Raw genomic sequence first — 57671 nt, 5'->3', positions numbered from 1 at the left:
GCGCGGTGACGGCGGACGCGAAGGAGACCGTCTCCCGCAGATTCCGGTACCAGTAGCCGCCGTCCAGGACGGGTTCGCCCTCCCCCCGCGTGACTCGTCCCACGGTGGAGTGGAAGGGCACACGGGCGGGGAGCGGGGTGACGTCGGCGAGGGCCGCCAGGAGTTCGTCGCGGACCGCCTCGACGTGCGAGGAGTGGGAGGCGTAGTCGACCGCGACCCGGCGTGCGCGGATCTCGTCGGCGGCGCAGGAGGCGAGCAGTTCCTCCAGCGCGTCCGGCGAGCCGGACACGACGACCGAGCCGGGCCCGTTGACGGCGGCGAGCTCGATGTGGCCGTCCAGATCCGCCAGCCGGGCCAGTACCGCCTCTTCGGACTCGGGTACCGCCACCATGCCGCCGTGTCCGGAGAGCCGGTGGCCGATCAGCTCGGCGCGGCGCACGACGATCCGCGCCCCGTCCGCCAGCGAGAGTGCGCCGGCCACACAGGCGGCGGCGACCTCGCCCTGCGAGTGGCCGACGACCGCGGCCGGCTCGACGCCGTACGAACGCCACACCTCGGCCAGGGCGACCATGACGGCCCACAGGACGGGCTGCAGCACGTCGACCCGGTCGAGACCCGGTGCGCCGGGTGCCGCACGCACCACGTCGGTCGGGGACCAGTCGACGCAGCCGGCGAGGGCCTGCTCGCACTGGGCCCAGCGGGCGGCGAACGCCGGTTGCGCGTCGAGGAGTTCCACCGCCATGCCCGCCCACTGCGCGCCCTGGCCGGGGAACACGAAGACGGGGCCGGGCCCGGCCGGGGGCGCGGCCGGGCCCGGAGCTGTGACGACGGCGGGCGCGGAAGCGCCCCCGGCGAGCGCGGCGAGGCCGGTCAGCCGCGCGGGGCGGTCGGGTCCGAGGACCACCGCACGGTGGGCGAAGGCGGTACGGGTCGTCAGCAGGGCGTGACCGATGTCGACGAGGGAGCCGGGCTGGTCCGCAGCCACGGCGTCCAGCAGCCGCTGAGCCTGGCCGGCCAGGGCCTGCGGGGTGCGGGCGGAGAGCACCCACGGCGCGGCTTCGGGGGCCGCCTCGCTGTCGGAGTCGGAGTTGGAGTTGGAGTCGGCGAGCGCGGACGGTCCGCCGTCCCAGGAGGAGAGCACCACATGGCAGTTGGTGCCGCCCAGGCCGAAGGAGCTGACGCCCGCGACGCGCGGTCCGTCGGCGTCGGGCCAGGGCTCGGTGGTGCGCTGGACGGTCAGCCGCAGGTCGTCCAGTGGGATCCGGGGGCTGGCAGTCTCGTGGTGGAGGGTGGGCACCAGCCGTCCGTCGCGCAGGCACAGCAGCGTCTTGACGAGTCCGGCGATGCCGGCCGCGCCCTCCAGGTGACCGATGTTGGTCTTGACCGAGCCGACCCGCAGCGGCCGTGCCGCGGGGCGGGCGGTACCCAGAGCGGCGCCGAGCGCGGCGGCCTCCACCGGGTCGCCCTCCGGTGTGCCGGTGCCGTGCAGTTCGACGTACTGGAGCGCGCCGGGGTCGGTGTCCGCCCGGGCGCAGGCGAGCAGCAGCACCTCCCGCTGGGCCGCCGGGTCGGGGACGGTCAGGCCGTTGCCGCCGCCGTCGTTGTTGACGGCGCTGCCGCGGATCAGTCCGTGGATCCGGTCCCCGTCGGCGAGCGCGGCCGAGAGCGGTTTGAGGACGACCAGGCCACCGCCCTCACCTCGTACGTATCCGTTGGCGCGGGCGTCGAAGGTGTGGCAGCGGCCGTCCGGGGAGAGCGCGCCGAGCCGGGCGACGGCGAGGGTGCTCTCCGGGGACAGGATCAGGCTGACGCCGCCCGCGAGGGCGAGCGTGCACTCGCCGCGGCGCAGGCTCTCGACGGCCAGGTGGACGGCGACCAGCGAGGAGGACTGACCGGTGTCGACCGTCAGGCTCGGGCCCCGCAGGCCGAGCGTGTACGAGACGCGGTTGGCCAGGAGGGAACGCTGCAGCCCGGTGAAGGTGTGCGCGGTGACGGCGTCGGGTCCGTACTCCTGGACCAGCCGGGCGTAGTCGTCGGCGATCGCGCCGACGAAGACGCCGGCGCGGCCGCGGTCGAGTCCGGCGGGAACGGTGCCCGCGTGTTCCAGCGCCTCCCAGCCGAGTTCCAGCAGCAGGCGCTGCTGCGGGTCCATGGCGGCGGCCTCGCGCGGGGAGACGCCGAAGAACCCGGCGTCGAACCGGTCGACGTCGCCGAGGAATCCGCCACGAGCCGGGACCCCGGGCACGTCGGGGACGATGTTCCGGCGTCCGGCCGGGACTTCGGCCACCGCGTCGCCGCCGCGGACGAGCAGCGCGGCGAACTCCAACGGGTTCCCGGCCCCCGGCAGCCGGCACGCGATGCCGACAACGGCGATCGCCTCGGACACACCCGGCATCCGTTTCCCTCCACGTCGAGAACGTATGTGGACGGCACGCGCCGCCGGACGGTTCAGATTCGGTAGAAGTGCAGGACGTCTCCGGGGAGCAGGTTGCCGTCCACGTCGATGTAGCCGTGCTTCACGAAGTGGTCGTCGTCGACCAGGGTGAAGTCGTCCACGAAGCGGTGGTGCGCACCGAACACGGCGCAGTCCCCGGCGATGCGGAAGTGGCCGTCGACCCAGCCGGGGCTGGTGAACGTGCCGTGGTGTCCCCAGTCGTCGTAGTAGAAACAGGCGAACGACCGGTCGATGTCGCTCCAGCCGAGGAGCCAGGTGGCGACGATGCCCGGTACCGGAATGTGCTGAGTGAGCTCGTAGAACCGGCCATCGGCCACCGGGCGAGTGGCACAGGTCGCGGTTCCGGTGGTCACCGTCTCGGTGGACAGGTTCGTGTATTCGATCCGGAATTCGCCCAGCAGGAACCCGAGTTGCCGCATTTCCTCGGCCACTTCGTTGCGACCCGGGAATACGACCGCACCACTGTCGGCGGGAACGGAATCCCGCACTACCTCGTCCGAGGATGGTATGGGCTGTGCGCTCATGGCCAACTCCAGCTGATAGGGACGCCGCTATTTGCTGATGAGAGGCTATGGACCGGTGATTGCCGGACACAAGCCCGACCGGGGTGGTTAGGGGTGCGGGACCTGCTGATCGGGGTCCGGCCGGACGAACTAGGGGTGTCTGGCGGATCGGTGGGTTATTAGGCTCGCGTGGGCGGGACCGGTTCGCCGTACGGCGCCTTGCGCCTTTCCCCTATTTCTCCCGGGTGCTGCCGAACGCGGCAATTTATTCGAGTGACATTGAGACGGGCGGCGCAACCGGCTGGATCACAACGAGCGGATGGGAGTTCCTGACATGAGTCTGGACGGAAAGCGCGTCGTCGTAATCGGCGGAACGATGGGCATCGGGCTGGGGGCGGCCGTGGCAGCCGCCGAGGCCGGGGCGGCCGTGGTGATCGCCTCCAGCCGCCGCGCCAGTGTGGACCGTGCGTTGGCGACCCTGCCCGAGAGCGCGCAGGGGTACACCGTGGACGTCACGGACGAGAAGGACGTGGAGCGCTTCTTCGGCGAGGTGGGTGCCTTCGACCACCTGGTCTTCACCGCCGGGGACAAGGTGGGGCTCCAACCGCTGAAGGATGTGAACGTCGGGGAGGCGGACGGGATGTTCAGGGTGCGCTTCTGGGGCGCGATGGCCGCCGCCAAGCACGGCAGCCCGTACATCCGGGAAGGCGGTTCGATGGTGTTCACCACCGGCACCAGCGGCCGGCGCCCCTGGATTCCCGTGGGCACCTGCGTAGGGGGTCCGATGTCCGCGGCCATCGAGGCGATGACCCGGTCGCTGGCACTGGAGCTGGCGCCGATCCGGGTCAACAGCGTCGCCGCCGGGGTGGTCAGGACACCGCTGACGACGGAGCAGGACCCCGAGGCGGCGGAGCAGTTCTTCGCCGAGCACGGCAAGTTGCTGCCGGTGGGGCGGGTGGGCGACCCCTCCGACCTGGCCAAGGCGTATGTGTATCTGATGTCCGACGGCTACTGCACCGGCCACATCCTGCTGTCGGACGGCGGGCAGCTGCTGATCTGACTCCCGGCAGGACGGCTCTCACAGCGGAACTCCCGGAGAGCGCACAGGAAAACGAAGCGGTCGCCGGCCCGATACGGGCCGGCGACCGCTTCGCCGTGGTGCGCCGGTCACCAGGTGACCGGCAGCCGCCCGACCTCGGGCAGCCAGCTGGGCGTGGTGTACGCCTCCTCTATGGGGACGGCGAGTCGCAGACCGGGCAGGCGGCGGAAGAGGGTGCCGTAGGCGATTTCGAGGCCGACCTTGGTCAGGTTGGCGCCGAGGCAGTGGTGGATGCCCGTCCCGAACGCCAGATGGCCGCGGGCCGCGCGGCGCACGTCCAGCCGGTCGGGGTCGGGGTATTCGGCCGGGTCGCGGTTGGCGGCGCCGTTGGCCACCACCACGCCCTCGCCCTCGCGGATGAGCTGCCCGCCCACCTCCACGTCCGTCAGCGCGACCCGCGACATCACGTCCAGCGGGCTGATCAGCCGCATCAGCTCGTCGACGGCGCCGGGCAGCAGCTTCGGGTCCTCGCGGACAAGGGCCACCTGGTCGGGGTGCTCCAGGAACAGCCCGACACCGCTGGTCAGCATGGACTGGACCGGCGACTGTCCCGCGATGAAGATCAGGAAGCAGAGGCTGGCGAGTTCGGCCTTGCTGAGCGTGCCGGTGTTCACGTGATTCGCGATCACACGGCTGGTCGGATCGTCGCCGGGATTCTCCTGCTTCATGTCGATGAACCGCAGGAAATACTGCTGGAGCGCGGCCATGCGGTCGCTGACCTCGCCGCCCACCTGTTCGGTGTCGACGACCTTGGTGGCCTTTTCCCGGATGTCCCGGCTGTCCAGCAGCCAGGCCTGCAGCTCGGTGTATTCCATGCCGAGGGCCCAGCAGGTGATGGTGCCCGAGAAGGGCTCGGCGAACATCGCCACCAGATCGGCCGAGTTCCCTTCCGCCATCATGGCGTCGATCAGTTCATCGGCCTTCTTCTGCATCGCCGGGCGCAGCGTCTCCGCGCGACGCAGGGTGAATTCACGCACGACGGCCTTGCGCTGCACGGCATGCTGCGGCGGGTCCATCGTGAACAGCATCGGAAAGGCCCGCGAACCCTCGAACGCCTCGGCGTAGATGGGGTATCCGGGATTCGTGATGTCGGAGCCGAAGCGGGCGTCGCCGAGTATGGCGCGCGCCTGGTCGTAACGGGTGATGAGCCAGACACGTTTCTTGTTGTAGAGCCGTACCGGTGCGGGAGCCCCGGTGGCCCGCATCGAGGGGTATTCCTCGGGGGGCGCATAGGGGCACTGCCGCAGGAGAGGGAAGTCGACCTCGGAAGAAGTGGTGGTTTCGGTCACTGGGCGCATTCCTTCTGTGCGAGGAGAGCCGGTGGGAAGGGAGCGGACGGTGTACGGGAGTTGAGAGCCTGTGTCTGAACCCCCGCCTGCGCCCCGACGCCCGGCACGCACCACCGCAGCAGACAGAGCCCCGCCGCCATGCCCGCGCCGAAGCCGGCCAGCAGCAGCAGCTCGCCGTCGGCCAGCAGGCCCGCCCGGGAGGCCTCGTCCAGGGCCACGGGGACCGAAGCGGCGCCCATGTTCCCGTACTTGACCAGGGGGGTGTGGGTGCGCGCCGCGGTCAGGCCGCAGCGTTGGACCAGTTCACCGAGGAGCACTCCGTTGGCCTGGTGCGGCACGAAGTGGGCCACCTGGTCCAGGGCGGTGCCGGTGCGTGCCAGCAGCGGGCCGATCATCGGGGGGACGTTCTCCATGACGAAGTCGGCGACGCCCCTGCCGCGCATCCGCAGGAAGTGGCCACCGTTCGCGACGGTGTCGGCGGAGGCGGGTACGCGGCTGCCGCCGCCCTCGATCCAGATCAGTTCGTGGACGTCGCCCCGGCCGGACAGTTCGATGTCGAGGATGCCGTACGGCTCGGGCACGGCGCCGACCACGGCGGCACCCGCGCCGTCGCCGAGGAGGACGGCGGTGCCGCGGTCGTCGTAGTCGAGGAACCGCGAGTAGAGGTCGGCGCCGATCACCAGGGCGAGGCTGCCGGGGCGCAGGGCTACCAGGGCCCGGGCGATGTCGAGTGCGTAGACGAAGCCGGCGCAGGCGATGTTGATGTCGAAGCAGGCCGCCCGGTGCGCGCCGAGGTCGTTCTGCACCAGGGAGGAGGTGGGCGGCAGCGGCGCGTCGCCGGTGGAGGTGGCGACGATCAGGTAGTCGATCCGGTCCGCTTCGACGCCGGCCTGTTGGAGGGCGGCGGTGGCGGCGTGCCGGGCCAGGTCGGAGGTGGCCTCCTCCGGTGCCGCGTACCGTCGCCCGTGGATCAGCGTGCGACGGCCGATCCACTCGGCGGTGATGCCGGGGACACGGCGGGCGATCTCCTCGTTGGTGATCTCCTCCTTGGGGAGGTAGGAGCCGGTGCCGAGGATGCCGATGGACCGCGCCGGGGCGACGTGGGTGGTCATGCCGTCACCGCCAGTGCGCCGGGCGCGTCCACGGCGAAGGGGCGCAGCGGGTTGAGCCGCTCGGCGCCGATCCGGTCCCGCAGCACCGGGTCGGTGACGCCGAGACCCGGTTCCGGGGCCAGGCACAACACCCCTACCTTGCCGATGTGTTCGTTGCGCTGCACCAGCCGGGTCGCCTCGCCGACCTCGTGCAGCGGGAAGAGGGTCGACATCACCGGCATGATCCGGCCCTGCCCGAACAGCCGGGCGCACTCCCACTGTTCATGGAGATTGGCGACGTGACTGCCGATCACCTTCTTGAGTTTCATCCACAAGTAGCGGTTGTCGTACCGGTGTTGGTACCCGGTGCTGGAGCCGCACGTGATCACCGTTCCGCCGCGCCGTGCCACGAAGACGGAGATGCCGAAGGTGGCCTGTCCGGCGTGTTCGAAGACGATGTGCGGGTCCTCGCCGGTCTCCCGGCGGATGACCGAGCCCAGCCGTTTCCCGTCGGCTATCGCCTGGTCGAAGTCGTCGCCGTCGCCCTCTCCGATGCCGATCTCCGTGCGGTCGATGACGACGTCGCAGCCGAGGGCGCGCAGTGCCTCGGCCTTGCGGGGCGAGCCGACGACGCCGACCGGGATGCCGCCGCCGCTCTTGACGAACTGCACGGCGTAGGAGCCGACTCCGCCGGTGGCGCCCCAGATCAGCACCACGTCGCCCTGCTTCATCCGGGCGCCGCGGTCCCCGACCAGCATCCGGTAGGAGGTACCGGCGCAGGCCGGCACGCACGCGGCCTCCTCCCAGGTGAGATGGGCGGGCTTGGGGATCAACTGGCCTGCGCGGGCCAGGCAGTAGTGGGCAAGGCCGCCGAAGTTGGTCTCGTAGCCCCAGGCGAGCTGGTGTTCGCCGAGCATGCCGTCGGCCTGGGAGACGGCCTCCTGTTCGTCCACACACGCGGCGTTGACCAGGACGCGGTCGCCCACGCGCCAGCGCCGTACGGCCGCGCCGACCCGGACGATGACACCGGCCGCATCCGACCCGAGGACGTGGTGGGGCTGGTCGTGGCGGGTGGCCCAGCCGCCCTGCTTGCCGTACGCGGCGAGGAACTTGAAGGTCGGCAGGGGTTCGAAGATGGCGGACCAGACGGTGTTGTAGTTGATCGAGCTGGCCATGACGGCGATCAGGACCTCGTCGGGCGCCGGCTCCGGCATCGGTACGGGACCCACCCGCAGCGTCTTGCGCACGTCCTTGTCGACCACGTCCCGAAAGACGTCCACGTCCTCGATCCGGAGATGGGCGGCCGTGAACTCCGCCGGCAGAGCCGCATGTTCCAGTTCCCCCGGACTCGCACCCGCCAGCACCGCATCAGTCACAGAACCCATGACGGCCTTTCCTCGTTCGGCTGTTGGTACGACGACGCTAGGTGAGGCTCCGCCCCCTAACGCCACCCCTCAGATTCCCGCACCCCCCTTGTGTGTCCGTCCCGTGCGGGAGCGTCCGCACGCTCATTCGGCGATAGCGGTCCGTGCCGTCCAGCGGAAGACCGCGACCTCCTCGCCGTCGACCGTCGTGAATTCACCTTGATGGACGAAGTGCTCGTATCCCGCTCCGAAGCGGTGCTTGATCTTCTCCGTCAGAGAGGTCGTGAACTGCATCCTTTCCTCGTCCGGAAGAGAGGAGGGACCGTCACACAAAAGAGCCCTGACATTTACCATGGCGTAAACCTCCGGTAGTCGTGAATTTACCTTCTGGGGTGGGCTGAATTTGGGGGCCGCGGTGGATCTCGCGGCCGAATGGCGCCCGGAACCGCACGCCGAATCCTTTGGCGAGGCGTATCCGTCGCAAGGAAATCTGACAGCCGCCGTCTCCGCCAACCACCCCTATTCGCCTCGGAACACCGCCCGGCGCTGAAAGACAGGGGTCACCCCGCACACAAGCGCCGGCCAGGGCGGGGTCAGGGGGCGGGTTCCGCGCGCGGACGGGCCCGGAGCGAGCGGATCGCTCCGGGCCCGTCGGGGGCTCAGGCCGTTTCCGGGAGTCCCAGTTCGATCTGCAGCGGCAGTTCCTGGCGTGAGGCGATGTCGAGTTTCTTGTAGACCCGGGTGAGGTGCTGCTCGACCGTGCTGACGGTGATGAAGAGCTCGATCGAGATCTCGCGGTTCGTCAGGCCCCGGGCCGCGAGTACGGCCACGCGCCGTTCCGAATCGCTGAGCTTCGTCGCCGGATCCTCCACGTACACGGGGCCGCGCGTGGACCGCCGGGCCGAGCGGCCGCCGAGCCCCAGGGCGACGATCCTTTCCCGGAGGGGACCGGCCCCGCACTCGTCCGCCAGTTGCCGGGCCTTGCGCAGCGTGAGGTCGGCGCGGGCGGACTGATCGAGGTCCTGGTACGCCTCGGCGAGGTCGGCGAGGGACCGGACCAGCTCCCAGGCGTTGCCCGAGGCCTGCAGCTGTTCGGCGGACCGGGTGAGCAGTTCGGGCCGCTCGCGCGCCTCCACGAGCTGTGCGCGTACGCGCAGCCACAGCCCGGCGGACAGCGCTCCGCCCGCGTCGGCGTCGGCCTCGTGCTCGGCCAGCAGTTGTTCGGCCTCGCGGTGGTTGCCCAGCCGCAGCCAGGCCTCCGCCGCGTCCATCCGCCAGGGCGGCCGCGCGGTGAGGGGCAGGCTCCAGCGCTCGGCGCGACGGCCCATGGTCAGGAAGTCCGACAGGGCGAGCTGCGGCCGGCCGACGGCGAGCAGGAAGTGGCCGCGGGCCCTGAGGTACTCCAGCCCGTAGACGCTGCGGAAGAAGGCGTCGGGGAGTGACCGGCCGAGCAGCCGGGCGGCTTCCTCGTACCGCCCGGTCGCGGTGCACACGGTGATCAGCGTCGTGAGTGGTCCCCCGCACAGCCAGTAGCTCGGCACCTCCCCGCCCAGGTCAACGACCTCGCGGGCCAGTGTCTCCGCGTCCACCAGCCTGCCCCGGGTGAGCGCGATCTCGGCCCGGACCGCGATCAGGAGCTGTCGCCATCCCTCGACGCCGCGCTCGGCCGCCTCCCGCAGGAAGTGCCCGCACCACGCGTCCGCCAGGTCCGGCCGGCCCATGACCATCAGATGGCGCAGCTCGGGCACGATCAGCGCGAGGGTGGTGTCGCCGAGCACCGAACTCCGCAGCTGCTCCTCGATCTCGTGCACCTCACGGATCCGGACATGATGCCGGTCCAGGCAGAAGTTGAACCTGGACTCGTCGGCGAACACTCCGCCACCGCCGTGCACCTCCCCGGACGCGGCCTCTTCGTACGGCAGCCGCACGGACCAGGCGTCCGGTATGCCCGGGGTGACGCAGAAGAGCCAGGGCCAGCCGTCGCTGAAACAGTCCTGGTGAAGGCCGCCCGATGGAACGTCGGCGGCCTGTGGGGTGATGGCGCGCAGCAGTGCCGTTCCCTCTTCCAGCCGGCCGCAGCCGAACAGCAGCCGCGCCTTCAGTACGGTCCCCGCGCAGCAGGGGTCCGACCCGTACGCGCACTCGGCCGTGACCGCGCACTCCAGGTATTGCTGTTCGGCCTGCCAGGGCTCGGTCCGCATCATCACGACGGAACGTTTCAGCATGAGGTGCGCCTGCTCCCAGCAGTCGGTCGAGGCAGCGTGCGCCAGCGCCAGGCAGGCATCCGCGAAGGACGCGTCGTCCGCCTCCAGCGCCTCGTCGGCGGCCCGTTGCAGGGTGGCCATCTGCCAGGGCTCGGCCACCACGCCGATCTCGAGCAGATAACGGGCCGTCGCGCGCGCGCCGTTGCCGCGGTTGCGCAGCAGTTCCGCCACGCGGAGCAGCGCCTCGGCACGCCGGCCGGATCCCGCGTGCTCCAGTACCGCCGACTCGATCACCGGATGCCGCAGCCGCCAGGAATCGACCAGTCCGGCCATGTGCAGCAGGTTCTCGCCACGTGTCACCTCTGCCGGGTCGAGACCCGACACGGCGGCCAGGCTCTGCGGGTCGGAGAACTCGCGCAGCGCGGCCATGCCCATGGCCACCGAGACGGCCAGCGCCCCACTGCCGCGTACACAGTCCACCGCCGCTTGGGCGAACAGTCCACCCGCGCCGGGCCACGCCCCGCCACGGCCTGACCGGCCGCTTGCGCCCAGTTCCTCGGAGAGTGCGCGTACGAGCAGCGGATTGCCGCCGCTCACCGCGTGCAGTTCGTCCGCCGGGACGTCTTCGACCGGCCCACCGTGGAATCGCGCCCAGAGCTCGCCGGCCTGTTCTCGCGCCAGCGGGTCGAGCCTGATCCGGTGGAGGTTGGGCTGCCGCAGTAGGTCGCAGTGAACTTCGGGGTCGTGGGAGCCACCGAACGGCAGGAGGGTGAGGACCAGCATCACGGGGCTGTTGCGCAGCCGGCGCCGGGTGGCCTCCAGCAGCCAGTGCCAGCTCGCCTCGTCACGGCCCTGCGGGTCGTCGAGGCAGATGACCACGGGCGACAGCTCGGCCAGTGCCGCGAGTCTGTCACCGAACTCCTGGAATTCCGCGGAACCTGTCGGGGCGCTGTGATCGGTCCGGGAGCCCGGGGGGCAACCGGCGTCGCCGGCGGCCAGAACGACCGCTCCCGCCTCCGCGGCCTGCTGGGCGAAGCCTTCCACGAGGTCGGTCTTTCCGCAGCCGGCCCCACCTTCCAGTATCACGGTCATGGCCCTGCCACGTTCACACTCGGCGAGCAGAGATCTCATGAGTCGCAGCTTGTCGTCCCGTCCGGAAAGCAACATCTCTGGAACCCCAATCCTATCCCGCCCTTGTTCTGCGGACCCTGCGGGATTACCGCAGAATTCCCGCAGGGAACGTCCAACGCACCGCGAACGAGGCCCAATTCGCTTACGGCCGCAGACATCCTTGCGCTAAAGGCGTGTCAGACTTCTGCACAGTTGGAGCTAAAAACCCCGGCCGCATCCGCACGGTAACTCCCGGAAAAATTACCGATCCCGTCAACGCCGGGTCCACCACGGTTGACCTCCATTCAACAATTCGGGTGACATGCGTCACTTTTAACCGAACCCTCGCTTCGCGACCAACATAGCCAACGCGCCACAACCATGGAAGGGGACATTCCGGGACGTGAGGGATCGGGGGGCTGAAATATTTCATTAACGTTCAGCCTGGTGAATAACTACGCGTCAGTATTTCGGTCGGACGAAAGAGTTCTGGCCATTTCCACCAGCTCCGCCACGTCCATGGCCCCGATCTCACCGCTCTCGGCGGCCTGCGTCCCGACGGTCACTTCGCCCGGTGCGGGGGTGGGGACGGGAACGCCGTTCGCGAGTGCCAGCAACCGGTCCAGCAACCCGCTTTCGCGCAGCCGTGCCAACGGAACGGACAGGATGAGGCTACGGATCTCGGCTTCCTTCTCGTTGCCGCCGGCCGGACCGGACGCCTCGTCGGCGGCCGGCAGGAGTGCGCCTCCCACGTGATCGGCGAGGGCGTCCAGCCTCGGGTGGTCGAAGACCAGCGTGGCCGGAAACCGCAGTCCGGTGGTGGCGTTGAGCCGGTTGCGCAGTTCGACGGCGGTGAGTGAGTCGAATCCCATCTCGCGGAACGACCGTTCCGTGTCCACCAGTGCCGGAGTCGCATGGCCCAGGACGGCGGCGACCTGGTTGCGGACGAGGCCGAGCAGCACGCTCCTGCGCCGCTCCGCGGGCATGGCGGCCAGGCGCCTGCGCAGCACGTCCTGGGGCTCTGGCGTCTCCTGGGTAGCCCGGCGCCGCGCGGGGGCCCTGGACGACGGGCCGAGGAAGGCATGGAGCACGGGAGGCAGTGGCTCACGCGCATGGCGTGCCCGCAGGGCCGCCGTGTCCAGCGGTGCCGCCACCACGGCGGGGGCGGCGGTCCGGCCGAGCAGCGCGTCGTCGAACAGGGCGAGTGCCTCGTCGGTCGGCAGGGCCCGGAATCCGCCGGAGCGCAGCCGCTGGTGATCGGCGGCGCCCAGGTGGGCCGTCAGAGCGCTGGCCTGTTCCCAGAGTCCCCAGCCGACCGACACCGCGGGCAGGCCCAGCGCCCGCCGCCGGTGGGCGAACGAGTCGAGGAACGCGTTGGCGGCCGCGTAGTTGGCCTGGCCGGGCGATCCGAGTGCGGCGGCGGCCGAGGAGAAGAACACGAGCTGCCGCACGTCCGGGTGCAGGTCGGTGAGCCGGTGCAGATTCCAGGCTCCTCGCGCCTTGGGCCGGAGTACGCCGGTGAGCCGGTCAGGGGTCAGGGAGCCGATGGCGCCGTCGTCGGTGGTGCCCCCGCAGTGCACGATGCCGGCCAGCCGCTGTCCGAGGGCCGTGACGGCTTCGTGCAGTCGGGCCGGCGCATCGGGATCTCCGATGTCGCCGGCCACGACCGCTACGTCGGCGCCCGCGGTGGCGAGTTCGACGCGCAACGCATCGGCCGCGGCTGATTCCGGGCCGGTGCGGGACAGGAGGAGCAGATGACGTGCTCCGTGGCGGGTGACGAGGTGCCGGGCTACCAGGGCGCCCAGGGTGCCGGTGCCGCCGGTGACGAGCACCGTCTCGCCGGGCGCGAATCCCGCCGGTGGCAGCACCAGGACGGCCTTGCCGACCAGGGATGCCTGGGCGAGCGCCCGGAACGCCTCCGGGGCTCGGCGGACGTCCCACACGGTGGCCGGGGGCGGGGTGAGCACGCCCTCGGTGAACAGGACCCCCAGTTCGCGCAAGATCTCCTGGATTCGCCGCGGTCCGGGGTCCGCCAGGTCGAAGGGCCGGTACGCGACTCCGGGATGGTCCGCCTCGATCTGCCGGGGGTCCCGCAGATCGGTCTTGCCCATCTCGACGAACCGGCCGCCCCGTGGCAGCAGGCGCAGCGAGGCGTCGGTGAACTCACCCGCCAGGCAGTTCAGTACGACGTCCATGCCCCGGCCGCCGGTGGCGTCGAGGAACGTGTCGTGGAAGTCGAGCGTGCGCGAGTCCGCGATGTGCGCGTCGTCGAGTCCGGCCGCGCGCAGCGCGTCCCACTTGGGCCGGGAAGCGGTCGCGTACACCTCGGCGCCCAGATGCCGGGCGAGTTGCACGGCGGCGGATCCGACCCCGCCGGCCCCGGCGTGGATCAGGACCCGCTGACCGGGGCGCAGTCCGCCCAGGTCGACCAGACCGTGGTAGGCGGTGAGGAACGCGACGGTGGCCGACGCGCCCTGGACATCGCTCCATGCGTCGGGCACCGGGGCCAGCAGTCGGGCGTCGGCGGTCGACTGGGGCGCGAAGGGGGTGTCGAGGGTGCCCATGACGCGGTCGCCCGGCGCCGGCCACTCGACGCCCGGCCCCACCTCGGTCACCACCGCACACCCTTCGCTCCCGAGTTCGGCCCGGTCCGGGTACATGCCGAGGGCGATGAGCGTGTCGCGGAAGTTCAGCCCGGCAGCCCTGACGGCGACGCGCACCTGCCCCCGGGCCGGTTCGCCGGTGCCCGCCGTTTCGGGCACCAGGGCGAGGTTGCCGAACGAGCCGGGCTCGGTGACATCGAGCCGCCAGTGGTCGCAGCCGGCCGGCTCGGCCAGCACGCCCGGCTCCTCCGCGGCCCGGACCAGCCGCCGCCCGTGGACCTTGCCGCCGCGCACCGCCACCTCGGGTTCCGCGCTGGCCAGTGCCGTGTCGAGTACGGCGGGGGTCGGCGGCCCCTCGTCGGCCCCGATGTCGACCAGGACCACGCGCCCCGGCTCTTCGGCCTGGGCCGACCGGAGCAGGCCGACCAGCGCCGCGTGGGCCGTCCCGGTGGCGTCGGCCGGGGTGTCCGGCACTGGCGCGGCGCCACGCGTGACGACCACCAGCGGCAGGTCGGCGGGCCTGGTGCCGCCGAGCCACTCCCGCAGCAGGTCCAGCCCCCAGAGCGTGGCCTTCTCGGCGGCCGCGGCCGGATCGTCGTCGTGAACGAGGACAGGGCAGCGGGCGACCACGGCGGACGGGACCGGGGCGCCCGCGCCGAGTGAGGCATCCAGCTCCGCGACAGTGGCGAAGTCCCGCAGACCGTCCAAGGCGTCCGGACCGATCGACACATAGGTGCCGGCGGTGCAAGCCGGGACGGCGAGCTCGGGCCAGGCGACGTGCAGCAGCGCGTCCGCGCTCGCGGGAGTCGCCGCGGACAGCTGGTCGGGAGACACCCGCCGGAAGGCCAGTTCGTCCACGGCGAGGACGGGAGCACCGATCGCGTCCACGGCGTGCAGGGACAGCCCGTCGGTACCGGCCGGTGCGAGCCGGACCCGCAGGGAGGTGGCCCCGGTCGCGTACACCGTGACACCCGACCAGGAGAACGGCAGCCGCGCGCCGCCGTCCAGCGTGCCGGGCAGCAGACCGGCACCGTGCAGGGACGCGTCGAGGAGCGCGGGATGCACCAGGAAGCCATCGCCACCCGGTCCTCGTCCGGCTTCTGAGCCCGGTCCGCCTGCCGATACCGCCCCGGCCGCCGATCCTGGTCCGGCTGCCGATCCTGGTCCGGCTGCCGTTTCGATCTCGGCGAACACCTCGTCGCCGCGCCGCCAGGCGGCACGCAGCCCGCGGAAGGCGGGCCCGTATCCGAATCCGGCGGTCGCCATCTTCTCGTAGACGCCGTCCAGTTCGACGGGTTCCGCACCGACCGGTGGCCACGCGCCGAGATCGAACTCGGGCTGTGGTGCGCCGCCGAGCAGAGCGGTGCCGTGGCGGGTCCACTCCGCGCCTTCCGACTCCTCCGGACGGGAGAAGAAACGCACGGCCCGCTGCCCTTGCCCGTCCGGCTCGTCCACCACGACCTGGAACCGGACGGGCTCGGTGTCGGGGAGCAACAGAGGGGCTTCCAGTACGAGTTCGTCGACCCGGGGGGTCCCCAGCCGCTCCCCCATCCACAGAGCCAGCTCCACGAAGGCCGCGCCGGGCAGCAGCGGGGTGCCGAACACTGCGTGATCGGCCGTCCAGGGCTGGTCCTTCAGCGAGAGCCGGCCGGTGAACACGGCGCGGTCGTCATCGGCCAGCTCCACGGTGGCACCGAGCAAGGGGTGCCCGGCTCGGCCGAGCCCGGCGAGAGCCGCGTCGCCGAACCGCGCACCGGGCATCTGGGTCCAGTAGCGGTGGTGTTGGAAGGCGTAGGTGGGCAGATCCACCGGCCGGGCACCACTCCCGGCGAACCACTCCCGCCAGTCGACCGCGGCCCCGTGCACATGCGCCTCGCCCAGCGACAACAACAGCCGCTCCAAGCCGCCCTCACCGCGCCGCAGGGTGCCGGTCACCGCCACCTCCCGTCCCGCCGCCTCCGCGGTCTCCTGCACCGCGGACGTCAATACCGGATGCGGACTGATCTCCACAAACACCCGGTGTCCGGCCTCGACCAGACCGGTGACAGTGGGTTCGAGGCGGACGGTGGACCGTAGATTCCGGTACCAGTACCCGGCGTCCAGGACCGTCGTGTCGAACCGGTCCGCGGTGACCGTGGAATAGAAGGGGACGCGGGCAGCGCAGGGCACCAAGTCGCCGAGTACATCGAGGAGTTCGCCGCGAATCTCCTCCACCTGGACGGAGTGCGAGGCGTAATCCACCTCGACCCGCCGAGCCCGCGCCCCCTGCCCGACAGCCTCGGCGACCACCTCATCGACATCGGCGGGGGCGCCCGCGACGACCACCGACGACGGGCCATTGACGGCGGCCACCTCCACCCGGCCGTCCACCACCGCGACTAGCGCACGCACGGCATCGACCGGCAACTGCACCGAGGCCATCGCGCCCTGCCCGGACAGCGCCAGGATCGCCCGCGAGCGCAGCGCGACCACCCTCGCGCCGTCCTCCAACGACAGCGCCCCAGCCACGACGGCTGCGGCGATCTCCCCCTGCGAGTGGCCGACCACGGCGGCCGGCTCCACCCCGTACGAGCGCCACACCTCGGCAAGGCACACCATCACCGCCCACAACACCGGCTGCACCACGTCCACCCGGTCCAACTCCCCGCCCCCGCGCAGGACTTCGGTCAGCGACCAGTCCACGAACGCGGACAGAGCCTGCTCACACTCGGCCATCCGCGCCGCGAATACCGGCGAGGACTCCAGCAGTTCCACCGCCATCCCCACCCACTGCGAGCCCTGGCCGGGAAACACGAACACCACACCGCCCTCCCCCGCCCGGCCAGACACCACCCCCGCATCCGGCCGACCCTCCGCCACCGCCGACAACCCCCGCAACAACCCCTCACGCCCTGCACCCACCACCACCGCCCGATGCCCGAACACCGCACGCGACACCGCCGATGAGAGACCGATGTCCTGCGGGCGGGCGTCAGGGCGGTCCGCGACATGGGTGAGGAGCTTCGCCGCCTGGGCTTGAAGGGCGGCCTCGCTGCGTGCGGAGAGCAGCCACGGGAGCGGCTGTTCGGCGGTGCCGCCCGTCGGCGGGGCGTCCTGGTCGCCCTGTTCGAGAATGATGTGAGCGTTGGTGCCGCTGATGCCGAACGACGAGACGGCCGCCCGCCGCGGACGTCCCGTCTCCGGCCATTCCCGCGCCTCGGTCAGCAACTCCACCGCACCCGCCGACCAGTCCACCTGCCGCGTGGGTTCGTCCACGTGCAGGGTGCGGGGCAGCACCCCGTGCCGCAGCGCCATCACGGTCTTGATCACACCGCCGACGCCGGCCGCGGCCACGGTGTGACCGATGTTGGACTTGATGGAGCCGACGAACAGCGGCCGGCCGTCGGGCCGCCCCTGGCCGTACGTCGCCAGCAGCGCCTGCGCCTCGATCGGATCGCCCAGCCGGGTTCCCGTTCCATGTGCCTCGACCGCGTCCACGTCCGTCGGCGCGAGGCCCGCGCTCGCCAGCGCGTCCCGGATCACCCGCTGCTGGGAAGGGCCGTTGGGGGCGGTCATGCCGTTGGAGGCACCGTCCTGGTTCACGGCGGAGGCACGGACGACCGCCAGCACCGGGTGGCCGTTGCGGCGGGCGTCCGACAGGCGCTCCACCATCAGCACGCCCACGCCCTCGCCCCACCCGGTGCCGTCCGCCGCGTCCGCGAACGCCTTGCACCGGCCGTCCGACGCCAGACCGCCCTGCCGGGCGAACTCCGGAAAGATGCCCGGGGTCGACATCACCGTCACGCCGCCCGCGAGCGCGAGGTCGCACTCGCCGGATCGCAGTGCCTGCACGGCGAGATGGAGAGCGACGAGGGAGGAGGAGCAGGCCGTGTCGACGGTCAGCGCCGGGCCCTCAAGACCGAGGGTGTACGCCACTCGCCCGGACATGACACTGCTGGTCATGCCGGTGAGCGACGGGTTCTCCTCGGAGTCCCCGCCCATGGCGAGCAGTCCGACGAAGTCCTCCGCTCCGCCGCCGAAGAAGACTCCCGTGCGGGTGCCGCGCAGCGCCGACGGGGCGATACCGGCCCGCTCCACCGCCTCCCACGACACCTCGAGAAGCAGCCGCTGCTGCGGATCCATCGCCAGCGCCTCACGCGGCGAGACACCGAAGAACTCCGCGTCGAACCCTGCGGGGTCCCGCAGGAATCCGCCTTCCAGGGTCACCGAGGAAGCGAGGCCGGCGGCCTCCTCGTACAGCTCGTCGACCGGCCAGCCCCGGTCCTCGGGGAATCCGGAGATCGCGTCGATCCCGTCGGCCACCATGCGCCACAGGTCGTCGGGGCCCGCGACTCCGCCCGGGAACCGGCAGGCCATGCCGGTGACGGCGATGGGCTCCCGGGCCCTGTCCTCCGTCTCCCGCAGCCGCTCGCGCAGTTCCCGGGCCTCGGCGATGGCCCTCTTGAGGTAGTCGCGGAGCTTGCTCTCCATGGCTGTACCGGGCGTGGCGGATGTGCTGGGCATGCGTACGTCACTTCCTCGTGGGGGGATCGTGCCGGCGCTCCGGCCGGGTCAGGAAAGCCGGAACCCGTCGTCGACCATGGCGAAGAGGTCGTCGTCGGTGGCCGAGTCGATGTCACGGCCGGTGGCCGCGTCCTCCGGTGTCCGCCAGGCCTCCAGCAGGGTGCGCAGCCGGTCGTCGAGGTGCCCGCGGTCCGGGTCGGCGGCCGGGACCGCGGCGAGGGAGCGGGCCAGGTCGTCGAGGGCGGCCAGTGCCTCCTGGGCCGGCGACGCCTCGGGCGGGGCGAGTTCCGAACGCAGCAGGGCGGCTACCGCCTCGGGCGTGGGGTGGTCGAAGACCAGGGTGGCGGGCAGCCGCAGTCCGGTGGCGGCGCCGAGGCTGTTGCGCAGTTCCACGGCGGTCAGGGAGTCGAAGCCCAGTTCGCGGAAGGTCCGTTGCGCGCTGAGGGCGTCCGGCGAGCTGTGACCGAGGACGGTGGCGGTGTGGGTGTGGACGAGGCCGAGGAGCAGGCGGTCGCGCTCGGCGTCGCCCAGTGCGGCCAGCCGTTCGGCCAGTCCGGACTCACCGGCGGTGCCCGGGGTCGCCGCGGCGGCCCGGCGCAGGACGGGTGCCTGGACCAGGCCCCGGAAGACGGGCGGCAGGGTGTCCGCCTCGGCCTGCCTGCGCAGTGCGGCGGTGTCCAGTGCGATGGGCGCCACCGCGTGGGTGTCCGCGCCCAGGGCGGTGTCGAAGAGGGCGAGTCCGTGGTCCGGGGTCAGGGCGAGCAGCCCGGACCTGGCCATCCGGCGCTGGTCGGTGTCGCTCAGGCCGGCGGTCATGCCACCGGCCTGCTCCCAGGCTCCCCAGAGCAGTGAGGTGCCCGCGAGTCCTTCGGCCCTGCGGTGGGCGGCGAGGGCGTCCAGGTAGGTGTTGGCGGCGGCGTAGTTGGCCTGGCCCGGGTTGCCGGTGAAGCCGGAGGCCGAGGAGAACAGGACGAACAGGGCGGGATCGTGGCCGAGTTCACGGGTGAGGGCGTCCAGGTGCGCGGCCCCGTCGACCTTGGGGCGCAGGACGCGGTGCAGTTGCTCGTCGGTGAGACGTGCGGCCAGACCGTCGTCGAGGACGCCCGCGGTGTGCACGATCACGGTGGGGGGCCGGTCGAGGCCGGCGAGTACGGCGCGCAGGGCGTCGCGGTCCGCGGTGTCGCAGGAGACGGTGGCCACGTCCACGGCACCCGACGCGCGCAGGTCGGCCTCGAGTTCGGCGGCTCCCGGCGCTTCGGGGCCGCGGCGGCTGAGCAGCAGCAGACGGCGGGCTCCGTACCGGGTGGCGAGGTGCCGTGCGACGAGAGCGCCCAGGTTGCCGCTCGCGCCCGTGACGACGAAGGTGCCGTCGGGATCGGGGCGCCGGGGAAGGGTGAGGACCGCCTTGCCTACCAGCTTGGCCTGGCTCAGCGCGCGGAAGGCGTCCCGGGCCCGTCGTACGTCCCAGACGGTTGTCGGCGGCGGGGTGAGGGCGCCTTGGCGGAAGAGGTCGAGGACCGCGGTGAGCATCTCGCGCATCCGGTCGGGCGAGGCCTCCTGGAGGTCGTACGCCTGGTACGCGACGCCGGGGTGGTCGGCGGCGACGGCGGTGGGGTCGCGGATGTCGGTCTTGCCCATCTCCAGGAAGTGGCCGCCGCGGGGCAGCAGTCGCAGGCCCGCGTCGACGAACTCCCCTGCCAGGCAGTCCAGTACGACGTCCATGCCCCGGCCGTCGGTGGTCCGCAGGAAGTGGTCGGCGAAGTCGAGGCTGCGGGAGTCCGCGGTGTGGGCGTCGTCGAGTCCCGCCGCGCGGAGCACGGGGCGTTTGGCGGTGCTCGCGGTGGCGTACACCTCGGCGCCCAGCTGCCGGGCGAGTTGGACGGCCGCGGTGCCGACGCCGCCGGCGCCGGCGTGTACGAGGACCTTGTGGCCGGGGCGTACCGCGGCGAGGTCCACCAGCCCGTAGTAGGCGGTGAGGTAGGCGATGGGCACGGCGGCGGCCTGTTCGAAGCCCCAGCCGTCGGGCATCGGTGCCAGCCAGCGGTGGTCGGTGACGGCGACCGGGCCGAAGGCGCCGGGTGCCAGGCCGAGTACGCGGTCGCCGGGTGCCAGGCCGGGCACGTCCGGGCCGACTGCCGTGACCACGCCGGCGAGTTCACCGCCGAGGCCGCGCATACCGGGGACGAGGCCGAGGGCGACGACGACGTCCCGGAAGTTCACTCCGGCGGCGCGGACGTCGACCCGTACCTGGCCGGGGCCGAGCGGTGCGGTGAGGCCGTCGGGGGCCGGGGCGAGCGCCAGGTCGTCGATGGTTCCGCCGTCTCCGACCCGGTCCAGTACCCAGGGAGCGGGTCCGGGGGGCGGGAGCAGCGCCGGGTGGTCGGCGAGGGGGGTGAGGCGCGGTGCGTGGGCGGTGCCGGCGCGGAGGGCCAGCCGGGGTTCCGGGACGGCCACGGCCGACGGGAGGGCGGCGCCGGACCGTTCGTCGCCGTCCCAGTCGAGCACGGTGATCCGGTCGGGGTTCTCGTGCGCGGCCGAGCCGAGCAGCCCCCACACCGCGGCGGCGGCCGGGTCGGGCTGCCGGTCCTCGTCGGTGACGTGCACGGCGCCGCGCAGCAGGAGGACGAGCCGGGCCGAGGCGCAGGCTTCGTCGCCGATCCACCGGCGTACGGTGCCGAGCGCCCGTTCCGCGGCGGCGTGCACGGCCGCGACGGCGGCGGGGTCGCCGGGTTCGGTGTCGTCCGGCAGGGCGGCGTCCACCGGCAGGACGACGACATCGGCGTCCGTGGCGTCCACCGCGGCCGGATCCGGCCGATGCGCAGCGCCGGGAATGGCGGGAAGCAGGTCGGGATCACCCGCCAGCACCCACCGGTCCGGCGTCCCGACGGGCGTGGACGACAGCGGCATCGTCTCCCAGCCGGGCCGGTGGAGCCCCTCGGCCGGTGCGGAGTCGGGGGCGGCGGCGGTCACGACGGAGGGCGCGGCGCGGACGGTCAGCGAGCGGACGGTCGCGACGGGCGTGCCGGCCGGGTCGGTGAGCGTGAGGGCGAGCCTGTCGGGGCCGGTGGGCGTGAGCCGGACGCGCAGTGCGGTGGCGCCGGTCGCTCGCAGGGTCACTCCGTCCCAGACGAAAGGCAGCCGGCCCTCGCCCGACTCGGTGGCGAAGGGGCCGCCCGCGAAGGCGGCGGCGTGCAGCGCCGCGTCGGCGAGCGCGGGGTGGAGCGCGAAGGCGGCGGCATCGGCCGCGACGGCCTCCGGCAGGGCGACCTCGGCGTACACGTCGTCGCCGTGCCGCCAGGCCCGGCGGACGCCTTGGAAGACGGGCCCGTAGGTGAAGCCGGCGGTGGCGAAGTCGTCGTAGAGAGACCCCGTTTCGAGCGGTGTGGCGTCGGCCGGCGGCCACGGGCCGGGCTCCGTCGTGTCGTCGGGCGACTCGCCGCCGAGGACGCCGTCGGCGTGCGGTGTCCACTCGTCGTCGGTCGCGGTCTCCGGCTGTGAGACGACGCTGAAACGGCACCGGCCGTCGGCGTCGGGCTCGGCGACGACCACCTGTACGCGTACGCCACCGGTGGCGGGCAGGGTCAGCGGGGCCCGCAGGACGAGTTCGTCGATCGACAGGCTGGTGCGGGCCGTGCGGTCGAGCCGGGAGGCGGCATGCAGGGCCAGCTCCACGAAGGCCGTACCGGGGACGAGGACGGTTCCTCCCACCGCGTGGTCGGCCAGCCACGGGTGGGTGTCCAGGCCGAGGCGCCCGGTCAGCAGGAGCGTGCCGGTGCCGGCCACCGTGACCGCGGCACCGAGCAGGGGGTGCCCGGCGGCGGGCAGTCCGGCGCCGGTGGCCGCCGCGCCGCCCGGCTTGGGGCGCAGCCAGTAGCGCTGGCGCTGGAAGGCGTACGTCGGCAGCGGCACGGACCGTGCGCCCCGGCCGGTGTAGAAGGCGGCCCAGTCCACCGGGACGCCACGGGTGTGCAGGCGCCCGAGCGCGGTCGTCAACGCCCTGGTCTCGGGCTGGTCGCGGCGCTGGGCGGCCACCCGGAGCGGATCGGCCGCCGTCGCGGCGCCGGCGTCGCCGTCGGGGCCACCGCCGTCCGCCATCGCGGTGAGTGCCGCGTCCGGGCCCAGTTCGAGCAGGGCGGTGACGCCCGCCTGCCGCAGGGTGCGGGTCAGGTCGTGGAAGCGGACGGTGTCCCGCACCTGACGGGCCCAGTAGTCGGGCGAGTTCCACTCCTCGTCGTCCTGGACGGCGCCGGTGACGCTCGACACGACGGGGATGAGCGGCGTGTGGAACTCCACCTTCCGTACGACGTCGCGGAATTCGTCCAGCATGGGGTCCATCAGCGGCGAGTGGAAGGCGTGCGAGACGCGCAGGTGCCGGGTGCGGCGGCCGATTCCGGTGAAGTGCTCGGCGACGGCGGCAACCGCGGCGGTCGTGCCCGAGGCGACCACGGACCGCTCGCCGTTGACCGCGGCCAGGGCGACGGCGGCCTCCTGCCCCGCGAACAGGGGGGTCACCTCCTCCTCGGTCGCCTCCAGCGCCACCATCGCGCCGCCGGCCGGCAGGGCCTGCATCAGCCGGCCGCGGGCGGCCACCAGGGCGCAGGCGTCGGGCAGTGTGAGCATGCCGGAGACGTGGGCGGCGGCGAGTTCGCCGATGGAGTGCCCGGCCAGGTACCGGGGCTTGACGCCCCAGCTCTCGACCAGTCGGAACAGGGCCACCTCCATCGCGAAGGTCGCCGCCTGGGTGTACTGCGTCTCGTCCAGCAAGGCGGCGGGGCCGGTGCCCCGCTCGGCGAACATGAGGTCGCGCAGGGGCAGTTCGAGGTGCTCGTCGAGTTCCGCGCATACGAGGTCGAGGGCCTTCGCGTACGCGGCGAACGTCGCGTACAACTCCTGTCCCATGCCGGGGCGTTGGGCTCCCTGGCCGGTGAACAGGAAGGCACAGACCTGTTCACCGGCCAGGCCGGTCAGCAGTCCGGGGGCGGGCTCGGCCGAGGCGAGTGCCTTGAGGGCGCGCCCGAGTTCGTCGTGGTCGGCCGCGACGACCACCGCCCGGTGTTCGAGGGCCGCGCGGGCGGTGGCGGTGGTGTGGCCGAGGTCCAGCAGGCGGTGGCCGTCGGCCCCGGTGAGGTGGTCGTGCAGCCGGGCCGCCTGTGCGCGCAGCGCTCCCTCGTCACGGGCGGAGACGAACACGGGTACGGCGGGCAGAGGGGCGGTGTCCTCGGGTGCTCCGTCGCCCGGCGCGACAGTGGACACGCCCTCGGCCCCCACGGCCGCGTCTGCGGGGGCCGGTCCCACCACCTCGTCAGGCGCCTCCGTCTGCCCCAACTCCCCGTCCGCCGGGGCCTGTTCGATGATCACGTGGGCGTTGGTGCCGCTCACGCCGAACGACGAGACGGCGGCCCGGCGGGGCCGGCCGAGGTCCGGCCAGTCACGGGGCTCGCCGAGCAGTTCGACCGCCCCCGCGGTCCAGTCCACCTGGGGCGTCGCCTCGTCGACGTGGAGCGTACGGGGCAGCCTTCCGTGCCGTATCGCCATCACCATCTTGATGACCCCGGCGGCACCCGCGGCGGCCTGGGTGTGCGCCAGGTTGGACTTGACCGAGCCCAGCCACAGCGGATGTCCGTCGGGCCGCTCCCTGCCGTAGGTGGCCAGCAGGGCCTGGGCCTCGACCGGGTCGCCGAGCCGGGTGCCGGTGCCATGGGCCTCCACGGCGTCCACGTCGGCGGCGGTCAGCCGGGCGTTGGCCAGCGCCTGCCGGATGACCCGTTGCTGGGAGGGGCCGTTGGGGGCGGTCAGTCCGTTGCTGGCACCGTCCTGGTTCACGGCGGTGCCCCGGACGACGGCGAGTACCTGGTGGCCGTGGCGGCGGGCGTCCGAGAGGCGTTCCACGACCAGCAGGGCCGCGCCCTCGCCCCAGCCGGTTCCGTCGGCGGCGCCCGCGAACGACTTGCACCGGCCGTCGGCGGCCAGGCCGCCCTGGCGGGAGTTCTCGACGAAGGTGGACGGGGTCGCCATGACCGTGACACCGCCGGCCAGCGCCAGATCGCACTCGCCGGCCCGCAGCGCCCGGGCCGCGAGGTGGAGCGTGACCAGCGAGGAGGAGCAGGCGGTGTCCACGGTGACGGCCGGACCCTCGAATCCGAAGGTGTAGGCGACCCGGCCGGACACCACGCTGCCCGCGACTCCGGTGCTCAGGAAGCCCTGCACCTCGTCGGGCATGGTCGACAACTCGCCCGCGTAGTCGTGGTACATGAGCCCGGCATAGACACCGGTGCGGCTGCCGGTCAGGGTGCCGGGGTCGATGCCCGTGTGCTCCAGCGCCTCCCAGGCCACCTCCAGCAGGAGTCGCTGCTGGGGGTCCATGGCGAGGGCCTCGCGGGGGGAGATGCCGAAGAAACCGGCGTCGAAGTCCGCGGCGTCGTGCAGGAACGCGCCTTCACGGGCGTGGCTGGTGCCCGTCCGGTCGGGATCCGGAGCGAACAGGGCGTCGAAGTCCCAACCCCGGTCGTCGGGCATGGCGCTCACGGCGTCCCGGCTCTCGTCCACCAGCCGCCACAGCTCGTCGGGCCCGGTGACCCCACCGGGGAAACGGCAGCCGATGCCGACGATCGCGATGGGTTCGCTGCCGGCGTCCTCCAACTGTTTGAGTCGTCGGTGCGCCTTGCGCAGATCACCGGTCATGCGCCGGATGTACTCGACGAGCCGTGCTTCGTCCGTCACTGGAACCCCCTGGGGTCGGAGCCGTGCGGATACCCCCAGGGAGCGGCGGCCGCCGAGCGGGGCGCCGCGCCGAGCAGCCCTAGGTATTTGGGGCTTCAAGTAGACGAGGTTCTGTCCGGATCGGGCCACCCCTGTCCTGGGCCCGGGACTCATAGGGGTGCGGTCAGGGGCCGAGTGGAACTCGGACGGCAGCTGTCAGCTGTTAGCTTCCGAAAGCAGCCAGCCACCCGAGAGATCCGGAGTCGGATGTGACCGCGCACCGTGCGGACGGGGATCTGTGGATCCGCCGCTACCACCCCGCCCAGGACAGCGAGATACGGCTGCTCTGCCTTCCGCACGCCGGCGGTTCGGCGAGTTTCTACCTGCCGGTCTCCCAGGCCCTCCCACCGCGGATCGAGGTTCTCGCGGTGCAGTACCCGGGCCGCCAGGACCGGCGTCTCGAGCCCTGTGTCGAGAGCATCCCCGAACTCGCCGACCAGTTGCTGCCGCTGATCCTGGAGGAGTGGACGGACCGGCCGCTGGCGCTGTTCGGGCACAGCATGGGCGCCTCGCTCGCTTTCGAGCTGGCCGGCCTGCTGGAGCAGCGGGCCGGGGTGGTGCCGGTGATGCTGTTCGCGTCGGGCCGGCGTGCGCCGTCCCGGTTCCGGGTGGAGGACGACGTACACGGGCGCGGCGACGAGGCCCTGCTCGCCGAGATCAAACGGCTGGCCGGCACCGACAGCCGGATCCTGGGCGACGACGAGGTGCTGCGCATGGTGCTGCCGGCGATCCGCAGCGACTACCGGGCAGCTGAGCTGTACCGCCCGGAGCGGGTGCACCGGGTGAGCTGCCCGGTGACGGCACTGGTGGGCGACGCGGATCCGAAGGCCCCCTTGGACGACGTACGGGCATGGCGGGAACACACGAGCGGTGCGTTCGCCATGGACGTGTTCCCCGGCGGCCACTTCTACCTCACCGAGCAGGCGCCCCGGGTGATCCGGCGGGTCACGGACGCGCTGGCCGGCGCGGCGGCGGACCGCTGACATGGCGCCACGACCGAAACTGCTGGCCGTCAGCGATCTGCACATCTCGTACGAGGAGAACCGGCAGTACATCGACCGGCTCCGGCCCGACACCGACGAGGACTGGCTGCTGGTCGCCGGCGACGTCGCCGAGAAGGCCGCGGACATCGAGTACGCGCTCGGCGTCCTCTCCCGCCGGTTCGCCAAGGTGGTCTGGGTGCCGGGCAACCACGAGTTGTGGACAGTCGAGGACGATCCGGTCCAGCTGCGGGGCGAGCCCCGCTACCGCCATCTCGTGAACGCGTGCCGCGCCCTGGGGGTGGTCACCCCGGAGGACCCGTACCCGGTCTGGCAGGGCCCGGACGGACCGGTGGTCGTGGCGCCGCTGTTCCTGCTGTACGACTACACCTTCCGCCCCGCGGGAACCACCACCAAGAAGACGGCACTGGAACGGGCGTACGAGGCCGGAGTGGTGTGCAGCGACGAGTTCCGCCTCTTCCCCGACCCGTACCCGGACCGCGAGTCGTGGTGCCGTGACCGGGTCGCGGAGACGGAGCGCCGGCTGGCCGCGCTCGACCCGGCGGCCGTCACCGTGCTCGTCAACCACTGGCCCCTGCTGCGAGAGCCCACCCGGGTGCTGTGGTACCCGGAGTTCGCACTGTGGTGCGGTACGGAGCTCACGTCCGACTGGCACGTCCGCTTCCGCGCGGCGGCCGTCGTCTACGGCCATCTGCACATTCCCCGGACGACGGTGCACGACGGCGTGCGGTTCGAGGAGGTCTCCATCGGATACCCCCGGGAATGGCGGCGGCGCGGCCATCCACGCGGCCTCCTGCGCAAGGTGCTTCCGGCCGCGGCGACCGCGAAGTCCGCGCGCTGAGCGAGCCCGTGCGGCGTACGCGGTGACCGTGCGGCGTACGCGGTGACCGGGAAGCTGCTGCCGTCGTCGATCGCCGTCGCCGAGCTGTTCCCGCACGGCCCGCAGAGAACTGGCCGCGCCGGCGATGCCCGCGATGCCTCTCCTGGCGGACGAGCGAGAGTGTCCACGGTGGCCGGAAGGGACGCTCGGCAGCATCACGCACCGTGCCGGTCACCGGGCGGCGGCCGTCGCGACCACCGACCGGTTCGTCGCCATCGGCCTCGACGCGGAGCCACGACCTCAACACCGACGGCTCTTCCCGCGCACCGGCACCCCGGCACCGGCCGCTCCCCCACGCCTGGCTGCTACGAGGAAACGGCCGGCCGCTTGCCGGCGGTCGCCGCTGTGTCCGCGGCGGTGTCACTCCCGTGCCGTCCGTGGGAGCCAGCCGTTGACGCGGCGGTCGGCCCATTGGACGAGGCCGACCGCGCCGAGGGCCACCAGGACGACGGCGAGGAGGACGGCGAGGACGCTCTCGCTGTCGAAGCGGCCGCCCGCCTGGGTGAGGACCCGGCCCAGGCCGACGACGGCGATGAACATCTCACCGTTGATCATGCCGGTGACCGCGCGGCCGACGCCGAGCCGGATGCCGGCCATGGCCAGCGGCAGGGCGGCGGGGACGACGACCTTGAGCAGGAGCTGCCGCTCGTTCGCCCCGTACAGGTGGGCCATCTCGGTCAGGTGCTCGGGGACCGCCCGTACGGCGGAGGCGGTGCTGATCACGATGATGAAGAGCGAGTACATGACCACGACAGCCACGATGGACGCCCGGCCCGGGCCGAACAGCGAGAAGAAGACCGGGGCGAACACCAGGGACGGTGCCGTCAGCAGCGCGTACATGTAGACGCCGAGTGCGGCGTCCACCGGGCGGTATCGGCCCATCAGCACACCGAGCGTCAGTCCCAGGACGAGAGAGATCGCGAACCCGAGGACGAGGTTGGTGAGGCTGGAGGCCAGGCTGCCGAGGATCAGCCCGTCCACGGTCATCTCCCACAGCCGGGCGACGACGGCACTGGCCGGTGGGAGGAAGGCGGCGTCGGCGAACCGCGCGACCACCTCCCAGACAACCGCCCCGGCCAGCAGTCCGACCAGCGGCGCGGGCACCGCGACGCGCGGAGTCCTTCGTACGGCGGGGCGGGCCGCGGGGGCCGTGGCGGTCATCCGGCCACCTCCTGGGCGGCCGCGGTCGCGGCGCGGGCCGACGAACGGTGGTCGGGGTGCATGGTGCGCAGGCTCTTCCAGAGCCGCGAGGTGATCGCGGTGAACTCCGGCGACTGTTCGAGGCCGCCGACGTCGGCCGAGCGGGGCCGTGGGATGTCGACGGGGACGATCTCGGCGATCCGGCCGGGGCGCGGGCTCATGAGGACCACCCGGTCCCCGAGCAGTACGGCCTCCTCCATGCTGTGGGTGATGAAGACGACGGTCAGCCGCCGGCGTTCCCAGATGGCCAGCAGCTCCTCCTGGAGGATGCGCCGGGTCTGCTCGTCGAGAGCGCCGAACGGCTCGTCCATCAGCAGGACGTTCGGCTCGACCGCCAGCGCCCTGGCCAGACCGACCCGCTGCTGCATACCGCCGGACAGTTCGCCGGGCAGCCGCGACTCGAAGCCGCCGAGGCCGACCAGCTCGATCAGTTCACGGGCCTTCGCATGGCGGACCGGTCGGCTCTCGCCACGGAGTTCGAGGCCGAAGGCGACGTTGTCCAGCACCGTGGCCCAGGGCAGCAGCGCGAAGTTCTGGAAGACCATGGCCCGGTCGGGGCCCGGCCGGCGTACCGGCTCGCCGTCGACGGCGATGTCGCCCTCGTCGAAGTCGATGAGCCCGGCGATGGCGCGCAGCAGGGTGGTCTTGCCGCATCCGCTGGGCCCCAGGACGGTGAGGAACTCGTTGTCCCCGACCGTGAGGTTGACGTCCTTGAGGGCGTGCACCTCGCTGCCCTCGCGTCCGGTGAACTTCTTGGTGACGCCTCGGATCTCAATCACGTGTGCTCCTTGCGGAAGTCCTGGGGGCCGCCCACGGCGTGGCTTTGCGCTCGACCCAGCGGGCGGCGGCGATCAGCGCGAGGGCCTCGGCGAGAATGATGACGATGGTCGCGTACAACTTGGGCGCCTCGAAGAGGCCGCGGTACTCGAGGATGAGACCGCCGAACCCGACGGACACCATGAGCAGTTCGACGATGACCATGCCGGTGACGGCACGGCCGAGCGCGAGCCGGACGCCGGTCATGATGGCGGGCAGGGCACCGGGGATGAGGATGCGCCGCCAGATCTGAGCCTCCGACGCCCCGTAGGTGCGACTCATCTCGATGAGCGAGGCGTCGATCTGCCGTATGCCGGCACGGGCGTTGACAATCACCATGACGACCGAGAAGAGCGTCACCAGGATCACCCGCGACAGCAGTCCGAAGCCCACCGACATCACCAGCAGCGGGATGACGGCGGCCATGGGTGTCACCAGCAGGATGCTGAGGTAGATGTCGGTGTAGCGCTCGACGGTCCGGAAGCGGCCGAGCAGCAGCCCGGCCGGTACGCCGAGTACGACGGACGCGACGAAACCGAGGACCAGCGCCTGGTTGCTCAGCCAGAGCGCCTTCCACAGCTCGGCCTCGCCGAGCAGTTCGACGGTCGCCACCGCCGTGTCGGAGAAGGGTGGCAGCAGGATGCCGCCCCAGTAGCGCCCGTACACCTCCCAGGCGGTCGCGAACACGGCGAAGGTGAGCAGCTGGTAGAGGAGGGTGCCGTGAACTGCCTTCCGCAGCAGGCTGGTTGCGGGGCGGCGTGTCGTGGCGGAAACACCGGAAGCGGTCATGAGCCTTCTCCCTGTTCCCGCGCCGCCGGTTCCTGCCCGGCCTGTTCCTGAGTGGCCGCCGCGCGGTCCACGAAGCTGAGATCCGCCACGTCCTCGACCGGCATGCGCTCGACGACTCCCGCGTCGGCGAAGAAGTCGACCGTGCGCTGGACGCTCCGCGGAGTCAGCCCCGCGGCATCGAACAGCCCGGCCTCCACATAGCGTCGGCCGGCGACCTTCGCGGTCTCGTCGTCGTAGGCGTCCGGCAGGTACTTCTTCAGCAGGGACACGAGATAGCCGGGGTCCGTGTTGATCTTCCGGTGCTCGGCGACGATCGCGTCGATGAACGCCTGGCTGGGCTTGCGGTGTTCGCCGAGATAGTCCTCGTTCGCGTACACGGTCTGTGGGTGCAGCCCGGGAAAGACCTCCTTGAAGTCCGCCAGCCGGTGCATCCCCTTGCCTCCGCCGGCCCGTTCCAGGGTGATGGCGTCGGTGACTTCGAGGGCGGTCGCGTCGATCTGGCCGGACAGCAGTGCCTGTGCGCGGGCGTCGGAGCCGCCGATGGTCAGGTATTCCGGTTCGGAGCCGGCCCGGCAGTCCTTGCTGACCCACTCACGGACCATCGCCGTCGCGACGGAGCCCTCGCTGAAGATCCCGAAGGGACGGCCGTCCAACTGGTCGCAGCTGTCGCGGTTCTTGGCGCCGTAGACCGCCCACTGGTTGCCGATGGCGTCGGCGACGATCCGGATCGGCGCGCCCTTGGACATCGCGATCAGCGCCGGGCTCGTCGCCTCCGCCGAGAACTGGTAGTCGCCGCGGACGAGGCCCTCGATGGCGAGTTCCGGCTCGGCGGCCTCCTCGACCTTGACGTCGAATCCCTGCTCGCGGACCGCGTCGACGGCCGCCAGCAGGGGAACCGCGGCGATGTCGGGTTCGATCAGTGCCACGGTGAAGGAGTTGTCGCTGCCGCCACCGGAACAACCGGCCAGCAGCAGGGTGGCGGAAACGAGGACGCCCAGCACTCTCCGGTGTTTCGGGCGATGCCGGGAAGCAGGTGTTCTCACCGAGCGATTCGACAAGGAACTCGACAAGGGGTCGCTCCTCTCTGCGAAAAGCCGCCGAGGCCTTGTGCCTTCGCCGGGACGGCGTGCGATACTGGTTATGCAATCGATTGCGCTTACGTATGCACAATCATGTGCGGGCCAGAACGGGCCCGTCAACCCGGCAGCGCCAGGAAAGTTCGCCCACCGCCGACGAGAGAGGCAGCGACCGTGACCGCATCAGGGGACAAGGCATCCGGCCGTCCACGAGGCGGCCAACGCCGCCCGACCATGGCAGATGTGGCGCGTGAGGCGGGCGTGAACGCCTCGACGGTTTCCCGTGCCATGGACGAGCGGCATTCCTTCTCGCGAAGCGCCACGGCCGCCCGGATCAAGGAGGTCGCGCAGCGGATCGGGTACTCGCCCAATCCCGCGGCGGCCAGCCTGCGCCGGCAGAGCACGCGCACGATCGGCGTGGTCGTCTCAAGGCTCTCGGACACGGTGATGGCGATCCTGTACGAGGAGATCGCCGAAGCCTGCCGGGACCACGGGCTGCATGCCCTCGTCGCGATCACCCACGACGACCCGGCTGCCGAGGCCGTCCAGGGAAGGCTGCTGCTCGACCGGATGGTGGACGGGCTGGTGCTCGCCACGGCCCGGGTGGACTCGGAGAGCGACCTCGTGCGTGAACTGGCCGCGCGGGACGTCCCGTACGCCCTCGCGCTGCGGACCGACGGCCACGGCCCGGCCTCCGTCGGCGACGACAAGCTCGGCGGATACCTGGCCGCTCGCCATCTGATCGACCTGGGACACCGGCGGATCGCCCTGATCGCCGGCCCGTCCTACGCCTCCAACCCCGTCGGCAGGATGGCGGGTTACCGCACGGCCCTGCGGGAGGCGGGGATCGCGGTGGACGAACGCCTCGTCCGGCCTTCGGAGTTCTCCATGGAGAGCGGTGAGCGGGTCGCGACCGAGCTGCTGTCCGCCCTGCCCGCCGGTGAGCGCCCGACGGCCGTCATGACCGTCAACGACAACACCGCGGTCGGTGTGCTCGCGGCCGCCAGACGGCTCGGGATCAGCATTCCCGGTGAGCTCTCGCTCGTCGGCTACAACGACACCCCGCTCGCCGCGCGCTTGCCGATTCCCCTGACCAGCGTCCGCGTGCCGCTGCGCGAGATCGGCCGCGGCGCGGTCGACATCCTGCTGCGGTCCATGGAGGGCAAACCCACGGCCTCCGCCGTCTACGCGCCCACCCTCATCCCACGCGAGTCGTCGACACCGCCCGCTTCCTGAACACCCGGCCATCACCGACCACTTGGAGAGGAACAGCGTGTCCGAGACGCCCGAGACACTTGAGACGCCCGAGACTCCTGAGAAGATCGACGCCTTCTGCCATGTGCTCCCCCGCGACTACGCCGAGCGCCTGTTCGCACTCGACGGCGTCCCCGCCGTGGCCAACCTGCGCAAGCGCATCATGAACATTCCCGCGCTGGTCGACCTGGACGTGCGCTTCCGGCAGATGGACGAGTTCGCCGGCTACCGCCAGATCATCAACCTGGCGGCCCCGCCCGTGGAGGACTTCGGCAGTCCGGCCCTGTCCGCCGAGTACGCCCGCATCGGCAACGACGGTCTGGCCGCGCTCGTCGCCAAGCACCCCGACCGCTTCGTGGGCTTCTGCGCGGCCGTCGCGCTCAACGACGTCGACGCCGCCGTCGCCGAACTCGACCGCGCGGTCGGCGAGTTGGGCGCGCTCGGCGTCCAGATCTACACCCACGTCAACGGCCACCCGCTGGACGAGCAGCGCTTCGAACCGTTCTGGCAACGCGCCGCCGAACTCGACCTCCTCGTCCAGGTCCACCCCTGCCGCAACTCCTCCTGGCCCGACTACCCCACCGAGGAACGCTCCCGGTACGAGATCTGGTGGACCTTCGGATGGGAGTACGACCTGTCCGCCTTCATGGCCCGCATCGTCTTCGGCGGCGTACTCGAACGCCATCCCGGCCTGAAGCTCCTCATCCACCACGGCGGCAGCATGATCCCGCACTTCTCCGGCCGCGTCGGCCCCGGCTGGGACCAGCTCGGCTCCCGCACCCCCGACCACCAGCGCGAGGACGTGACCGGCTATCCGCTCACCAAGCGCCCGCTGGACTACTTCAAGATGTTCTACGCCGACACCGCGCTGTTCGGCGCCCCGCACGCCCTGCGCTGCGCCCTGGAGTTCTTCGGCCCGGACCGGGTGCTCTTCGGCTCCGACTCGCCGTACGACCCCGAGAAGGGCCCCGGCTACATCCGCTCGGGAATCGCCGACCTGGCGGCCATGGACCTCACGGACGCGGAGCGCACCGCCATCTTTTCCGGCAACGTACGCAGACTGACGGGATCGCGGCTCCCCGCCGCGGGCGGTGCCGCAGGTTTCTAGTTGTCTCGAAAGCGGGACCGTCGGCAGGCCGACGGTCCCGCTGATCACCGACGTGCGGTGCCTTCCCTCAGCGGAGGTCGGCGGTCAGGTGGTACCGCCCGGATGGGATCCGATACGAGGACACCCCGTCCGCGTGGCCGAGGAAACGTACCCCTTCCACTCGCGCCAACGGGGTGCGCCCCTCACGAACCCCACCGGCAGCGGCGGTCGGAAGACGCAGGGTCGCCTCGCTGTTCGCGGGCACCACCGCGTCGTACACCAGGGTCCGTCCCGCGCCGTCGACCGCCCACTCGCTGCTGATCTCGCCGTACGGCGACTGGTACGAGCCGGACACGCGCGTGATCCGGCCGGTGGGATCGATGTGGGGGTGGAGCAGGAAGCGCTTGAAGCCGGGGTGGTCCGGGTCGCGGGCGATGCCGGCCATGTACGCGTACATCCACTCCATGATCGCGCCGTACGCGTAGTGGTTGAAGGAGTTCATGCTGACCGGGCCGAAGCCGTCGTCCTCGGAGTAGGAGTTCCAGCGTTCCCAGACGGTGGTGGCACCGTTCTTCACCGAGTACAGCCAGGACGGCAGCGCGTCCTGGTGGAGCAGTTCGTACGCCAGGTCCGCGCGGCCCTCCTCCGTGAGGACCGGGGCGAGGACGTTGACGCCGAGGAAGCCGACGGACAGTGTGTTCTCGGCGTACCTGACCCGGCTGCTGTCGGGGTGCGCGGCCTTGTAGGCCTCGTCGTTGCCGATGTTGTCCGCCAACAGGCCCACCAGCGTGCGCCGTTGGGCCTGCGTCTCGTAGAAGCCGAGCTTGAGGACCCACAGCAGTGCCGACTGGCTGTTGTCCTCCGTCTTCTGGTCGGGGTCGGCGCCCGGTTCGATCGGGGAGGCCTCGCCCAGGCTGGACTTGACCGTGACCGTGCCGCCCTCGGTGCTCAGGTACTTCGTGATGAACGCCTGCCTGATGCGTCCGAACAGCTGGTCGTACGCCTTCCCCTCCGCCGTCCGGCCGATCGCGCGGGCCAACTGCCCCATCAGTCGGGCGACATAGCCGTAGTAGACGTCGCTCATGAGCTGGGCGCTGGTCTTCTGCGGCGCCAGCCAGTCGCCGGTGAGGGAACCCTGTCCGGCGTGGGTGTCGCCGGTCTGCGCACCGATCCAGTCCAGATAGCGGCTCATCGCCGGCCAGTTGTCCTTGACGATGGTCGTGTCACCGGTCATCTGCCACACGGTCCACGGCACGATGACTCCGGCGTCGGCCCAACCGCTGCCGCCTCCTGGGAAGTTGTACCGTCCGCCGGGAGCGACCCCGGTGAACTGCGCCTTGTCCGCGCCGTAGATGGCCTGGGAGTCGACGACGGTGTCCTGGAAGTGGCTGAGGAAGACACCGGCGTCCACGTTGTACAGCCCGGTCGTGGCGAAGACCTGGGTGTCCCCGGTCCAGCCCAGGCGCTCGTCGCGCTGCGGGCAGTCGGTGGGCACCCAGAGGTAGTTGCCGCGCTGGCCCCAACGGATGTTGTCGGCCAGCTGGTTGATGTCGGGATCGTCGGTGGTGACGGTGCCGGTCTCGCGGATCGCGGACGTGGCGACCTTGCCGGTGAGTCCGGTGATCGTGACGGTGTCCGTCGCGGTGACCGACACGTACCGGAAGCCGTAGAAGGTCAGGGAGTCCTGATGTGTCTCGCCGTGCCGGTCACCCTTGAGGATGTACGTGCTGGTGGCCTTGGCGCTGCGGAGGTTGGCCCGGTAGACGGAGCCCTCGGGGCCGTCCGCGCCGGCACTGTCGTCGTTGAGCATCTCGCCGAACCGGAACTCGACCCGGGCTCCGGCCGGTCCGCGCAGGCTGTAGCGGGCCACGCCGACCATGTTCTGGCCGAGGTCGAAGACGGCGGTCTCGCCACTGCCGATCGTGACCGGGGCGGCGGCCGCCTTCGCGGGATCGGTCACTGTGCGGGCCGGGTCCACGACGATGTGTCCCTTGCCGTTGGGGCTGCCGTCCTGGCCGGTCACTCCGGTGGCGACGGTGATCGACCGCGGTCGGCGGTCCCACTCGGACATCAGGCGGGCGGTCTCGCCCGGGTAGGCGAGGAGCCGCACGTCCGGGTACTTGTCCTCGAAGGCGACTCGTTCCACGTCCGACCAGGCGGAGTCGTCGAATCCGTGCGCCGTCCAGCCCGGCAGTTCCCTCCGGGCGTCGTAGGTCTGGCCGTCGTAGATGTCGTCGGCCCGGTAGGGGCCGGTGTCCGTGGCCTTCCAGCCGCCGTCCGGCCCGGTGACGACCGACTGCGACGTCCCGTCGGCGTACCGGACCAGCAGTCTGGCCTTCAGGGCCAGGGGATTGCCGTCCTTCGAGTAGTACGTACTGCCGTCGGATACACGGCCGTTGTACCAGCCGTTGCCCAGGACGACCGCGAGGGTGAGGTCCCGCTCCCGCGTCACGAGGTCCGTGACGTCGTAGGTCAGGTAGTTGACGCATGCGTCGTAGTTGGTCCAGCCCGGGGGCAGCAGTTCGATCGTGGTTCCGCCGTCCTGCGGAACGGTCACCCGGCGTCCGTTGACGTACGCCTCGTACACGCCGAGGGCCGAGACGTACAGCCGTGCCTCGCGGACCCGGGACCGGTTCTTCCGGGCCGCTTCCTTCCGCAGCATCGGCGCCCCGGCCGAGTTGGGGGTCTTCCCCTTCATCCCGATCCACTGCGCCCCGTCCCAGCCGGCCACGCCGTCGGTGCTCATGAGGCCGGTCTCGAAGGAAGCGGGGGCGGCGGTTCCGACCGGGCGGCCTTCGGTGTCCCAGACGGTGACGGTCCAGTGACAGCGGACCGAGGCGCGCAGCGGTCTGCCCGCGTAGCGGACGGCCACGGAGTCGGCGGACCGGACGCGCCCGCTGTTCCAGACGTCCGCGCGGGCGGCGGTCAGCTTGTCGGGAGAGCTCGCCACGAGGATCTGGTACGCCCCTTGGCTCCGGCCGCGGGTTGCCGACCGCATGCGCCAGCCGAAGCGCGGCCGGGCGGCGTCCACGCCCAGGGGATCCGTGCGGTGTTCCACGGTCAGTCCCCATACCGCGCCGTCCTCTGCACGGCGGGGCGCCTCCGCCGCCGCACTCGTGCCGCCTCCCAGGACTCCGGCCCCTACCGGCACGGCGCCGACCGTCGCCGCCAGCACGGTTCGACGACGCACCGCTGTGTTCTGTTCGCGCGGCGGATTCCCCTCGCGGACATCACGGATACCGTCGTCGGTGTCATCTGCGCTGTGTGCGTCATGGCTCACGCCTCGGTCCTTTCGGTTTCCCGGGATTCGGTCGGGACAGCGCGGCTGGTGAAGGTGTGCCTCCCCGAGCCGACGTGGTAGGCGGCACGGTCGCCCCGCAGGCCCTTGAACACCGCACCGTCTCCCGCGACTTGGGGGGTGCGGCCGCCCGTGGGCACCCGGACCTCCGCCGTGGTGTTCGGCGGGAGTTCCACGTCGAGGCGGAACCGGCCGTTCTTGCGGGTCCACCGCGCGGACACCACTCCGTACGGTGTGCGGTAGCTGCCCGCGGCATGGGTGAGATCGCCGACCGGGCGAGGGTCGATCACCAACTCGCGGTAGCCCGCCGTGCCGGGCGCCCGGCGGATGCCCACCAGGCCGCTGTGAAACCACTCCTCGATCTGCAGAAGGATCATGTGGTTCTTGGAGTTGCCCAGGCCCCACTCTTCGGGAACGGTCGTCAGGCCGTCGGGATTGGCGGTGGTGGGGGCCAGGAAGTAGCCGTAGCCCGGGCGGGTGTCCTCTTGGAGAACGTCCCACAGGACGTCGTCGCGGCCGCCGTCGTGCAGGGCTCTGACGATGGGGGCGAGACCGATGGTGCCGCCGCTGAGATGGGGCCCGCCCCCGAACGGCTGGTGGGCATGGACGAGTTCCACCAGCGCTTCGAGGACCGTGCCGCGTTCGCCCTCCGGTACCAGGCCCTCGTCCAGCGCGAGCGCCTGGGCCGCCTGTGTCGCCCCGGTGCCGCCCGCATCACCCTCGGCGGTGTACCGGCCGAGCGCCGCGTTGTAGAAGGCGTCGTTGAAGGCTTCCTTGATGTTGGCCGCGAGGTTGCGGTACTCGGAGGCGTCGGCATCGCGCCCGATGAGTGCTGCCATCCGGGCCATGCGATCGGCGATCTGGTGGTAGCCCCAGGTCCCGGTGATACGGCCCGAGGTGTTCTCACTATCGATCCAGTCGGCCAGCGCCGCGTCCACGATGTGGGCGTCCGCGCCGGTGCCGGCCTTCCTGGTCCTGATGTAGTTCAGGAACGCCTGCATCCGGACGTAGTAGCGGCGCATCGTCTGTGTGTCGCCGTACGTCTCGTAGAGCAGCCAGGGCACCAGGATGATGCCGTTGCCCCAGTTGATCTCGTCGCCGAACCGGCCGGTGTACCCCCAGTCGTACACCGGGGCCTTGAGCGCCACGTTGCCGATGTTGTCGCCGGCCCTGGACCGGCCCTCCGCCAGGTGGCGCTGCATGGTGCGCAAGTAGGCCTCGTACCCGAAGGTGCGGTGGATGGAGCCGAAAGGCTGTACGTAGTCGGCGGGGTAGGCGAGTTTCTCGCGGCCGGGACAGTCCGTGAAGGTGGACATGGTGTTGCTCATGATCGAGTAACGGGCCATGCGGTGAATGCGGTTGATCCGGTCGTCGGAGGTGCGCACCACGCCTGCGGCCGGCACGTCCGCGTGGATCTGCAGGCCGGTCACCGTGTCCCGGGTAGATATGTAGCCCTCGGGCAGGCCGGTCACCTGCAGCCACTGCATGCCGAAGTAGTGGAACCGCGGATGCCACCGCTCGCGTCGCTTGTCGCCGTATGTCGTGTAGGCGGCGAACACGTTGGTGCCGCGGGCCGCGCCGCCGCCCATGATCGACGCCTGGTTGACGGTGCCGTCGGCGTTCAGCGATTCGGCGGGGTACAGCTTGACCGTGGCGCCGGCCGGGAGCGGGCCGTGGAGTTCGAGCAGCGGCCAGCCGGCGAAGTTCTGCCCGAAGTCGAAGACCCACACGCCCGGTTGGGGCTGTTTGACGCTTACCGGGCGGAGCCTGTCGACGACTCTGAGCGGCTCGGCCACCCGCCAGACCAGGTCGGTGGTCAGATTGGGCGGCGGGGCGATTCCGGCGGCGATCCAGCCCACGGCCGTGCCGTCGCGCCGCCTCGCCGACGCACCGAGATCCGCGCCGGGCGCGGTCCAGGCGGGCTGTTCGCGCCGGGCGTCGTGGTCGGAGCCGGAGTACCAGTTGGCGGTGGTGGTCGGGCCGAGAGCCGTCTTCCACGAGCGGTCGCTGACGACGGTCTCGGTCGTGCCGTCGGCTTTCGTCAGTTCCAGGCGGGCGATCAGGCGTGGGGGGACGGCGGCGCCCGCGCTCGGGTCGGTGCTCGCGAGGGAGTTGCCGGAGCCGGTGACGGCGGCTCCGCTCGCGTGATGGGAGGCGAGGCCGGGCCCGAAGGTGATGTCGGTGCCGTCGGCGCCGGCGGTGCCGATCGCGGTGATGGTGCGTGACTCCAGGCGCTCGCCGCCGTCGCCGGTGTCGATGTTGACGGTGCCGCCGACGTGGTAGTTGGCCACGCTGTTCACCTTGATGGCGGTGGCACCCCGGGCGGCGGGCGCGACAAGGTTGCCGCTGCCCTTGAACTGGCTCTGCCACCAGCTGTACGGGGCGGTCCGGCCGGTCGTGGGATTCGTGACGGACCGGGTCACCAACGCCGTGCCGTGGCCCAGTTCGACGCCCACGGTGTTGTCACCGGCGCGGATGAGGTGCGTGACGTCGTGGACCCGGTATTCGGTGGAGAGCTGGTAGTTGGAATTGCCCGGCGCGAGCACCTCGTCCGTGACCGGCCTGTCGTTGAGCCGGGCCGCGTGCAGTCCGACGCCGGACAGGTACAGCCGCGCCCGGACGACCTTTCCCACGCGCCCGTCCACCCGGAAGGCCCGGGCGAACACGGGCAGTGGCTGGTCGACGGTGCGGCCCGGGTACTCGATCCAGCGGGCCTCGCCCCAGTCGGAGCGCTTGAGGAGTCCCATCTCCCAGGAGGCGGGCCGGCTCCACGGTATTCCGTCGCCGTCGGTGCTCCAGGCCCGCACCTGCCACACCACCTGGTCGCGCGAGCCCAGTACGGGGCCATGCCAGGCCACGTCGTTCTGGGCCGAGGAGCGGACCTTGCCGCTGTCCCACAGCAGTCGGCCCCGGTCGAGATCGGCTGCCGTTCGCGCCGCGCGAATCCGGTAGGCGGACTGCGTCCAACCCGCACCGGCCCCCACCACCCGCCAGCTCAGCCGCGGGGCGGGATCATCGACGCCGAGCGGACTGTCCGCACGGCCGTCGACGGCGAGACCGGTGACCCTCGCTCCCCGCCCGTCGCCCTCTTCCCCGGCGTAAGCCGCCTGCAAGGGGAACCCCGGGGCCGCCACCCCGGCCGCGGAGACGGCCATGGTGCCGACCACCTGTCTACGACTCAACGCTCGGCCCGGGACATCGGGCATGTCAAAACCTCCGATCGTGCGATGTGGGCTACTGGGGGTGTCGTGCCGGAACAGCGGCCGACGGCGCGATGGTCAGCTCCCGGCTTTGCCGTCGGGTTCAGCTCCCGGCTGTGTAGTCGGCGTCCATCTCGTCGAGGAGCTTCCTGGGCGTGGACTGGTCGCTGAAGATCTCCTGAAGGCCGCTGAGCATGGTCTGCTGGACCTTGGCGTTGGGCCAGAGCTGGTCCATGAACGGCACGGTCCGGTCCGCCCTGATGAACGTGGACAGTTCGGCCAGCGACGGGTCGACCGCAAAGCCCGTGTCGGGCAGGGAGGGCAGACCGCCCTGCTTCTTGACGAACAGGTTCATGCCCTCGGGTGACATCACGAAGTTCACGAACTTCAGGGCGAGGTCCTCGTTCTTCGCCTTGGCGTTGACGCCGTAGCCGGCGCCCGCCGCGGCCGGGACGATCGTGGCTGACGGGTCGTCAGTGGCCGGCAGCGCCTTGAACGTGAACGTGCCCTTCGGGTTCTTCTGCTTGAGGAGGGCGATCACCCAGTTGCCCTGGACGATGCCGAGCGTCTTGCCGGTGGCGGCGAGGCCTTGGCTGGCTTCGTAGTTGGTGCCCAGCGGGTTCTTCTGGAAGCAGCCGGTCTTCTCCATCGTCAGGTACTTGTCCAGGGCGGTGGTCCACGGCGACTCGGCGAAGGTGGCCTGGCCGGCCTGCATCTTCTCGTCGAAGTCGCGGTCCTCGCCGTAGACGGTCGTGGCGACCAGCGCGTACTGGACGAGCTGGGTCACCCAGTTGTCCTGGTTGCCCAGCGCGAAGGCGGGGGTTCCCTTGGCTTTCGCGGCCCGGCAGAAGTCCAGTAGCTTCGTCCAGGTGTCCGGCGCAGTCAGTCCGGCCTTCGCCATGGCCTGCTGGTTGTAGACGGCTCCGATGCCGTTCTGCCCGAAGACCGCGTTGTAGGTCTTCCCCTCGTACTGGGCGACGCTCTTGATGGCGTCCGGCATCTTGGCGGCCCACGGCTGGTCCGAAAGGTCCCGCAGATAGCCGGGCTCGGCCAGGACGTGGGTGGCGCCGGGGTTGCCGTTGCCGGGCCAGACCGACATCACGTCGGGTGCGGTGCCCGAGGACAGCTGGGTCCGGATCTGCTGCTGGTACTGGTCGGCGCCGCTGGTGGTGTAGCGGACCTTGACGCCCGGGTTGGCCTTCTCGAACGCCTTGACGACGTCCTCGACCGAACCCTGGTCGACCGAGGCGAGGGTCAGCGTCTTGGAGCCGCCGCCTCCGCCGGAGTCTGCCTTGGTGCCGCCGCTGCAGGCGGCGAGCACGGCTATGGATGTCACCGCGGCGGCCAGGGCCGGAAGTGTGCGTGTCTTCATGATGTCTGATGTCTCCCTCGGGGAAGGGCCACGGAGCATGAGGGACGGGCGGGCGTCGCGTGTCATCCCTTCAGCCCTCCCGCGAAACCGTTGATGATGCTGCGCTGCAGCACGAAGTAGACGAGCAGGACGGGCAGGATGCTGATCACCAGTGCGGCGAAGATGAGGTTCCAGTCGGTGACGTACTGACCGACGAAGCCGGCGATCGCGACCGGCATGGTCTGCTGGGCGCTGCCGCTCAGGTACAGCAGCGGGGTGAAGAAGTCGTTCCAGACGGCGACGGCGTTGAGCACCAGGGCCGTCACGGTGATCGGCTTGAGCATCGGCAGGACCACGTACCGGAAGCCCTGCAGGGGCGTGCAGCCGTCGATCAGCGCCGCGTCCTCGAAGTCACGGGGCAGGGCGCGCAGGAAGCCGACGTAGAGGAAGACGGTGAACGGCACCTGGAGCCCGGAGTAGAAGAGGATCAGTGCCCACGGAGTACCGAGCAGGCCCATGTCACGCATGGTCTGATAGAGCGGCAGCGAGGCGAGCTGGAAGGGCAGTACGAGGCCCAGGAGGAAGGTCAGGTACGTACCCCGGGACCAGCGGGCCGTGATGCGGGCCAGCGGATACGCCGCGAGTGACGAGACGGCCAGCACGATGACGACGCTGACGGCCGTCACCAGCACGCTGTTGGCCAACGCCCCGCCGAGGGCGCCCTGTTGCCAGGCCTGGGTGAAGTTGTCCAGGGTGGGCGAGGTGGTCGGACTGATCGGCGAGGACGTGTCCGAGGCCGGCCGCACGGCCAGGTTGACCAGGACGTACACCGGGAAGCCCACCACCAGGGCGGTGGCGATCATCCCCAGTTCCAGCGCGAGGGTGCGTCGGCGGTATCGGATCATGACGCGGCCCTCTCGTTGCGGGACAGCACCAGGTACTGCCCCGTGGAGGCGACCGCCGCGATGATCGTGAGGACCACCGCGAGCGCGATGCTGTAGCCGAACTCGCCGAGCGTGAAGGCGTCCTTGTAGATCAGCGTCGAGATGGTGTCGGTCGCGTGTCCCGGTCCCCCGCCCGTCAACGCGTAGACCTGGTCGAAGAGTTTGATCCCGCCGATGATCGACAGCATCAGGTTGATCGTGAAGGCCGGGGCCAGCAGCGGCCGGGTGACCGACCAGAAGCGCCGCACGGGACCTGCCCCGTCGATGGCCGCCGCCTCGTGGATCTCCTTGGGTACCGACTGGAGCCCGGCCAGGAAGATGACCATCGAGTAGCCCGCGTACTGCCAGACGATCACTCCGACCACCGCCCACAGCGCGAGCTGCGGATCACCCAGCCAGTCCTGCCGCGAGCCGTCGAGGCCGACCGCGCCCAGCAGGCTGTTGACCCCGCCGTCGGGGCCCAGCAGGTTGCGCCAGAGGTAGGCGGTGACGATCGGGGTGATCACGGCCGGCGCGAACAGCAGGACCCTGAGCACGTTCCGGGACTTGATGGCGGTGTTGACGCCGAGGGCCAGCAACAGGCCGAGACCGTTCTGGAGGACCGTGATCGACACGGCGATCAGCAGCGTGTGCCCGATGGCCTGCTTCGCATCGGGATCACTGAGCATGTCCGAGAAGTTGTCGAGGCCCACGAAGGAGAAGTCGGGATCCAGACCGTCCCAGTCGGTGAAGGCGTAGTAGACACCGCGAACGCTCGGCACCAGGACGACGAAGGCGAACAGCAGCAGTGCGGGCAGCGCGAACCACCAGGGCGGGGTGGTACGCGCCCGCCGGACCGGTGGAACCGGTTCCGCATCCGGCGGCCGGTCATGGTCCGGAAGTTGCTCGTGCGGGGCCAGGGTCACCGACTCACCTCCTTTCTTGAAACGTTTCAAACAAGGTGCCGAGCCGGGACTCCGGTCAGCGTGGCGCATGGAGGAACGCTTGGCGGACTCTTCGAATCGGGGTGGTCGGTACATGGTGGGCCAGCAGGCCCGCAGCGCTCGTGGGTAACGTTTCCCAAAGGGTGTGGCCAGACCTTAGAGAGGGTCTCGCGTGACGTCAAGATGCCGCGCACGCTGCACGATTGTTACGGCGGTGACACCACGTGGCTCTTCCGAATCGCCCACTGGGTTACCGGGTCTGTCCGTACACTCGTCGGCAACGTTGCCCAAGAAGAAGGGAACCGGATGGAGCCGCCAGCAGCGCGCCGCCGCGTCACCATCGTCGATGTCGCGCGGCACGCCCAGGTCTCCACCACCGCCGTGTCCAAGGTGCTGCGCAACGCGTACGGAGCCAGCCCCGAGATGCGTGCGAAGGTGCGCCGGTCGATAGACGAGCTGGGCTTCCGGCCGCACGCGGGCGCCAGGGGCCTCCGCGGGCAGACGTACACCATCGGCGTGATGCTGCCCGACATCCGCAACCCGTTCTTCCCCGAGGTCCTCGACGGCATCACGGACTCGCTGGCGGACACCGAGTACCAGGTGCTGCTGGGACCGGGCTGCAACGGAGAGAAGGAGGAGACCCGCGTCACCGAGGCGATGACCGACCGCGGCATGGACGGCATCATCCTGGTCGCGCCCGTGTCGTCGCGCGCTCACCTGGAGCGGGTCGCCGCTTCGGTGCCGACGGTCGTCGTCGGCCGGCACGGGTCGTCCCCGGTGTACGACACGGTGGCCGACGACGACATGGAGGGCGCGGCCCTGATCGTCAGTCACCTCGCCGGTCTCGGACACCACCGGATCGCCCACATCGAGCACCACGAGACCGACCCGACGCGGCTCGCCGAGATGCCCAACGCCCGGCGCGCCGACGGATACCGGAAAGCCATGCGGGCCCATGGTCTGGCGGAGTGCATCGACGTCGTCTCCACCAGCTACACCCAGCAAGGCGGCTACCAGGGCGCGAAGGAACTACTGACTCGCCCCCGCCGCCCCACGGCCGTCTTCGCCGGAGCGGACATCGTCGCCATGGGCGTGCTCGAGGCGGTCACCGAAGTCGGCCTGGCCATTCCCGGCGACATCTCGGTGGCCGGGTACGACAACACCACGTTCGCCGCGTTCGGCCCGATCTCCCTCACCAGCGTCGACCAGTCGGGCCACGAGATGGGCAGAAATGCCGTACGTCTTCTGCTGGAACGCATCGCCGATCGCCGCCGGCCGACCTCTCAGGTCATCCTCTCCCCCGCACTGGTGCCGCGCCGGACCACGTCACAGCCCTCGGACCGTTGAGACCCGCGTCGTCCGCCGACGATGCCTTCAGCGGCCGGCGCTGCCGCCCGACGTGACCAGGTCCTCGGCCGACCGGTGGATGGGGCCCGTGCGCCGGGACAGGGGCAGGCCACTGGTGTGGCTGGCGCAGGCGATGATCTCTGCGGTGATGGAGACTGCCGTCTCCTCCGGAGTGCGTGCGCCGAGATCGAGGCCGATCGGAGAGCGCAGCCGGGCCAGTTGTTCCTCCGTGACGCCGGCGTCGTACAAGCGGCGCAAGCGCTCGTCGTGGGTGCGGCGTGAGCCCATCGCGCCGACGTAGCCGACGGGCAGGTCGAGTGCCAGGCGCAGCAGGGGGATGTCGAACTTGGCGTCGTGGGTGAGGACGCACACGGCGGTACGGGTGTCGACGTGGGTCTGTTCCAGGTAGCGGTGGGGCCAGTCGGCCACCACCTCGTCCGCGTGCGGGAAGCGGGCCGCGGTGGCGAAGACGGGGCGGGCGTCGCAGACGGTGACGTGGTAGCCCAGGAAGCGGCCGGCCCGGCTGAGCGCGGCGGCGAAGTCGACGGCGCCGAAGATCAGCATGCGGGGACGGGACGCGGCCACGTGGACGAGGACGGTCAGCCGGTCCGGGCAGGTGTCGGCGTCCCCGCCCAGCTCGGCGCGGGCGGTACGTCCCGAGCGGAGCAGGGCGCCCGCCTGTGCGGTCACCACCCGGTCGGTCGGTCCTCCGTCCAGGGTTCCGTAGGAGGCGGTGCCGTCGGCGAGGACGCAGAGCATGCGGCCCACCATGCCGTGGGGCCCCTCGACCACCTGCGCCACGGCGGTCGGCCTGTCGTGGACGATGTCGTCCAGGGCGAGGCCGAGATGGGGGTCGGTGGCGGGATCGACGCGCTGGACGAGTACGTCGACTTCGCCGCCGCAGGTCAGGCCGACGGCGAAGGCATCGTCGTCGGAGTAGCCGAACCAGGCGCGCTGCGGCGGGCCTTGGTCGTGCAGCACCTGCCGGCACAGCTCGTAGACGGCGCCCTCGACGCAGCCACCGGAGACGCTGCCGGCCGCGTTGCCGTCGGCGTCCACCGCGACCGACGTACCGACCGGCAACGGTGCGCTGCCGCTGACGTCGACCACGGTGGCCAGGGCGAAGGGGCGTGCCTCGCGGCACCAGCGGTGCAGTGTGTCCGCGATGTTCAGCATGGGGCTGTCTCCGTGGTTCGCCGTGGGGGCGTGGGGCGGGCCGCCGCCGCTCCGTCGGGGAGTGAATGGGCGGCGGCGACCCTGGTGGGTCCGACAGCCGGGCATAGCCGGCCGCCGGACGGTGGGTGAGCACCCCGGGCGGCCGTCTCACCACGAAACCGGCTGCCCGGGGTGCTCGTATCGGGGCCGAGGCTCAGAGCAACGCCTCGGCGGTGATGGGCAGTTCGCGGATCCGGCGGCCGGTGGCGTTGAAGACCGCGTTGGCGATCGCGGCCGCCACACCCACCTGGACGACCTCACCGAGCCCCTTCACCCCCAGCGCGTTGCCGTCGTTGTCCTCGCCGTCCAGGTAGATCGCCCGGACCTCGGGGACGTCCGCGTTCACCGGTACCAGGTAGTCGGCGAGGTTGGCGTTGACGATCCGGCCGTCGCGGTGGTCGGTGACCGTGTGTTCCAGCAGCGCGGTGCCGATGCCGCCCACGATGCCGCCGATGGCCTGGCTGTCGGCGAGCTTGGGGCTGATGATGCGGCCCGCGTCGTACACGCCCAGCATCCTGCGCACCCGGACCAGACCCAGGGTCGCGTCCACGGCGACCTCGGCGAAGGTGGCGTTGTAGGCGTGGTAGGAGCGCCGCGCGGGATTCGGCGGCCCGGTGTAGGAGCCGTCCGCTTCGAGGTGGGTGCGGTCGTTGCGGGCCAGCAGGCTGCGGTACGTCTCACCGCGCGACGGATTGCCCTGCACGTGCAGCCGGCCGCCGCTCACCACCACATCCTTGGCGTCCACCCGGTACAGCGGCGACTCCCGGTCCTCGACGGCCAGCTTGATCGCCTGCCGCCGCACCTGGTCGCAGGCGTCCACGACGGCGGTGCCGACGCTGGCCATGGTCGCCGAGCCACCGTGCGGCCCGGTCGGCGGATACCGGGAGTCGCCGAGCCGGAAGGTCACCGTACGCACGGTCAGCCCCAGCGCGTCGGCGGCCACCTGGGTCTGGGAGGTGTAGGTACCCGGCCCCATGTCACTGGTGGCCGACTCGACCACCGCGGTCCCGTCGGCATCCAGACGGACCCGGGCCTCGGCAGGGAAGCGTCCGGGATCGTAGACACCGGCGGCCATACCCAGGCCGACCAGCCAGTCCCCGTCACGCCTGGAGCGAGGCTTCGGGTTGCGGCGGTCCCAGCCGAACTCGCGGGCGCCGACCGTGTAGCACTCCCGCAGCCGACGGGTGGAGAAGGGCAGGTTGTTCGACTCGTCCTCGTCCGGCTCGTTGCGCCGACGCAGCTCGATCGGGTCGATGCCGAGCTTGTACGCGAGTTCGTCCATGGCCGACTCGATGGCGAAGGAGGCCGAGGCGAAGCCGGGGCCGCGCATCCAGATCGGGGTGTTCACGTCCAGCGGCACCGTCCGGTACGCCTGGCTGACGTTCGGCATGCTGTACGTCATCTGCCCCGCACCCATGACCGCCTCGGTGAACGTCTCGTACGAGGAGGTCTCGGCGTCGATGTCGTGGATCGCCGCGGACAGCCGGCCGCGCCGGTCGCTGCCGAGGCGCAGCCGGTACTCGTACGACGGCCGGAAACCGGTACCGAAGTACATCTGCCGACGGCTGAGCACCAGCTTCACCGGACGTTTCGTCTCCCGGGCGGCCAGCGCGGCGACCACGGTGTGCGGCCAGCAGCGCAGCCCGCTGCCGAAGCCGCCGCCGACGAACGGGTTGATGACCCGCACCGCGTCCGCGGGCAGGTCGAACACGGCGGCGAGTTCGTCGTGCGTGCCCATCACCCACTGCGTCTTGTCCCACACGGTCAGCCGGTCGCCGTCCCAGCGGGCGAGGGTGGCGTGCGGTTCCATCGGGTTGTGGTGGTTGCGGGCCAGTTGGTAGGTCAGGTCCAGCCGTACGGCCGAGGAGCGTAGGCCGGCCTCGGCGTCACCGCGCGCGTAGTTCGTCGGCTTGTCCGGCTCGGCCTCGTGCAGGTCGGTCGAGGACCGCTGGGCGTCGTAGCCGACCTTGACCAGGCTCGCGCCGTGCTGTGCGGCCTCCAGCGTGGTGGCCACCACGACGGCGACCGGCTGCCCGTGGAAGAGGACCTTGTCGTCCTGGAAGACGCGAAGTCGGCGGCCTGGCATGTTGTTGGACCCGGCGTTGTCGCGGTACGGCAGCTTCGGCGCGTTGCGGTGATGGATCACCCGCAGCACGCCCGGATGCTTCTCGGCGTCACCGGTGTCGACAGAGGTGATGCGGCCGCGTCCGATGCTCGCGTCGACGATCACGGCGTGCACCGCCCCGTCCACGTCGCTCTCGGCGGCGTACACCGCCTTGCCGGTGACCTTCAGCCGGCCGTCCACCCTCGACAGCGGCGCACCCACGGCTGCCTGCGGCTGGGGACTCACTTGGTACCTCCCACGATGCGCAGCTGACGTGCCACGGTCCGTTTCAGCAGCTCGACCTTGAACCGGTTGTGGTCAAGAGGACGTGCCCCGTCGGCCGCCTTCTCCGCCGCGGCGGCCCACAACGACTCCGAGGGACGCTCACCGACCAGGTGCTGCTCGAAGGCGGAGAGTTTCCACGGCACCGTGCCCACTCCCCCGGCGGCCACCTTCGCCTCCCGGATCACCCCGCCGCGCACGTGCAGCGCGACAGCCGCGGACGTGAGCGCGAACTCGTACGACTGCCGGTCGCGGACCTTCAGATAGCCGGACTTCAGCGGACGGGGAAGCGCGGGGATCTCCACCCCGGTGATCAACTCGCCTTTCCGCAGGGCTTGTTCACGCTGCGGGGTGCTGCCGGGCCGCAGCAGGAAATCGGCGAAGGGAACTCGGCGTTCCCCGTCCGGGCCCAGCAGGTGCACGGTGGCCTCCAGTGCGGCGAAGGCCACGGCCACGTCGGAGGGGTGGGTGGCCACACAGTCGTCGGAGGTACCGAGGATCGCGTGGGTGCGATTGAAGCCCTCCCGCGCCGCGCAGCCCGAGCCGGGGTCGCGCTTGTTGCAGGCGGCGCTCACGTCACGGAAGTAGGTGCAGCGGGTGCGCTGCATGATGTTGCCGCCGATGGTGGCCATGTTGCGCAGTTGGGGCGACGCACTCAGTTCCAGCGCCTGCGAGACGACGGGGTACAGGGCGTGGACCTTGGGGTGGGCGGCGGCCTCGGTCATGGTCACCAGGGCGCCGATGCGCAGGCCCCCGCTCTTGGTGACAGTGACCTCGCGCAGCGGCAGCGCGCTGATGTCGACCAGCGCGCCGGGGCGTTCGACGGTCTCCCGCATCAGGTCGACCAGCGTGGTGCCGCCGGCGATGTAACGCCCGCCGCGCCGACCTGCGTTGAGGGCTTCGGCCGTGTCGGAGACACGGGTGTAGGAGAAGGGATGCATGGCTGCCGGACCTCATTTCCCGCGGGCGGTCTGCTCGACCGCCCGCACGATCTTCACGTAACAGCCGCAGCGGCAGATATTGCCGCTCATCCACTCCCGGATCTCGTCCGCCGAGCCGGTGTGGCCCTCCTTGATGCAGCCCACGCCGGACACGATCTGCCCCGGCGTGCAGTAGCCGCACTGGAAGGCGTCCTGGTCGATGAACGCCTGCTGCAGCGGGTGCAGGTCGTCGCCGTCGGCCAGGCCCTCGACCGTGGTGACCTCGGCACCTTCCAGGCGTACCGCGAGCGTCAGACAGGCGTTGTGCCGACTCCCGTCGACCAGCACCGTGCACGCCCCGCAGGCCCCGGCGTTACAGCCCTTCTTGGAGCCCGTCAGGCCGAAGTGCTCGCGCAGCAGATCCAGGAGCGAGGTGCGGTTGTCGACCGTAACGGTCCGGCGGGTCCCGTTGACCGTCAACGAGACACGGCTGGAGGGCGGCCTCTCACCGGCCGTCGCCTCCTCCGAGCCGGCGAGGAACGTGCCCCCGATCACGCCGCCCGCGACCACGACACCACCGACCGCGGTACTGGTGGCGATGAAGGTGCGCCGGGTGGGTACCGGGGAGGACTCGCTGGATCCGGTGGGGGGTGGGACAGCAGATTCCGGGAGGTCAGTAGACATACATACGCCTTCGCATCACAGACGGGTGAGCCGTACACAACAGCGGGAGAGGAGGCGGGATCTTCATCACCGCAGGGTCCTGGCGACCGCGTGCCTTGGTGGTGGCGACCGCTCAGACGGGGAGTCTCGCACCACCGGCAAGCTCGTGGCAGGGAGACTTTCCTCCCCCCTTGACGCTCCCTCAGGAGCGACCTACCGACACGGTCGGGGCACTTCCGCGCCGGAGGGGCCGAACAGAGCCGCGCCGCCTCCCGGTCGCAGGTCGCGCCATGCGGTCCGGGCTTGATGAGGACCTTGGGGCCGGCGCGGTCGGCCATGTCCTGACAGCCGGCCGGGACGTCGTCGAGGCCGGTGGTGGCGTCGAAGACCGCCTCAAGCTCCTCGCCGGCTGGGCGGCGACCCGGTCCCCCGCCACAGAGCCCACCCGACAGGCTCGCTGAGGCAACCGCTCCGGGCCGATCGGGGACTCAGTCACCCGGAGCGGTTCGTCGTCGGCCGTGTGCGGGCCGCCTCAGCGATCGACCGGCTCGTACTCGAACCAGTCGAAGTGCACGGCCCCGGCTGCGGCGAACATTCCGATGACCCTGCCGGTGAAGCCGCCTGCGACCTCCGTCGACAGGTATTTGCCGTCCAGCGTGGCGAGTTCGGCGAATGTGCCGTCCGGCTCCTCGATGCCGATCGAGACGACGTCGGGGCCGGTGCGTGGGTCGTTGATCGTGTGTACGGCAGCCACTTCGATGCGCAGAACCACAGGTCCGGGAGGTGTCTGCCGGGATGCCACGACGGTGTTCAACGGACCGATGCGAGCGCGCACCCGCACCTCGCCGGATGAGGCCTCGATGTCGTAGTGGTGCTGTTCGTCGAGACGAACGGCCAGGCCGCCGTCTCCTTCCGTCACGTCGGCCACGGCCCGCACCCGGCAGGACGGATGTTGCTGCCGCCGGCCGACGAACGTCACGTCGGTGTCGTCGAGTGATCTGCCGCGGGCGTGCAGAGTGAGCCGGCCGGGCTGTTCCTTTGTGGTGCAGACCTCCGGAGGCCGGTGCCGTAGCGAGATCCAGTGCGGAGCCAGTTCGCTCAGCTCGAAGTCGTCCCGGTCCGGCACGGCGGCTTGCGGCCGCAGTGGCCAGGAGGGCGCGGGTATGGAGGACGACAGTTCGCCGACGACCGGCCAGCCGTCGGCCCAGTCGACCGGCACCAGAAACGTCTCCCGGCCGAGTACGTGCCAGCCCGGGGTGCCACCGCCGGGCCGCACGCCGAGCAGCACCATCCACCACGAGTCGTCGGGTGCCTGCACCAGGTCCGCGTGGCCGGTGTTCTGGATGGGGTGCTCAGTCCCCCGGTGGGTCAGGATCGGGTTGGCGGGACACGGCTCGAAGGGACCTGTGGGCGTGCGGCCGCGGGCGATCGAGACGCTGTGGCAGCGCTCGGTGCCGCCCTCGGCGATGAGCAGGTACCAGTAGTCGCCGATCCGGTAGAGGTGCGGTGCTTCGGGGGCCTTGGCACCGGGGCTGCCGGACCAGATCCGGCGAGGCGCGCCGAACGTCTCCCCGGTGTGGGGATCGATGCGGATCTGTCCGACTCCGGCAGTGGTGCACCAGCAGTTGCCGTCGTCGTCCCAGGCGATGTCCGGGTCGATGCCGTGCACTCCGGGCAGCCGGATCGGATCGGACCAGGGGCCGACCGGGTCGGTGGCCGTGAACAGCAGATTGCCGTCACCGCTCACGTTCGTGACGATCAGCCAGAAACGGCCGTCGTGGAAGCGCAGTGTGGGCGCGTAGATCCCGCCGGAAGATGGCGTGTCGAGCGGCAGGCGCAGCTGGCTGGGCCGGTCGAGCGCGTTCCCGATCTGGGTCCAGTGCACCAGGTCACGGCTGTGGAAGACGGGCACCCCGGGGAAGTACTCGAAGCTGGAGCAAGCCAGGTAGTAGTCCTCGCCGGCCCGGCAGACGGACGGATCGGGATGGAAACCGGGGATCACAGGATTGCTGATGGTGTTCCCCGTCTCGGACGTGCTCGACACCCTCATCAAGTCCTTTCACTGGTTCGGTCACATGGTGGAGAGACCGACGGAGAGTCCGGGGGGGCGCCGGCGACCGGCGAGTCCTGTGGCCGGTGGTGCTGCCCACATCCCGTGCCGTCACCGCAGTGATCACCCTCTTCTACGCCGTCGGCTGCTGGAACCCCTCTTCATCGTCATGCTCTACATGCCCAGCAACGCCCACGCGAAGACCGCGCCGTTGAGGAAGGGGGACAGCCGCAAGCGGTCTGACCATCAGGGTTGATCGCTGATGGTTCGGTAGGCCGCGACGAACAGGGTGTAGCACAGGTCGATCAGTTCATCGACGGTGGCGTCCTGGTGGCCGAGGGTCCAGTCCACGAGGAGTTCGTTGACTCCGCCGACCAGGCTCATCGCGGTCATGGTGAGCCGGTTGGAGGAGGCTTCCGGGCCGGGGAGCGGTTCGACGACGGCGGCGACCAGTGCGGCGAATTCGTGCAGGACCTCACGGCGGCGCGCTTCGAGGCGGGGGCTGGCGCCCACGACCTCGATGAGCACCAGACGGGCCATGCGGGCGTCGCCGGCCAGTGTGCGGATGAACACCTCTAGGCCGGCGCGCAGTTGGGCGTTGACATCGGGTGCGACGGCGGCTGCGGCCTGCGCGGTTTCGGCTTGGATCGTAGTGATCAGCTCGTTGTAGACCCCGGCGAGCAGGTCTTCGCGGTCGCGGAACGACTCGTAGAAGTAGCGCTCGGTCAGTCCGGCCTGCGAGCACACCTGCTTGACGGAGACCGAGGCGTATCCGGTCGTGCCGAACAGGTCGAGGCCCGCCTGGATGAGGCGGGTGCGGCGCTCCTGCTGTCGTTGCGCCGCATCGCGTCCGCCGTAGCGCCGCCCAGCGGTCTGTGTGCCGGTCATTTCTCCCCTTCGCAGAGGTGTTGACACCGGTGTGCTCCGAACTGACACTCTAGCTTGTCAGTTCATCTGACACGGCATCGTGTCAGACAGGCGTGAGGGCCGCTTGCCGCTCGGCGTCCCGCTCATGCTCAGGGCAAGGAAGGGGCTCGACCGTGGCAGCACCGCCCAGGCACCCGTACAGATTCAGCCGGAGAGACCGCGACCGGCTCCCCCGCGCAGAACCGCTGACCGGCCGAGTGGTCGCGGTCACCGGGGCGGGCCGCGGGATCGGGCGGGCCGTCGCAGCCCGGCTCGCCGCGGCCGGAGCCGCCGTGGCGATCGGCGATCTCGACGCGGAGCTCGCCACGGAGACGGCCGGTGCCCTCGGCGCGCGTCCCGGTGGCCGGCTGCTCGGGCTGTCTCTCGACGTCACCGACACACACTCCTTCGATGACTTCCTGCGCACCGTCGAGACCCGGCTGGGGCCGATCGACGTACTGATCAACAACGCCGGAATCATGTGGGTGGGCCGCTTCGAGGAGGAACCGGAGGAAGCCGCCCTGCGCCAGTTCGACGTCAACGTCCACGGCGTACTGCGGGGGATGAAACTCGTGATCCCGGGGATGCGGAAACGCGGTCGCGGCCACGTGGTGAACATCGCCTCCGCCGCCAGCAAGGTCGCCCCGGCCGGCGAGGCGACCTACGCGGCGACGAAGCACGCCGTCCACGGCTACAGCACGGCCGTCCGCGCCGAACTGCGCGGCACCGGCGTGCACGTGTCCCTGGTGATGCCCGGCGTCGTGGACACCGAGCTGGCCGTGGGCACCGCGACCGGACCCACCCGGCGCCTGACGACGGAGCAGGTGGCCGACGCGGTGCTCGACGTCGTGCTGCGCCCGCGGTTCGAGGTCTTCGTGCCACGCCAGGTGGCCGCCCTGACCCGGTTGGCCGCGGTGCTGCCGGGCCGTGCTCGCGACGCCCTGCATCACCTCCTTGTCCCCGACCAGCTCGCCGCCCTGTCCGCCCTGCCCGACCGGTCGGTCCGCGCGGCCTACGAGGAGCGCACCCGTACCGCCCGCCTGCCCGAAGGATGAGCCCGTGACCACCACGCCCAAGCCGGCGACGCCCGGCGCACAGAAGGCCCAGGACACCTCCTCTTTGCGTCCCATCCCCGAATTCGAAGGTGTCCACGACGTATGGCCCCGCGGTGACCGGCTGCGCGCCGTGCGCGGTGCCGCGGCCGCCTACCGTGAGCGGTTCGTCCAGCAGGGCCGTATCCACGCCGTCCGCAGTTTCGACATCGCCGCCGCCCCGTATCCGACCCGGTTCGGCTTCCATGGCGCCGCGCTCGCCGTCAACCCGTTCGTGAGCATCGTCAACCGGATGCTCGTCGTGCAGTTCGACGGCTTCGACGGTGAGCCGAAAACGCTGGTGTGGGAGCCGACCGTCGCCGCCGGAACAGCTCAAGCGCCGTTCTACGCCCAACTCAAGCGGCTGGCGGGGGACTTTCTCACCGAGCACGTCTTCGCCCGCTACTACCAGGACCCGAACACCGTCCTGCCCTCCTGCGGTCTGCGCCCCGAGGACGTGGACTTCGTCAGCTTCGACCATCTGCACGTCCAGGACGTGCGCATGATCATGGGAAGTACGAGCACGATTCCCGGCGAACTGGCGCCCCGCGAAGCGCTGTTCCCGCGCGCCCGGCTGCTGGTGCACCGCAGGGAGCTGGGCACCTTCGAGTCGACGCATCCGATGCAGTGGGCCTGGTACGTCGACGGAGGCATGGACGGCGTACCGGACGAGCGTGTCACCGCCTTCGACGGCGATGTCGAACTCGGTGTCGGCGTCAGCCTGTTGTGGACCCCCGGTCACACGGACGGCAACCACTCCCTGGTGCTGAACACCCCCGACGGGGTGTGGGTCTCCTCCGAGAACGGCATCTCGGCCGACAACTGGCAGCCCGAGCTCTCCCGCATCCCCGGGGTGCGCCGTCACGCCGCGTTCTACGGCCATGAGGTGGTGCCCAACGCCAACACCCTGGAGGACTCCCTCGACCAGTACGACTCCATGGTCAAGGAGAAGACCCTCGCCGACCCCAGCCGGCGTGATCCGCGCTGGCTTCAGATCCTGCCCTCCTCCGAGCTGGCCCGCTTCAAGCGGCAGTGGCCGGTGCAGCCCAGCTTCTTCCACGGCGGTCTGAACTACGGCGAGTTGACCCCTGCCGGTGGTGGCCGATGACCGGTCCGGTGACCAGTCCGGCCGCCCGCCGGATCGCCACGGACGGGGTGGACGGGGTGGAGTTGGCCGCCTACCAATGGGGAGCTTCCACGGCTCCCCCGGTGGTGCTGGTCCACGGCTATCCGGACACCAGCGCCGTGTGGCGGCCGGTCGCCGAGCGCCTTGCCGACCGCTTCCACGTCACCGCCTTCGACGTGCGGGGAGCCGGTGCCTCCCACCGGCCCAGGGGGCTGCGCGCCTACCGGATGTCCCGCCTGGAAGCCGACCTGGCGGCGGTGCTCGACGCCGTGAGCCCCGACCGCCCGGTGCACCTGGTCGGACACGACTGGGGATCCATCCACTCCTGGGAGTCGGTCACCGGCACCCGCCTGGCCGGGCGGATCGCCTCGTTCACCTCGATCTCCGGACCCTGCCTGGACCACGTAGGCCACCTGATCCGGGCCCGGCTCCGGCCGCGGCATCCGGATCTGCCGAAGCTGCTGTGGCAGGCCGTACGGTCCTGGTACATCGCCTATTTCCATGTCCCGCTCCTGCCCGCCCTGACCTGGCGAGCGCTGGGACACCGCTGGCGCGCCTTCCTCACCGGCTCCCAAGGTGTGCCCGGGCACACCCCCTACCCCGCGCCGACGCTGGCCCGCGACGCCGTGACGGGCACCGCGCTGTACCGCGCCAACATGCTGCCCCGCCTGCTGCGTCCCCGGGACCGGCCGGCCACCGTCCCGGTTCAACTCATCATCCCCACCCGCGACTTCTGCGTGACCCCGGTGCTGTCGTACGGAGTGGAGCGCTGGACGGGCCGGATAGAGCGGCATCCGATCGACGCCGGGCACTGGGTACAGCTCAGCCACCCCGAGGAGGTCGCGTCCCGGATCGCGGAATTCGCCCACCGCGTCGAAGGCGGCTCCCGCCGCGATCCGGACCACACCGCGCGTCCGATCTGACAGACCACGCAACCGATCCGACAGACCAGCAGTACTGGACGACTGCCTGACCGCCTCTTCGCACACACCGATCGCTGACGGAGGAACCTGTCATGTTCCGAGCCGCACGCCCCCATCTGGAACGTCCGTCCGAGCCCATCGACCACCACGACCTGGTGCTGCAACCCCGGGACGTCACCTTCGACTGGGGCGCCACCCCGCTGCACTGGCTGCCGGGTGAGCCCTTCGCGACGCACACCTTCGATGTGCTCCACCTCATGCTCCCCGAGCTCGAACGCTGGTTCGTGCGCACCTTCGAGCAGGCACTGCCACTGATCACCGATGACCGGCTGCGCGAGGACGTACGCGGCTTCATCGGCCAGGAGGCGATGCACGCCGAGGCGCATCAGGAGGTCCTGGAGCACCTGCTCGCCAAGGGTCTTGACCCGGCCCCGTACACCCGGCAGTCCGAATGGATCTTCCGGAGGGTGCTCGGAGACCGGCCGGAGCTGACGCCGGCCGCCACACACGCGCACCTCCTCCAACGGCTCGCCCTCATCGCGGCCTTCGAGCACTTCACCGCGTACATGGGTCACTGGATTCTCAGCAACGGGCACCTGGACCAGGCCGGCGCGGACCCCGCGATGCTCGATCTGTTCCGCTGGCACGGCGCGGAGGAGGTCGAACACCGTTCGGTCGCGTTCGACCTGCTGGTGCACCTCGATCCCCGGTACCGGCGCCGAGTGGTCGGCATGCTCGTCACCGCTCCGGTGCTGACCCGGCTGTGGATCCGCGGAGTCCGCTTCCTGATGAGCGCCGACCCCGAACTCGACGACCGGGTCGAGGTCCGCTTCCGCGATTACCTGGCCGCGGCCCGCAAGGACCTGCTGCCCCCGCCGGGCTCGTTCGCCCGCTCGGTGCTGCGCTACTTCCAGCCCGGCTACCACCCGACCCAGGAGGGCTCGACCCAGCAGGCGGTCGCCTACCTGGCGGCGTCTCCCGCTGCCCGAGCGGCTGCCCGATGACCCGGCGGCCAGTGAGGCATCCCATGGACATCGGCACACCCGTCGCTCAACCGCCGGACCTGTACGGCAGGCCGCGCGGCGACTCCTTCATGCGGAAGCTGGCGGCTTTCAGCGACCACGCGGTCGCGGGCCTCGTGCGGCGCGGTACTCCGCCCAGGCGCCCGCCGGTGTCCGAGGTGCCCGTGGTCCGGGAACTGGTGGTCGCCGCCAGGCACCAAGAGGCCGAGGATGTCGTCTCCCTGCGGCTGGCAGCACCCGACGGGGGAACACTCCCGCCCTGGCAGCCCGGCGCCCACATCGAACTGCGCCTGCCCTCCGGCCGCAAGCGGCAGTACTCGCTGTGCGGCGACCCTGCCGACCGGTACCGGTACCGCATCGCGGTGCGCCGTATCGCCGGCGGCGGAGGCGGTTCGGCCGAGGTGCACGACGCCCTCGGAGACGGTGTGCGGGTCGCCGTCACCGGGCCCCGGAACGCCTTCCCCTTCGCCGCCGAAGCCTCCGTCCTGCTCATCGCGGGCGGCATCGGAATCACCCCGATCCTGCCGATGGCTCGGGAAGCCGCCCGGCGCGGGCTGGACTGGAGGCTCGTGCACACCGGTCGCGGCCGGGGCTCGATGCCCTTCGCGGCGGAGCTGGCCGAACTCGCGGCCGCGGCCCCTGGCCGGGTCTCCGTCCGTCCTGACGACGAGTCCGGGGTGCCCGAAGCGGCCGATCTGTTGAGCTTGAGTCCGGCGGCGGGTGCGGTGTACTGCTGCGGGCCCGCGCCCATGATCGACGGCGTTCGGCGTGCGTTCGATGGTAGCCGGGCGTCGGCCCTGCACTTCGAGCGGTTCGCCTCGGCCCCGATCGCGGACGGCCGTCCCTTCGAAGTTCAGCTGGGCGACACCGGACGGATTCTGCCGGTGCCGTACGACCGTTCCGCCCTGGATGTTCTCCACGAGGCCCTGCCGGACCTGCCGTTCTCCTGCCGCCAGGGGTTTTGCGGCACCTGCCGGGTACGGGTGGCGCATGGCCGTGTCGATCATCGTGACCGTCGGCTCACCGCCGCTGAACGTGCGGGCGGCGCCATGCTGCCCTGCGTCTCGCGTGCGCCGGAGGGAGAGCGGTTGGTGCTGGAGGTGTGAGCGGTTGTTTGTCTGCGGGTTCGGTGGGGGCTGGTCGCGCAGTTCCTCGCGCCCCTGGGGTGGTGGGTGGTGGGGTCGGTGCCGCGACGGGATATCCGATCGCCGCTCTGGGATATC

At 71.1% G+C, this 57671-nt stretch carries 36 protein-coding genes and 1 pseudogene (1 of these 37 running past the window's edge); 13 read left to right on the top strand and 24 right to left on the bottom strand.

Annotation, left to right across the window (positions count from 1 at the left end):
- On the bottom strand, positions 1-2395 hold the beginning of the coding sequence (locus AB0I18_RS18225; RefSeq protein WP_363106505.1) for an SDR family NAD(P)-dependent oxidoreductase. It extends 6395 nt beyond the left edge of the window; 2395 of the gene's 8790 nt are visible here — the first part of the coding sequence; its start codon is at positions 2393-2395; its stop codon lies off the left edge, out of view.
- Between the two features lie 53 nt (positions 2396-2448).
- Positions 2449-2979: an NlmOI gene (locus tag AB0I18_RS18220; protein WP_363106504.1), complete on the bottom strand. Its 531-nt coding sequence runs from the start codon at positions 2977-2979 to the stop codon at positions 2449-2451.
- 313 nt (positions 2980-3292) lie between these two features.
- On the opposite strand from AB0I18_RS18220, the gene AB0I18_RS18215 reads away from it, so the two are divergent.
- The gene (locus AB0I18_RS18215; RefSeq protein ID WP_363106503.1) at positions 3293-4018 is read left to right on the top strand and encodes an SDR family oxidoreductase; all 726 of its coding nucleotides are present in this window, start codon (positions 3293-3295) and stop codon (positions 4016-4018) included.
- Between the two features lie 107 nt (positions 4019-4125).
- On the opposite strand, the gene AB0I18_RS18210 is transcribed toward AB0I18_RS18215, so the two are convergent.
- From AB0I18_RS18210 to AB0I18_RS18180, 7 genes are all read right to left on the bottom strand, one after another.
- Positions 4126-5355, bottom strand: coding sequence for a cytochrome P450 (locus AB0I18_RS18210; RefSeq protein ID WP_363106502.1), 1230 nt, complete (start codon positions 5353-5355; stop codon positions 4126-4128).
- The gene (locus AB0I18_RS18205) at positions 5343-6458 is read right to left on the bottom strand and encodes a ketoacyl-ACP synthase III (protein WP_363106501.1); all 1116 of its coding nucleotides are present in this window, start codon (positions 6456-6458) and stop codon (positions 5343-5345) included. Before AB0I18_RS18205 ends, AB0I18_RS18210 begins: the two co-directional genes overlap by 13 nt.
- Positions 6455-7822 (bottom strand): crotonyl-CoA carboxylase/reductase, encoded by a 1368-nt coding sequence (ccrA, locus tag AB0I18_RS18200; protein ID WP_363106500.1) that lies wholly within the window; start codon positions 7820-7822, stop codon positions 6455-6457. The genes AB0I18_RS18205 and ccrA overlap by 4 nt, the downstream gene beginning before the upstream one ends.
- 123 nt (positions 7823-7945) lie before the next feature.
- Positions 7946-8155, bottom strand: a complete 210-nt coding sequence (locus AB0I18_RS18195) for a DUF5988 family protein (protein ID WP_363106499.1) — start codon at positions 8153-8155, stop codon at positions 7946-7948.
- Between the two features lie 305 nt (positions 8156-8460).
- Complete coding sequence (locus tag AB0I18_RS18190; protein WP_363106498.1) at positions 8461-11097, bottom strand: LuxR C-terminal-related transcriptional regulator; 2637 nt, start codon at positions 11095-11097, stop codon at positions 8461-8463.
- 473 nt (positions 11098-11570) lie between these two features.
- Entirely contained in the window at positions 11571-18221 is a 6651-nt protein-coding gene (locus AB0I18_RS18185) for a type I polyketide synthase (protein WP_363106497.1), read from the bottom strand.
- A 48-nt stretch (positions 18222-18269) separates the two neighbouring features.
- Positions 18270-24941 (bottom strand): type I polyketide synthase, encoded by a 6672-nt coding sequence (locus AB0I18_RS18180; protein ID WP_363106496.1) that lies wholly within the window; start codon positions 24939-24941, stop codon positions 18270-18272.
- A gap of 248 nt (positions 24942-25189) precedes the next feature.
- Between AB0I18_RS18180 and AB0I18_RS18175 the strand changes: the two genes are divergently transcribed.
- From AB0I18_RS18175 to AB0I18_RS18165, 3 genes and pseudogenes are all read left to right on the top strand, one after another.
- The gene (locus tag AB0I18_RS18175) at positions 25190-25963 is read left to right on the top strand and encodes an alpha/beta fold hydrolase (RefSeq protein ID WP_363106495.1); all 774 of its coding nucleotides are present in this window, start codon (positions 25190-25192) and stop codon (positions 25961-25963) included.
- 1 nt (position 25964) lies between these two features.
- The gene (locus tag AB0I18_RS18170) at positions 25965-26822 is read left to right on the top strand and encodes a metallophosphoesterase (protein ID WP_363106494.1); all 858 of its coding nucleotides are present in this window, start codon (positions 25965-25967) and stop codon (positions 26820-26822) included.
- A gap of 109 nt (positions 26823-26931) precedes the next feature.
- Positions 26932-27042, top strand: a pseudogene (locus tag AB0I18_RS18165) (phosphopantetheinyl transferase); the annotation flags it as partial.
- Positions 27043-27221: 179 nt separating this feature from the next.
- Here the strand turns inward: AB0I18_RS18165 and AB0I18_RS18160 are convergent.
- The 4 genes from AB0I18_RS18160 to AB0I18_RS18145 are packed head-to-tail and all read right to left on the bottom strand — an operon-like array spanning position 27222 to position 30667.
- Positions 27222-28022, bottom strand: coding sequence for an ABC transporter permease subunit (locus AB0I18_RS18160; protein WP_363106493.1), 801 nt, complete (start codon positions 28020-28022; stop codon positions 27222-27224).
- On the bottom strand, positions 28019-28840 hold the full coding sequence (locus tag AB0I18_RS18155) for an ABC transporter ATP-binding protein (RefSeq protein WP_363106492.1): 822 nt from the start codon (positions 28838-28840) through the stop codon (positions 28019-28021). Before AB0I18_RS18155 ends, AB0I18_RS18160 begins: the two co-directional genes overlap by 4 nt.
- Positions 28833-29666, bottom strand: coding sequence for an ABC transporter permease (locus AB0I18_RS18150; protein WP_363106491.1), 834 nt, complete (start codon positions 29664-29666; stop codon positions 28833-28835). Before AB0I18_RS18150 ends, AB0I18_RS18155 begins: the two co-directional genes overlap by 8 nt.
- Positions 29663-30667 carry an ABC transporter substrate-binding protein gene (locus AB0I18_RS18145; RefSeq protein ID WP_363106490.1) on the bottom strand — a complete coding sequence of 335 codons (1005 nt, stop codon included), beginning with the start codon at positions 30665-30667 and terminating at the stop codon, positions 29663-29665. The genes AB0I18_RS18150 and AB0I18_RS18145 overlap by 4 nt, the downstream gene beginning before the upstream one ends.
- A gap of 309 nt (positions 30668-30976) precedes the next feature.
- Here AB0I18_RS18145 and AB0I18_RS18140 point away from each other — a divergent pair, with 309 nt between their 5' ends.
- A complete protein-coding gene (locus AB0I18_RS18140; protein ID WP_363106489.1) occupies positions 30977-31978 on the top strand; it encodes a LacI family DNA-binding transcriptional regulator in 1002 nt (333 codons plus the stop codon).
- Between the two features lie 37 nt (positions 31979-32015).
- Complete coding sequence (locus AB0I18_RS18135) at positions 32016-33104, top strand: amidohydrolase family protein (RefSeq protein WP_363106488.1); 1089 nt, start codon at positions 32016-32018, stop codon at positions 33102-33104.
- A gap of 67 nt (positions 33105-33171) precedes the next feature.
- Here the strand turns inward: AB0I18_RS18135 and AB0I18_RS18130 are convergent, their stop codons facing one another.
- From AB0I18_RS18130 to AB0I18_RS18110, 5 genes are all read right to left on the bottom strand, one after another.
- Positions 33172-36234, bottom strand: coding sequence for a family 78 glycoside hydrolase catalytic domain (locus AB0I18_RS18130; protein WP_363106520.1), 3063 nt, complete (start codon positions 36232-36234; stop codon positions 33172-33174).
- A gap of 125 nt (positions 36235-36359) precedes the next feature.
- Entirely contained in the window at positions 36360-39536 is a 3177-nt protein-coding gene (locus AB0I18_RS18125; RefSeq protein ID WP_363106487.1) for a family 78 glycoside hydrolase catalytic domain, read from the bottom strand.
- A 148-nt stretch (positions 39537-39684) separates the two neighbouring features.
- Positions 39685-40953: an extracellular solute-binding protein gene (locus AB0I18_RS18120; RefSeq protein WP_363106486.1), complete on the bottom strand. Its 1269-nt coding sequence runs from the start codon at positions 40951-40953 to the stop codon at positions 39685-39687.
- Positions 40954-41015: 62 nt separating this feature from the next.
- A complete protein-coding gene (locus tag AB0I18_RS18115; RefSeq protein WP_363106485.1) occupies positions 41016-41837 on the bottom strand; it encodes a carbohydrate ABC transporter permease in 822 nt (273 codons plus the stop codon).
- The gene (locus tag AB0I18_RS18110; protein WP_363106484.1) at positions 41834-42781 is read right to left on the bottom strand and encodes a sugar ABC transporter permease; all 948 of its coding nucleotides are present in this window, start codon (positions 42779-42781) and stop codon (positions 41834-41836) included. The genes AB0I18_RS18115 and AB0I18_RS18110 overlap by 4 nt, the downstream gene beginning before the upstream one ends.
- Positions 42782-43105: 324 nt before the next feature.
- Between AB0I18_RS18110 and AB0I18_RS18105 the strand changes: the two genes are divergently transcribed.
- Positions 43106-44146 (top strand): LacI family DNA-binding transcriptional regulator, encoded by a 1041-nt coding sequence (locus AB0I18_RS18105; protein WP_363106483.1) that lies wholly within the window; start codon positions 43106-43108, stop codon positions 44144-44146.
- Between the two features lie 27 nt (positions 44147-44173).
- On the opposite strand, the gene AB0I18_RS18100 is transcribed toward AB0I18_RS18105, so the two are convergent.
- The 4 genes from AB0I18_RS18100 to AB0I18_RS18085 all read right to left on the bottom strand — a co-directional run bounded on the left by AB0I18_RS18100 (position 44174) and on the right by AB0I18_RS18085 (position 49351).
- Entirely contained in the window at positions 44174-45322 is a 1149-nt protein-coding gene (locus AB0I18_RS18100; protein WP_363106482.1) for an XdhC/CoxI family protein, read from the bottom strand.
- A gap of 193 nt (positions 45323-45515) precedes the next feature.
- Entirely contained in the window at positions 45516-47711 is a 2196-nt protein-coding gene (locus AB0I18_RS18095) for a xanthine dehydrogenase family protein molybdopterin-binding subunit (protein WP_363106481.1), read from the bottom strand.
- On the bottom strand, positions 47708-48688 hold the full coding sequence (locus AB0I18_RS18090; protein ID WP_363106480.1) for a xanthine dehydrogenase family protein subunit M: 981 nt from the start codon (positions 48686-48688) through the stop codon (positions 47708-47710). Before AB0I18_RS18090 ends, AB0I18_RS18095 begins: the two co-directional genes overlap by 4 nt.
- Before the next feature lie 12 nt (positions 48689-48700).
- On the bottom strand, positions 48701-49351 hold the full coding sequence (locus AB0I18_RS18085; protein ID WP_363106479.1) for a (2Fe-2S)-binding protein: 651 nt from the start codon (positions 49349-49351) through the stop codon (positions 48701-48703).
- Between the two features lie 269 nt (positions 49352-49620).
- Here AB0I18_RS18085 and AB0I18_RS18080 point away from each other — a divergent pair, with 269 nt between their 5' ends.
- Complete coding sequence (locus tag AB0I18_RS18080) at positions 49621-49791, top strand: hypothetical protein (protein WP_363106478.1); 171 nt, start codon at positions 49621-49623, stop codon at positions 49789-49791.
- 71 nt (positions 49792-49862) lie between these two features.
- On the opposite strand, the gene AB0I18_RS18075 is transcribed toward AB0I18_RS18080, so the two are convergent.
- Together AB0I18_RS18075 and AB0I18_RS18070 are read right to left on the bottom strand one after the other, a co-directional pair.
- A complete protein-coding gene (locus tag AB0I18_RS18075) occupies positions 49863-51380 on the bottom strand; it encodes a glycoside hydrolase family 43 protein (RefSeq protein ID WP_363106477.1) in 1518 nt (505 codons plus the stop codon).
- A 246-nt stretch (positions 51381-51626) separates the two neighbouring features.
- Positions 51627-52268, bottom strand: coding sequence for a TetR/AcrR family transcriptional regulator (locus tag AB0I18_RS18070; RefSeq protein ID WP_363106476.1), 642 nt, complete (start codon positions 52266-52268; stop codon positions 51627-51629).
- A 152-nt stretch (positions 52269-52420) separates the two neighbouring features.
- Between AB0I18_RS18070 and AB0I18_RS18065 the strand changes: the two genes are divergently transcribed.
- The 5 genes from AB0I18_RS18065 to AB0I18_RS18045 all read left to right on the top strand — a co-directional run bounded on the left by AB0I18_RS18065 (position 52421) and on the right by AB0I18_RS18045 (position 57554).
- Positions 52421-53341, top strand: a complete 921-nt coding sequence (locus AB0I18_RS18065; RefSeq protein ID WP_363106475.1) for an SDR family oxidoreductase — start codon at positions 52421-52423, stop codon at positions 53339-53341.
- 4 nt (positions 53342-53345) lie between these two features.
- On the top strand, positions 53346-54485 hold the full coding sequence (locus tag AB0I18_RS18060) for a hypothetical protein (RefSeq protein WP_363106474.1): 1140 nt from the start codon (positions 53346-53348) through the stop codon (positions 54483-54485).
- On the top strand, positions 54482-55426 hold the full coding sequence (locus AB0I18_RS18055) for an alpha/beta fold hydrolase (protein ID WP_363106473.1): 945 nt from the start codon (positions 54482-54484) through the stop codon (positions 55424-55426). The genes AB0I18_RS18060 and AB0I18_RS18055 overlap by 4 nt, the downstream gene beginning before the upstream one ends.
- A gap of 92 nt (positions 55427-55518) precedes the next feature.
- The gene (locus AB0I18_RS18050; protein ID WP_363106471.1) at positions 55519-56430 is read left to right on the top strand and encodes a metal-dependent hydrolase; all 912 of its coding nucleotides are present in this window, start codon (positions 55519-55521) and stop codon (positions 56428-56430) included.
- 23 nt (positions 56431-56453) lie between these two features.
- Positions 56454-57554, top strand: coding sequence for a PDR/VanB family oxidoreductase (locus AB0I18_RS18045; RefSeq protein WP_363106470.1), 1101 nt, complete (start codon positions 56454-56456; stop codon positions 57552-57554).
- The last annotated feature ends 117 nt before the right edge of the window (positions 57555-57671 follow it).

It is taken from the genome of Streptomyces sp. NPDC050704, from assembly GCF_040654355.1.
Taxonomy (GTDB): domain Bacteria; phylum Actinomycetota; class Actinomycetes; order Streptomycetales; family Streptomycetaceae; genus Streptomyces.
The sequence above is the reverse complement of the archived record's forward strand: the minus strand, read 5'-3'. Positions and strand labels throughout refer to the sequence as shown.

Excerpts from the sequence above, each read along its gene's own strand:
- AB0I18_RS18220 (WP_363106504.1), bottom strand. The coding sequence starts at position 2,979 with ATGAGCGCACAGCCCATACCATCCTCGGACGAGGTAGTGCGGGATTCC.
- AB0I18_RS18215 (WP_363106503.1), top strand. The coding sequence starts at position 3,293 with ATGAGTCTGGACGGAAAGCGCGTCGTCGTAATCGGCGGAACGATGGGC.
- AB0I18_RS18210 (WP_363106502.1), bottom strand. The coding sequence starts at position 5,355 with ATGCGCCCAGTGACCGAAACCACCACTTCTTCCGAGGTCGACTTCCCT.
- AB0I18_RS18205 (WP_363106501.1), bottom strand. The coding sequence starts at position 6,458 with ATGACCACCCACGTCGCCCCGGCGCGGTCCATCGGCATCCTCGGCACC.
- ccrA (WP_363106500.1), bottom strand. The coding sequence starts at position 7,822 with ATGGGTTCTGTGACTGATGCGGTGCTGGCGGGTGCGAGTCCGGGGGAA.
- AB0I18_RS18195 (WP_363106499.1), bottom strand. The coding sequence starts at position 8,155 with ATGGTAAATGTCAGGGCTCTTTTGTGTGACGGTCCCTCCTCTCTTCCG.
- AB0I18_RS18190 (WP_363106498.1), bottom strand. The coding sequence starts at position 11,097 with ATGACCGTGATACTGGAAGGTGGGGCCGGCTGCGGAAAGACCGACCTC.
- AB0I18_RS18185 (WP_363106497.1), bottom strand. The coding sequence starts at position 18,221 with ATGCCCAGCACATCCGCCACGCCCGGTACAGCCATGGAGAGCAAGCTC.
- AB0I18_RS18170 (WP_363106494.1), top strand. The coding sequence starts at position 25,965 with ATGGCGCCACGACCGAAACTGCTGGCCGTCAGCGATCTGCACATCTCG.
- AB0I18_RS18160 (WP_363106493.1), bottom strand. The coding sequence starts at position 28,022 with ATGACCGCCACGGCCCCCGCGGCCCGCCCCGCCGTACGAAGGACTCCG.
- AB0I18_RS18150 (WP_363106491.1), bottom strand. The coding sequence starts at position 29,666 with ATGACCGCTTCCGGTGTTTCCGCCACGACACGCCGCCCCGCAACCAGC.
- AB0I18_RS18140 (WP_363106489.1), top strand. The coding sequence starts at position 30,977 with ATGGCAGATGTGGCGCGTGAGGCGGGCGTGAACGCCTCGACGGTTTCC.
- AB0I18_RS18125 (WP_363106487.1), bottom strand. The coding sequence starts at position 39,536 with ATGGCCGTCTCCGCGGCCGGGGTGGCGGCCCCGGGGTTCCCCTTGCAG.
- AB0I18_RS18120 (WP_363106486.1), bottom strand. The coding sequence starts at position 40,953 with ATGAAGACACGCACACTTCCGGCCCTGGCCGCCGCGGTGACATCCATA.
- AB0I18_RS18115 (WP_363106485.1), bottom strand. The coding sequence starts at position 41,837 with ATGATCCGATACCGCCGACGCACCCTCGCGCTGGAACTGGGGATGATC.
- AB0I18_RS18105 (WP_363106483.1), top strand. The coding sequence starts at position 43,106 with ATGGAGCCGCCAGCAGCGCGCCGCCGCGTCACCATCGTCGATGTCGCG.
- AB0I18_RS18100 (WP_363106482.1), bottom strand. The coding sequence starts at position 45,322 with ATGCTGAACATCGCGGACACACTGCACCGCTGGTGCCGCGAGGCACGC.
- AB0I18_RS18090 (WP_363106480.1), bottom strand. The coding sequence starts at position 48,688 with ATGCATCCCTTCTCCTACACCCGTGTCTCCGACACGGCCGAAGCCCTC.
- AB0I18_RS18085 (WP_363106479.1), bottom strand. The coding sequence starts at position 49,351 with ATGTCTACTGACCTCCCGGAATCTGCTGTCCCACCCCCCACCGGATCC.
- AB0I18_RS18080 (WP_363106478.1), top strand. The coding sequence starts at position 49,621 with ATGCGGTCCGGGCTTGATGAGGACCTTGGGGCCGGCGCGGTCGGCCAT.
- AB0I18_RS18075 (WP_363106477.1), bottom strand. The coding sequence starts at position 51,380 with ATGAGGGTGTCGAGCACGTCCGAGACGGGGAACACCATCAGCAATCCT.
- AB0I18_RS18070 (WP_363106476.1), bottom strand. The coding sequence starts at position 52,268 with ATGACCGGCACACAGACCGCTGGGCGGCGCTACGGCGGACGCGATGCG.
- AB0I18_RS18055 (WP_363106473.1), top strand. The coding sequence starts at position 54,482 with ATGACCGGTCCGGTGACCAGTCCGGCCGCCCGCCGGATCGCCACGGAC.
- AB0I18_RS18050 (WP_363106471.1), top strand. The coding sequence starts at position 55,519 with ATGTTCCGAGCCGCACGCCCCCATCTGGAACGTCCGTCCGAGCCCATC.
- AB0I18_RS18045 (WP_363106470.1), top strand. The coding sequence starts at position 56,454 with ATGGACATCGGCACACCCGTCGCTCAACCGCCGGACCTGTACGGCAGG.